Below are 43725 nucleotides of genomic sequence, written 5' to 3' on the forward strand. Positions count from 1 at the left end.
GCATGCGGGCGTCGCAAACCATGGCGTCGATGCGTTCGGCGCGCAGCAGGTCGACCAGGGCGGCCGTGGTGCCCAGTTCGGCGGCCACGCGCACCTGCGGGTAATGGGTGGCCATGTGGGCCAGGAAGGGCGTGAGCAGCAGCGAGGCGGGCGTGGGACTCAGCCCGATCGAAAGCGCGCCGGATTCGCCGCCGGCCAGGGTCTTGAGTTCGCGCCGCAGTTCGGCTTCCTCGTAGCGCATGCGGCGGGCGCGTTCGGCGACGCAGGCGCCGTAGGGCGTCAGGCGCACCTGGCGGGTGCCGCGGTCCAGCAACGGCAGGCCAAGCTCGGCCTCCAGCGCCTGGATGCTGCGGCTGAGCGCGGGCTGCGACAGGTTGACCTTGTCGGCGGCGCGCGAAAAGGTGCCGTGTTCGACCACGGCGAGCAGGTGCTTGAGTTTCTGGAAGTCCATGTTCCAACCGCATGAATCGTATGAATTAAATGCATTGGAATTATAGATAGCGGCTCCGTATCATGGTCCGCGGACGGCGCCCGGCAGAGGCGCCGCCATCGCCCGCGGCAGGCTCGCGGCGCGGTCCCATTCGATACGGAGACAGATTCAATGAAGCAGCATGTGTTGTCGGCCGCCCTGGTGGCGGCCTGTTCCTGCCTGCCCGCGATGGCGCAACCCGTGGCGCAAGCCGCGGGCCAGGAGTCCGCAGCCGTCGCGGCCCCGGCGCAAGGCGTCGACGGCAAGGTCACGATCCGGCGCGACGCCCATGGCATGCCGCACGTCTACGCTGACACGGTGTACGGCATTTTCTACGGCTACGGTTACGCGGTGGCGCAGGACCGGCTGTTCCAGATGGAGATGGCGCGGCGCAGCACCCAGGGCCGGGTGGCCGAAGTGCTCGGCGCGTCGATGGTGGCGTTCGACAAATCCATCCGCGGCAATTTCTCGCCCGAACGCATCCAGCGCCAGCTGGCGGCGCTGCCGGCCGCCGACCGCCAGGTGCTGGACGGCTACGCGGCCGGCATGAACGCCTGGCTGGCGCGGATCCGCGCGCAGCCGGGGCAGTTGATGCCCAAGGAATTCAACGACCTGGGCTTCGCGCCGGCCGACTGGACCGCCTACGACGTGGCGATGATCTTCATCGGCACCATGGCGAACCGCTTCTCTGACGCCAACAGCGAGATCGACAACCTGGCGCTGCTGACGGCGCTCAAGGACAGGCACGGCGAGGCCGAGGCCATGCGCATCTTCAACCAGCTGCGCTGGCTGACGGACAGCCGCGCGCCGACCACGGTGCCGCCCCAGGAGGGCAGCTACCAGCCGGCCGTGTTCCAGCCTGAAGGCGCGGACCAGCTGGCCTACGCGCTGCCGCGCTACGACGGCACGCCGCCGATGCTCGAACGCGTGGTGCGCGATCCGGCCACGCGCGGCGTGGTCGATGGCGCGCCCGCCACGCTGCGGGCTCGACTGGCCGAGCAATACGCGCAATCGGGCCAGCCGGGCATCGCGGGCTTCCCGACCACCAGCAACATGTGGATCGTGGGCCGCGACCATGCCGAGGATGCCCGTTCGATCCTGCTGAACGGCCCGCAGTTCGGCTGGTGGAATCCGGCCTACACCTACGGCATCGGCCTGCACGGCGCCGGCTTCGACGTGGTCGGCAACACGCCGTTCGCCTATCCCTCCATCCTGTTCGGCCACAATGCGCACGTGGCCTGGGGCTCGACCGCGGGCTTCGGCGACGATGTCGACATCTACGCCGAGAAGCTCGATCCGGCCGACCGCAACCGTTATTTCCACGACGGCCAATGGAAGACGCTGGAAAAGCGCACTGACCTGATCCTGGTGAAGGACGCGGCGCCGGTGACGCTGGATGTGTACCGCAGCGTGCATGGCCTGATCGTCAAGTTCGACGACGCGCAGCACGTGGCCTATGCCAAGGCGCGCGCCTGGGAGGGCTTTGAACTGCAATCGCTGATGGCCTGGACCCGCAAGACGCAGTCGGCCAACTGGGAACAATGGAAGGCGCAGGCGGCGCGCCACGCGCTGACCATCAATTGGTACTACGCCGACGACCGCGGCAACATCGGCTACGCGCACACGGGCTTCTATCCCAGGCGCCGGCCGGGCCACGATCCGCGCCTGCCGGTGCCGGGCACCGGCGAAATGGACTGGCTGGGCCTGTTGCCGTTCTCGACCAATCCGCAGGTCTACAACCCGGGCCAGGGGTTCATCGCAAACTGGAACAACCAGCCGATGCGCGGCTATCCCTCCACCGACCTGTTCGCCATCGTCTGGGGGCAGGCCGACCGCTATGCCGAGATCGAGACGCGCCTGAAGGCCATGACCGCCAACGGCGGCAAGGTCAGCCCGCAACAGATGTGGGACCTGATCCGCACCACCAGCTATGCCGACGTCAACCGCCGCCATTTCCTGCCGTTCCTGCAACGCGCGGTGCAGGGGCTGCCGGCCGACGATCCGCGCGTGCGGCTGGTGGCGGGGCTGGGGGGCTGGGACGGCATGATGACCAGCGAGCGCGAGCCGGGCTACTACGACAACGCCGGCCCGGCGGTGATGGACGCCTGGCTCCGCGCGATGCTCAAGCGCACCCTGGCCGACGAGATGCCGGCCGACTTCTTCAAGTGGTACAGCGCCACCGGGTATCCGACGCCGCAGGCGCCTGCCACTGGTTCGCTCAACCTGACCACCGGCGTGAAGGTGTTGTTCAACGCCTTGGCGGGTCCGGCTGCCGGGGTGCCGCAGCGGTATGACTTCTTCAATGGCGCGCGCGCCGACGATGTCATCCTGGCGGCGCTGGACGACGCGCTGGCGGCCTTGCGCCAGGTTTATGGCAAGGATCCGGCCGCGTGGAAGATCCCGGCGCCGCCGATGGTGTTCGCGCCCAAGAACTTCCTGGGCGTGCCGCAGGCCGACGCCAAGGCGGTGTTGAGCTATCCGGCCACGCAGAACCGCGGCACCGAGAACAACATGACGGTGTTCGACGGCAGGTCGGTGCGCGCGGTGGACGTGGTGGCGCCGGGGCAGAGCGGCTTCGTCGCCCCGGACGGCACGCCGTCGCCGCACACCCGCGACCAGTTCGACCTGTACAACAGCTTTGGCAGCAAGCGGGTGTGGTTCACGGCGGACGAGGTGCGGCGCAACGCTACGTCGGAAGAGACGTTGCGCTACCGGCGGTAAGGTCGCGCGCCCCCTGGTGGCTGGCAAGCCGGGCGTACGCGCCTTGCTTGCGCAGCAGCTGGTCATGGGTGCCGGCCTCGGCCAGGGCGCCGTTGTCCAGCACCAGGATCAGGTCGGCGTCGCGGATGGTGGCCAGGCGGTGCGCGATCACCAGCGTGGTCCGGTGCCGCATCAGCACATCCAGCGCGCCACGCACCTGCATCTCGGACAGGGTGTCCAGGTGCGAGGTGGCTTCGTCCAGGATCAGCACCGGCGCGTTCTTCAGGAAGGCGCGGGCGATCGAGATGCGCTGGCGCTGGCCGCCGGACAGCTGCATGCCGCGTTCGCCGACGCGCGTGGCCAGGCCCTCGGGCAGGCTGCGCACGAAATCGCCGAGCGCGGCCTGTTCCAGCGCCCGCGCCAGTTCCTCGCGGCTGGCGTCGGGACGCGCCAGGCGGATGTTGCCCTCCAGCGTGTCGTTGAACAGATAGGTGTCCTGCGTCACCAGCGCCACGCGTTCGCGCAGGCCGTCCAGCCGCAGCTGGCGCACGTCCACGCCGTCGAGCTTGACCGCCCCCTGGCGCGGATCCCAGAAGCGCAGCAGCAGGCTGGCCACGGTGCTCTTGCCCGCGCCCGAGGCGCCGACCACGGCCACGGTGGCGCCGGCCGGCACGGTGAAGCTCAGGTCGCGCAGCGTGTCCTGGCTCTTGCCGGGATAGGTGAAATACACGTGGTCGAACGCCAGCGACAGGCCGTGCGGCGCCGCCGGCGGCGGCAGCGGGCCGTCGGTGACCGGCTCGGGTTCGTTGTTGACCACGTGCAGGCGGCGGGTGGCGGCGATGGTGTCGGCCAGCTGGCGGCTGACCTGGGAGATCTCCGACACCGGCAGGAAGGTGGCCAGCGCGATCAGCACCAGCAGCGGCAGCATGCTGGCCGACAGGGCGCCGGCCGACACCTGCAGCGCGCCGACCACGGCCACGGCCAGGCCGCCCAGGCCCATGGCGGTCTCGAACCAGGCGGTCTGGCGCGACAGGTCGCGCAGGATATCCAGGCGGCGCACGCGGTACTGGTCGGCGATCTTGAGGAATTCCTCGCGGCGGCGGCCGGTGGCCTGGAACGCGGTCAGGTCGGCCAGGCCCTGGATGGTGTCGGTGGTGTGCGCGCTCATCTCGCCCAGCGCCTGGCGGGCGTGGTCGCCCAGCGCGTCGACCTTGCGGCGTCCGCGCACCGGCGACACCAGCGCATAGGCCAGGAACGGCAGCAGCGCCAGCGCCACGGGCCAGCTGTAGAAGGCCAGGAAGCCCAGCACCGACAGCGGCACCAGCACCGAGACGATGGCCGGCGCGATGGTGTGGGCGTAGAAGTACTCGACCATTTCGACGTCCTGCGTCGCCAGCGCCACCAGGTCGCCGGAGCGGCGTTGCAGCAGGTAGGCGGGCGCCAGCCGCTCCAGCTTGTCGTAGAGCTTGACGCGCATGTCGGCCAGCAGCTGGTAGGCCATGGCGTGCGCCAGCCACGATTCGAGCCAGTGGAACAGCGCGGCCAGCGGCGCGGCGATCAGCAGGCCGACGATCAGCGCGGAGGTGTCGCGGCCGTCGCGGATGGCGGCCACCACCAGCGCGCTCAGCACGCCGACGCCGATGAAGGCCGCCACCCGCGCCACGCCAAGAAGGATGGTGGCGATCAGGGTGCCGCGCCAGGGTTGCACCACCGACAGCAGGGTCGCCAGCGTGGCGCGCCAGCCGACCTGTTCGGCATCGGCATCCAGCGAGCGCAGCGCCGGGCCCTGGCCGCCGGCGTCATCGTCGTTGCCATGGGCGGCGGGCGTGGCCGCGCGCGCCATCGTGGCCGGGACGGGCGCGGCCGGCGCGGCCAGCGCCAGGGCCTGTTCATGCATCAGGCGGTAATACAGGCCGCGCTGGCGCATCAGTTCATCGTGCGGGCCCTGCTCGACCACGCGGCCCTGGTCCAGCACCAGGCAGCGGTCGGCGCCGATCACGCTGGCCAGGCGGTGCGCCAGGATCAGCGTGGTGCGGCCGGCCATCAGGCGGTCCAGGGCCTGCTGGATCAGCGCTTCGTTCTCGGTGTCGACCGACGACAGCGCCTCGTCCAGGATCAGGATGGGCGCGTCGCGCAGCAGGGCGCGGGCGATCGCCACGCGCTGGCGCTGGCCGCCCGACAGTTGCAGCCCGCGCTCGCCGATGCGGGTGGCGTAGCCTTGCGGCAGCGCCATGATGAAGTCGTCGATGTTGGCGGCGCGGGCGGCGGCGCGCACCTCGTCATGGCTGGCGTCGGGCCGGCCCAGCCGCAGGTTCTCGTCGATGGTGCCGTGGAACAGCGTGATGTCCTGGCTGACCAGCGCCATCTGGCCCAGCAGTGTCTGCGTGTCGAGCCGGTTGACGTCGTGGCCGCCGACGCGGATGGCGCCGGCCTGCGGCACGCACTCGCGCAACAGCAGGCGCACGATGGTGGACTTGCCGGCGCCGCTGGGGCCGACGATGCCGACGCGTTCGCCGGCGGCGACGCGGAACGACAGGCCCTGGTGCGCCGGGCGCTGCGGCGAATACGAGAACGCCACCGCGTCGAATTCGATAGTGGGGTCGAGCCGCGCGGGGGCGGCGCCCGCCTGCACGGCGGGGGCGGCGGTCAGCGGCTGCGCGTCCATCAGCGCGTGGATGCTGGCGGCGGCCGATTGGCCCAGCATGCCCCGGTGCAGCACCGAGCGCAGGTCGCGCAGCGGGCGGAAGATCTCGGTGCCGGCCATCAGCACGATCAGCAGCGCTTCCACGCTCATGTCGCCGGCGGCCACGCGCCAGGCGCCCACGGTCAGCGCCAGCGCGGCGCCCAGCGCCACGCCCAGATCGCTGATGCCGCGCGTCAGCAGGCTCACCGACAGCACCCAGAAGGTGTTGTCCGACAGGGCCCGGGCGCGGGCGGCCAGGCGCTCGCCCCAGGCCTTGCCCTGGCCGTACGATTTCAGTGTCGGCAGGCCCTGGACGGCGTCCAGGAATTCCTCGCCGAATTCGTTCAGCGAGCGGGTGCGCGCCAGGCTGGCGCGGCGGTCGAGCATGTGCACGGCCATCGGCCCGAACAACGCGAACAACGCCGCGACCAGGAACACCAGCGCGGTCGGCACGTCCCAGAAGGCGATGACCGCGAAGATCGCGAACGGCGCGGCCGCGGCGATGGCGACCTGCGGCAGGTACTGGCCGAAGAAGGTCTGCAACTGCTCCACGCCGTCCACCACCGTCAGCATCACGCCGCCGGTGCGCTGGTTGGCGAACCAGGCCGGCCCCAGCGCCACGATGCGGTCGTAGAGCCGCGCGCGCAGCGTCTGCTGCACCTGCGCCGAGCAGCGGTTGGCCTGCACCGTGCGCAGGTGGTCGAGCAGGGCGCGCAGCAGCACCATGGCGCCGGCGCACAGGGCCGGCGCGAGCCAGTCCTGCCAGGGCGCGCCGTCGAACACGCGCGCCAGCAGCTGGCCCAGGAAAACGTAGCGGGCGATGCCCGCGGCCAGCGCCAGCAGGCCGAGGAAAATGCCGCCCGCCATGCCGGCGCGCAGCCCCGCGGTCAATTGCCAAAGCCTCGAATCGAAATACATATCAATGCTCCTTGCAGAGCCTGCATGGTCACGCATCCGGCCCTTGCGCGATAGCGATAGTTATTCAATCATGGGTTGAGATAAACTCAACCCATGCCGACCCTGCCCACCCATATGCCGCCCTTGGCCGCGCTGCGCGCCTTCGAGGCCGTCGCCCGCCTGGGCAGCCTCAGCCGCGCCGCGGCCGAGCTCAACGTCACCAAGAGCGCCGTCAGCCATCAGCTGCGCGCGCTGGAGGCCGACCTGGGCGTGAGCCTGCTGCGCCGGGGCGGCACGGTGCGCCGGGCGGAAACCACCGAGGCCGGCGCCGCGCTGCTGGTGTCGGTACAACAGGCCTTGACCCTGCTGGAGACCGCCTGCCGCCATGCCCGCAGCAGCGCGCGCGGCAAGCGGCGCTACAACCTGAACGTGTCGGCCAACCCCTCGCTGGCCGCGCTTTGGCTGGCGCCGCGCATCGGCCGCTTCATCGAACTGCACCCGGACATCGACATCCAGGTGTTCCTGCACGCCAGCCAGGACCCTGCCTGGAAAGCGCAGGACATCGACCTGGCCTTCCTGCACGTGCGCGCCCTCGGCCCGCACCTGGCGGCGCCGGGCGATATCCCGCTGATGACGGAAACCGTGGTGCCGGTGTGCAGCCCGGCGCTGGTCGCGCCCGACGAACGCGACGACCCCGCGGTCTTCACGCGCCACCGCTGGCTGGAGGAAAAGCACATCGACAGTCCCGAAACCGATTGGCGCACCTGGCGTCCGCGCCTGGGCCTGCCGGAAAGCGCCGGCCAGGATCCGCTGGTGCTGAGCGGCCTGAGCACGGTGGTGGCGGCGGCGGCCGCCGGCGTCGGCATCGCGCTGGGGCGAGCGCCATTGATCGACGAGGAACTGGCCAGCGGCCGGCTGGTGACGCTGGCGCCGGGGCTGCGCATGCCGGGCTCGTGGGGATACGTGATGCGCATCCACGCCAACCGGCCGATGGACGCCTCGTTGCCGGCGCTGGTGGAGTTCCTGGCCGAGGAGGGGCGCGGCGCGACGATGTCGTGGCGTCAGCCGGGCGCGGCCTAGTGTGCTGTCCCCTGGATTTCGTGCGGGCGTGTCCACGGGACAGCACACTGGCCGTCGCGCAGCCGCTGGCGCCTGGCCTGGACGCTGGCGGGCCGGCTGCCATGACGCCGTTTTCCTTCCATCGTTGCCCATCGGTCGCTTCTACTCAATATTCGCCGCGCTGATATAGCGGGCGCCGGCCGCGGCCCGCGTCACACTGCCGCCATTGCTTTCTGGAGCGTGGCCATGAAGAGTTATGACGTGATCGTGATCGGCGCTGGCGTGGTCGGCGCCTCGGTCGCCTTCCACCTGGCGGCCCTGGGCGCCCGCAACGTGCTGGTGCTGGACCGCGGCGCCATCGGCGCTGGCACCACCGCGCAATCGTCGGGCATCCTGCGCACCCATTACTCGGTGCGCGAGAACGTCGAACTGGCGCGGCGTTCGTGGGGCGCGTTCACCGACTTCGCCGCCTACGTCGGCGACGACGACGCCGCCAGCGGCCTGGTGCGCTGCGGCTACCTGATAGCCGCGGCCGACGATGACAAGCGCGCGCCGCTGGCCGCGGCGCTGGCGCAGCAGCGCGCGCTGGGCATCCCGGTGCACGAACTGGACGCGGCGCAGGCGCGCGAGCTGCTGCCGATCGCCGATTTCGGCGATGCCGCGCTGATCGGCTTCGAGCCCGAGGCCGGTTTCGCCGACGCCTACCTGGTCGCGACCAGCTTCGCGCGCGCCGCGCGCCGGCGCGGCGTGACGATCCGCGAGAACGTGGCCGTGCACGGCCTGCTGACTCGAAACGGGCGCGTGACCGGCGTGACCACGTCGGCGGGCGACTACGCCAGCGCGGTGGTGGTCAGCACCCAGAACATCTGGACCGCCGAACTGGCGGCCTGGACCGGCGTGGCGATGCCATTGGCGCCCGAGCGCCACGCGGTGCTGGCGCTGCAATGCGCCGCCGCGCCCTATGCCTACACGATGCCCGTCTACAAGGACCTGGCCTCGCCCGGCATGCTCTATTGCCGCAGCTATGGCGGCAACCAGATGCTGGTCAGCGAGGGCACGGAGGGCGAAAGGTTGGCGCCCGGAGAGGTGGAGCAGGGCGATGTGCCGCTGGATTACGTGGCCGAGGTCGGCGAACAGGTGGCCGCGCGTTTTCCGGCCTATGCCGAGGCCGGACTGGCCGCGTCGTGGACGGGCGTGTACGACGTCACGCCCGACTGGAATCCCGTGCTGGGACGTATCGCCGGGGTCGAAGGGCTGGTGGCCGGATTCGGTTTTTCCGGACATGGTTTCAAGCTGTCGCCGGCGGTGGGGCGGGTGCTGGCGCAGGAAGCGCTGGGGCTGGCGACCGACGTCCCCCTGGCGCCGTATGCGCTGGCGCGTTTCACGCGCGGCGCGCTGCTGACGGGCAGCTATGGGCGCGGCGCGGTGTCGTGACGGCGCGGGCCGGGGCGCCCGACGCGCGCGGCCGGCGGCTCAGCGGCGCAGGCTGCGCCAGAGCGTGGCAGGCGGCAAGCCCAGCGCCGGCGCCACGTCTTGCCGCATCAGCCGTTCGACCGCCACCAGGATCACGTTGCGGGCCTCGGCCGGGAGCTTGCCGGCCTCCTGCGGCCGCGCCGCCAGATAGAAGCTGCGCGCCAGGTCAGGCGCATCGGCGCGGGTCTTGTCCAGGCAGGGCGCCAGAGGCAACACCCGCAATTGATCGACGAAATGGCGCGATTGCCAGATGCACAGCGGCGTGCTGATGGCGAAGCCCAGGCCGGCCGTGACCAGGCTGAGCAGCGGATCGGTGTTATCGAATTCGAAGGTGCGCTCGATGAAGACGCCGCGCGATTCGAGCAGCCGGTCGATGGCGGCGCCGATGTGCGAACGCGCGCTGTAGCGGATGAACGGGCTGCGGCGCGCCAGTTCGGCCAGCGAGCGCGCTTCCTGCGGCGGCGTGGCGCGCGGCAGCACCAGCAGGTAGGGCTCGCTGAACAGGCCGAGCTTGCGGATCGCGGGCGCATCGGCGGCGGCGCTGGTGCTGATCACCAGGTCCAGCTGGCGTTCTTCCAGTTGTCTGTCCAGCACCGGGGTAATGCCGGACCACAACCGGATCTGGCGCGACGCGCCCGACAGCCCGTGGATCAGCGTCGGCCCCAGGGTGCCGGCGAACGAGTCGACACAACCGAAGCGCACGATGTTGCGCCGCGCGCGGCTCAGGTTGCGCACGCTTTCGGTCATGTCGCCGGCCTGCGCCAGCAGGCGCGACGCGTGCTCGAACAGCAGGTCGCCGGCGGGGGTGGGGCGCGCCGGCCGGGTGCTGCGGTCGAGCAGTTCGGTCGACAGCGCGGCTTCGAGCTGCTTGATCCGTTGCGACACCGCCGCCTGTGACAGTCCCAGCAAACGGGCCGCGCCCGAAACCGACGCGGCCTGCACCACCGCCACCCAGGCCAGCAGCAGGCTCCATTCGGGATACGGATCCGCGTCGCGGTCGGGCAGGCGGTTCATCGGGCGGTCGGGCGGGCGGATCAGCGCTTGCGCGCCAGCGTTTGCGCCAGCGCGGCGCGCACCATGCCCTCGACCACCGGGATGACCTTGGCGGCCGCGTTCGCCTGGTAGCCGTAGGGATAGGACTCGTCCATATACGTGGACTGGCACATCTCCAGTTGCACGGCATGGATGTCTTCGGCCGGCGAGCCGTAGTGGCGGGTGATGTAGCCGCCCTTGAAACGGCCGTTCACGGCGCTGGTGTAGCCGCAGCCGGGCAGGCGTTCGGCGATGGCGTCCAGGATGTCGGGCGCGCAACTGGCGCCGTCGGCCGTGCCCACGTTCAGGTCGGGCAGCTTGCCTTCGAACAGGCGCGGCAGCACGCTGGCAATCGAATGGGCTTCCCACAGCAGCACGGTGCCGTGTTCGGCGCGGATGCGGTCGAGTTCCTCGCGCAGCTTGGCGTGGTACGGCTGCCAGTAGGTCTGCAGACGATGCTCGCGCTCGTCGTCGGTCAGCGCCGCGTTGTGCTGGTACAGCGCCTCGCCGCGGAAGGTGTGGGTCGGGCACAGGCCGGTCTTGGTCTGGCCGGGGTACAGGCTTTCGTCGTTGGGCGGGCGGTTCAGGTCGACCACGTAGCGCGAGTAGCGCGCGCCGAGCACCGAGGCGCCCAGCGCGTCGGCGAACTGGTACAGGGTGTCCAGGTGCCAGTCGGTGTCCCCGGACTGCTGGCCGACGGCCGTCATGCGGGCGCGCTGCGCATCGGGCAACTGGCTGCCCAGGTGGGGAATGGAGATCAGCAGCGGCGCGGTGCCGCGGCTGAAGTGATAGATGTCGCTCAAGAAAAACTCCGGGGGTAAGGCGGGTCAGGCTAGCGCGGCAAGAAGGCCGGCTGGGTGCCGCGCTATGCTAGTGTGAGTCTGCGGGGCGCGGGCGTTTGCATCGTGCAAGGCGATGCTGATCATCATGATAGCTGATTCAAATCGGAGGCGACCCGAACCCGCCCCAGGGCGCGCCGCCGGCCCAGCGCGCCGCGATCTCGTCGATCAGGCGGCGTACCTTGGGCGCCAGGTGGCGCCGGTGCGGGTACACGGCGCAGACCGGCGCGCCGGGTGGCGCGTGGGTTTCCAGCAGCGGCACCAGGCGGCCCTGGCGCAGGTCTTCGCCGACCAGGAAGGCGCCCAGCTGGACGATGCCGGCGCCCTCGAGCGCGGCATCGCGCAGCGCTTCGGTGTCGCCCAGCCGCAGGCGCCCGGCCACGGCGACGCTGCGCTCCTGGCCATGGCTGGCGTAACGCCACGGCACGGGCGCGCCCATGTGGGTAAAGGCCAGCGTCCGGTGGCGCGCCAGCGCGTCGGGCGAGGCCGGGACGCCGTGGCGTTCCAGGTAGGCAGGGGCGGCGCAGGTGATGAGCCGATGCGGCGCCAGCACGCGCCGCACCAGCCGGCTGTCGGCCTCGCCGCCGATGCGGATGGCGAGGTCGATGCCATCGCGCACCAGGTCGGCGTAGTCATCGCTGAAGCTCACGTCGGCCTCGACCTCGGGCCATTGCCGCAGGTAGCACGCCAGCAGCGGCATGATGTGCAGGCGGCCCAGCGCCACCGGCAGGTCGATGCGCAGGCGGCCGCGCGGCGCCTCCTGGCGGCTGGCCATGGCGCCGGTGGCGTTGTCGACTTCGGCCAGGATGCGCTGCGCGTGCTCGTAGAAGAGCCGGCCTTCGTCGCTGAGACTGACGCTGCGGGTACTGCGATGCAACAGCCGCGCGCCCAGGCCCTGTTCGAGCCGCGCGATGCACTTGCCGATGGCCGAGCGCGACAGGCCCAGCCGTTCGGAGGCCAGCGTGAAACTCTGCGCGTCGGCGACGCGCACGAATGCGAGCACGTCGCCGAGGTGGTCGATGCCGGTGGCGGTGAGGGGCGTCATGGGCAGTTCCAACAGGAAAGGGGAGCGAGCGCTCGATTGGCGACAAATCGTCCCTTTTGTTTATCCATGAGGCTACTTTATCAGTGAAATGGAAACAGTAGACTGGCCAGGTAGATGGACCCCACGACCGGCCCGCCATTCACTTTTCCATTGTTCCCCTCAGGTGAGAAACCTCCCATGACCCGCAGCATCGCCATCGAACCCCGGCCCGCCACGGCGGCCACCAGCCCGCCCGCTGCCTGGGCCGGCGTGCTGGCGGCCGGCATGGCGACGTTCTGCGTCGTCACCACGGAGATGCTGCCCGTGGGCTTGCTGCTGCCGATCGCCGCCAGCCTGGACGCGTCGACCGGCCGTGTCGGTTGGCTGATGGTGGTGCCCGGCCTGCTGGCCGCGCTGTGCGCGCCGCTGGTGGTGATGGGCGCGCGTGGCGTCGACCGCCGCCGCATCCTGTGCGGCCTGCTGTTGCTGCTGGCCGCCGCCAACCTGGGCAGCGCCTTGGCGCCGGACATGGCGTGGTTCCTGGCCGCGCGCGTGCTGGTGGGCGTCTGCATCGGCGGCATCTGGGCGGTGGCCGGCGGCCTGGCGGGACGGCTGGTGCCGCCCGCCGCCATCGGCATGGCCACCGCCGTGATCTTCGGCGGCGTGGCGGTGGCGTCGGTGCTGGGGGTGCCGCTGGGCGCATTGATCGGCAATCTGGCGGGCTGGCGCAGCGCGTTTGGCGCCATGGCGGCGCTGAGCGCGGCCGTGCTGCTGTTCGCCGCGCTGGCCTTGCCGCCGCTGCCGGTGGCGCAATCGGTCACGGCGCGCCAGCTGGGCCGGCAGTTGCGCAACCCCGACGTGCGGCGGGGGCTGTTCATCACGCTGTTCCTGGTGGCCGGGCATTTCATGGCCTACACCTTCGTGCGGCCCGTATTGCAGTCGATGGCGGGGTTCGCGCCGGCCTGGATCGGCCCGCTGCTGTTCGCCTACGGCGTGGCCGGCATCGCGGGCAATTTCGCCGCCGGCGGCATGGCGGGACGGCACCCACGCGCGACCCTGCTGGCGATCTTGCTGGGCCTGCTGGCGACGCTGGCATTGCTGCCGTGGCTGGGCCAGGCGCGCGGCGCCGTGGTGGCGCTGTTGCTGCTGTGGGGCCTGTCGTACGGCGGCGTTTCGGTCGCGTTGCAGACCTGGGTGATGCAGGCTTCACGCGGCGCCATCGAGGCGGCGACGTCCTGGTTCGTCGGCGTGTTCAATCTGGCGATCGCGCTGGGGGCGCTGGCGGGCGGCATCGGCGTCGACCGCTGGGGGCTGCCGGCCACGTTGCTGGCCGCCGCCGCATGCATGCTGGCGCCACTGGCGGCGATCGCCGGCCGCAGCGCGCGCGACTGAGGGTCGCCGCGGCGCGCCGCTCGGTCACGGCGGCCGTACGCCCGCCGCGGCCCTGACGTCAGTGCCGGTGACCGGGGCGGAAGCCGTGGCCGCGGGCGCGCCAGGCCGCCAGCAGCGCGATCGCGGCCAGTGCCGCCACCGTCCATGCGAAGGAGCCCGCGCCGGCCGTGTCCAGCAGCACGCCGCCGAGCAGGCCGCCGCTGGCGATGCCCAGATTGAAGATCGTGACCAGCATCGATTGCGCCACCTCCGAATGTTCGCCGGCGGTGTCGGCAAGGGCGGTCTGCAACAGCGTCGGCGCGCCGCCGAAGCTCAGTCCCCACAACGCCACGCCAGCCATCAGGACGACGGGGTGGGCGCCGGCCAGGCCCAGCGCGGTGGCGGTCAGCGCGAACAGTGCCAGCGACAGCAGCGTCAGCCGGCGCAGGCGGCGGTCCACCAGCACGCCCGTCAACAACAGGCCGGCGACCGCGCTGGCGCCGAACACCAGCAGCACCATGTCCACGGACGCCGGCCGACCCAGGTGGATCAGGTAGGGCGCGATGTAGGTATAGAGCACGTTGTGCGCCAGGATCCAGGTGAACAGCACGAACAGGATCGGCCGGATGCCGGGCAGCAGCAGGGTCCGCGCGATCGGCAGGCGCTGGCGCGCGGCCTGGCCGGCGAAGTCGGGCACGGCCGCGCGGATCCAGACCACCAGCGCCAGCGACACGGCGGCCATCAGCCAGAACACGCCGCGCCAGTCCATCAGGCTGCCCAGCCAGGCGCCGGCCGGCACGCCCAGGCACAACGCCAGCGGCTGGCCCGCGCCCACCACCGCCAGGGCCCGGCCCTGCTGGCGGGTGGCCACCATGCGGCGCGCGTAGCCAGCCAGCAGCCCCCACAGCAGGCCGGCCGCCATGCCGCCGCCAAAGCGCGCCGCCAGCGCCAGCGCGTAGTGCGCCGACAGCGCGGTCACCACGTTGAAAATGCACAGGCCGCCGATGGCCAACAGCAACAGCGGGCGGCGGTTCCAGCCGCGGGTAGCGACGATGATGGGAATGGCCGCCAGCACCGAGCCGGCCGCGAACAGGGTCACCAGTTGGCCGGCCAGCGCCTCGGACACGCCCAGGCCCAGGCCGATCTGCGGCAGCAGGCCGGCGGGGACGGTCTCGGTCATGATGGCGATGAAGCCCGCCAGCGCCAGGGCCAGCAGCCTGCCCATGGGCAGGCTGTCGGCGCCGTGTTCGGGACAGCCCTCGGCGGGCAGGGGAGAGGTGAAACTCATGCGGAAACTCCGATTGCGATTGAATTGGAATGATCATTCCAAAAAAGAACGAAAAAAAGCGCGGGTGCCGAGGCGGTCCAGTATGCCAGGGGATGTGCTAGATCGTGCCCAGCGCCACTGAAATCACGTCGCCCAGCCATTGGCGGCGCTCGCGCGCGTTGCTGCCTTTGCTGACCACGCGCAGGCCCTGGACGGTGGTGACGATGAAGCGGGCCAGCGCGCGCGGCGACCTGCCGGCGTCGATCTCGCCGTTGGCCTGCCCTTCGGCCAGGATCTGTTCCAGCGCTTTTTCCAGGCGTTGGAAATTGCGCCGCACCAGTTCGGCCACCATCTCATCCTGCCCCGCCATTTCGAGCGAGGCGTTGGCGACCAGGCAACCGCGCCGGGAGGGCTCGCGCAATTCGTCGTCGGCGATGAAGTCGAGCAGGCGGCCGATGCGCTCGCGCGCATTGCCGGGCCGGGCCAGCAGGTCGAGATTGGCGGCCGTCAGTTCGTGATAGCGCCGCAGCGCGGCCTCGTACAGGCCTTGCTTGCTGCCGAAGGCGTTGTAGAGACTGCCGCGTCCCAGCCCGGTGCCGTCCACCAGATCCTGCACGGAGGTCGCGGCATAGCCGCGCCGCCAGAACACCTGCATGGCGGCGTCGGCGACTTCGTCGGGTTCGAAATCCTTGGTGCGCATGGCGTGGTTTATGGAATGATCGTTCAAATAAGAATACGGTTCGGGGCGAGCCAGCGTCAAGCAAGACCGTCCGCGCCGAAGGGGCTTTGCGCAATGGACCGAGCTTGGCGCTTTCCTTGAGTTGCCGTTTTTTCCATGCCAGCAATAACCACTAGCCGCGCCACGAGCTCGCCGGGCAGGGGGACGAGCCAGGCAGCCGACCGATGGCCCGCTCAGCCTTGGCCTGCCGTCAGTCGCGCCGTCAGCGCCGCCATGTCCTCCAGCAGCCAGAACACGCGGCCGCGGTTGGTCTCGTAGGCGAAGTCGCGCAGCGACTTGCTGGCGGCCAGGTGCGCCGAGATATCGCCTACCACCGCGCAATGCAGGCGGTAGTTGACGAACTTCTGGATCAGCTCGCCGGCGATGCGCGTTTCCAGCCGGAAGAAATCGGGATGCACGCGCGCGGCGGGCAGCGCCAGCCACTCGGCCTCGTGTTCCCAGGCGGCGCTGATCAGGTCATTGGTGTCCTGGCCGGTGGCCAGGGCCGGGCCGGTCTCGCCGTATTGCAGAACGCGCTTGCCGCCGATGTCGACGAGCCTGGGGGATGAGGTGCTCATGGCGTGGATGCCTGGTTCAAAGGGTGTTGTCTTGGGGCGATCATGATATCCGGGCCGCGAATCTCTTTGGCGGCAGGGGTTTGCCGCCCGATGCCTTGCCGCGCTCCGCGCGCCGGCACCAGCGGGGCGTGCGCTAGAATGGCCGCCATCCCACCGGAGTATGACGACGTGATCCTCGCTGCCTGAAGCGACCCAATCCCGCGACCCCATCCGGCGACCCCATCCGCTGACGCGCCCGCCTCGCCCGACGAGCGGGCCGCGCCGTCCGTGATGCCGGGTCTGCACGCCGGGCCTGTCGCGCCAACGCGCCCGTCCGCCAGCCGCGCCCCGCGCGGCCCTGTCCGCATCACGACTCCGGAGGCTTCATGCCTGCTCACGATCCGTTCGACCTCATCGCCCACAACCAGGCCGCCTGGGACCAGCTCGCCGCGCAGGACTGCGAGTGGTCGCGCCCCGTCACCCCCGACGTCATCGCCGCCGCCCGCCGCGGCGACTGGGCCGTGCGCCTGACGCCCGGCCCCTTGCCGGCCGGCTGGCTCGACCAGGTGAAGGGCCTGGCCGTCCTGTGCCTGGCGTCCGCCGGCGGCCAGCAGGCGCCGGTGCTGGCCGCGGCCGGCGCCGAGGTCACCGTGTTCGACCTGTCCGAACGCCAGCTGGCGCAGGACCGCGCCGTGGCGTCGCGCGACGGCCTGGCGCTGGCCACCGTGCAGGGCGACATGCGCGACCTGTCGGCCTTCGCCGACCAGTCCTTCGACGTGGTGTTCCACCCGATCTCCAACCTATACGTGCCCGATGTGCGGCCGGTATGGCGCGAGTGCTTTCGCGTGCTGCGCCCGGGCGGCAGCCTGCTGTCGAGCTTCTACAACCCGGTGGTGTTCGTCGGCGACCGCGATCCGCGCTACGCCCGGGACGGGCTGATCCGGCCGGTGCATGCCTTGCCCTACGCCGACACCCGCGCGCTCGACGCGGCGGCGCTGGACGCCAAGCGCGCGCGCGGCGAGGCTCTGGTGTTCGGCCACAGCCTGCGCGACCAGATCGGCGGCCAGCTGGACGCCGGTTTCCTGCTGGCGGGCTTTCACGAAGACCTCCAGCCGCGGCCGCGCTTCCTGATCGACCGCTACGTGCCGACGTTCCTGGCGACGCGGGCGGTCAAGCCGGCGCGGGGGTGAGGAAAGCGGCGATCGTCCGGGCCGATCGGGCCCGGTGGTTGGCCATGCGGCCGGTGGCCGAGCCTGTCGGCGCGGTTCAGCCCGGTATCGGCCGGTCGCTGCTGCCGCGCACCACCAGCGTGGGCGCCAGCCGCACGCTGTCCGGGCGGCCGCCGGCGATTTTCTGCAGCAACAGTTCCAGCCCCAACCGCCCCATCTGGTGCATGGGCGAGTGGATGGTGGTCAGGCCGATGGGCAGGGCGCCCGCCAGCGGCGTGTCGTTGTAGCCCACCACGGCCACGTCGCGGCCGGCCTCCAGGCCGTGCTCGCGCGCCGCGCCCATCACGCCCACCGCCAGGAAGTCGTTGACCGCGAAGATGGCGGTGGGGCGGTCCGGGCCGGCCAGCAAGCGCGCGCCCACGTGGCGGCCGGCGTCGGTGTCGAACGGGCTTTCGATGCGCCATGCGGCCGGGACCTCGACGCCGTGCCTGGCACAGGCCGCGAAAAAGCCCGCCGAGCGGTCGCGGCCCGTGCTGGTGAAGGGTTCGCCCACCATCACCGCGATGCGCCGGTGGCCCATGGCCAGCAGGTGCTCGGCCGCCAGCCGGCCGCCTTCGAGATCATCGCAGGTGACGGCGCAGTGGTCGTCGGCATGGCGGCTGACCAGCACGAACGGCACGTCGCGCCGCGCCAGTTCGGCCAGCAGCGGATTGGGCGCGGCGCCGTCGTGGCTGTGGGCGTCGCCCAGGATCAGGCCGTCCACGCGCCGCGCCAGCGCCATGTCGATCAGCTTGCGCTGCTTGTCGGGCACGTCCTGGGTGTTGGACACGAAGGTCAGGTAGCCGTGTTCGGCCGCGGCCTCGTCGATACCTTCGTAGATGGTCGCCAGCACCATGTCCGACAGGCGCGGCACCAGCACGCCGATGGTGCGGCTGCGGCGCGTCTTGAGGCTGGCGGCGTGGGGATTGGTCTGGTATTGCAGCTCGGCGGCCAGCGCCCGGATCCGTTTGACGGTGTCGGGCGCGGCGGCGGCGCGGGCGTCGTCCTCGGAACCATTGAGGACGCGGGACACGGTCGACACGTTCAGGCCGAGCTGCCGCGCCAGGCTTTGCAACGTGACAGGGCGGGATTTGTTCATGGAGCTGGAGGATACACGCACGAATACCGTCCCAGGGCCTTAGGCGGCAACCTAGGGTTTACACGGTGTCGATTTTTGCGTTCGGAGCCCTTAGCATTGCGCAACCCAAACGTTTGGGTAAATCGACTGGATTGATCGCAATGACACTTGAATCCCGGAACTCGCGGTTCCGTTACCGAATTTTCACCATGGTCGTGCTGCTGGCACTGATCAACTACATCGACCGCGGCGCCATGTCCTACGCCGCCGCGCACATCACCGGCGAATATGGTCTGGATCGCGGCGACTGGGGCGCCGTGCTGGGCTACTTCGGCTATGGCTACATGGTCGGCGCGCTGTTCGGCGGCATGCTGGCCGACCGCTACGGCCCGCGCAAGGTCTGGATCGTGGCCGGCGTGACCTGGTCGATCTTCGAGATCGCCACCGCCTGGGCCGGCGACTTCGGCCTGGCCTTCCTGGGCGGCTCGGCGCTGGCCGGCTTTGCCACCATCCGCATCCTGTTCGGCGCGGCCGAGGGGCCGGCGTACTCCATCATCAACAAGACCATCGCCAACTGGGCCACGCCGCGCGAACGCGGCTTCGTGGTCGGCTTCGGCCTGCTCAGCACGCCGCTGGGCGCGCTGCTGACCGCGCCCGTGGCGGTGGGCCTCTTGAGCCTGACCGGCAGCTGGCGCGCCATGTTCTACATCCTGGGCGCGGCCGGCCTGCTCGTGCTGGTGCTGTTCATGCGCATCTTCACCGACCGGCCCGACACCAACCCGCGCGTGTCCCCGGCCGAACTGCGCGAGATCCAGGCGGCGCGCGCCGAGCAGGCGGCGGCCGGGCAGGGCGGCGACGCGCCGGCGCTGCCGTGGTGGAGCTTCTTTCGCAGCAAGACGCTGGTGCTGAACACCCTGGGCTATTTCTCGTTCAACTACGTCAACTTCCTGCTGCTGACCTGGACTCCCAAGTACCTGCAGGACACCTTCGGCTACAGCCTGTCCTCGCTCTGGTACATGGGCATGATTCCCTGGACCGGCGCCTGCGTCACGGTGCTGCTGGGCGGCCGCATCTCCGATATGCTGGCCAGGCGCACCGGCAACCTGAAGATCGCCCGCAGCTGGTTCGCCGCCGGCTGCCTGCTGGCCACCACGCTGTGCTTCCTGCTGGTGTCACAGGCGCAGTCGGTGTTCGCCGTGATCGCGCTGATGACGCTGGCCAACGCGCTCAACGCCATGCCCAACTCGGTCTACTGGGCCGTGGTGATCGATACCGCGCCCGCCAGCCGCGTCGGCACTTTCAGCGGCCTGATGCACTTCTTCGCCAACATCGCCTCGATCCTGGCGCCGACCCTGACCGGTTACCTGGCGGCGCGCCACGGCTATTCGGTCATGTTCGTGGCCGCCTCGGTCGCCACGGCGGTCGGCATGATCGCCATGTTGCAGGTGCGTCCGGGCGTCGGCCCGCGCCTGCCCGCCAACTACCAGGGAGCCACGCGATGAATCCGCAATCCAACCCCGTTCCGGCGCTGGCCGTCGAACCCGGCTTTTTCGCCGGCCGCACCGTGGCCGAACTGCAGGACGCCATGCGCCAGGGCGCGCTCGACGCCGAAGCGCTGGTGCGCCACGCGGCGGCGGCCATCGAGCGCCTGAACCCGCAACTGAACGCCTTCGTGCACGTGGACGCCGACGCCGCCCTGGCCGCCGCCCGCGCGCTGGACGCCGAGCGGGCCCGCGGCCAGGTGCGCGGGCCGCTGCACGGCATCCCCGTCGCCATCAAGGACAACGTCGATACCGGCGACATGCCCACCACCATGGGCGCGGCGCACTTCCTTGGGCACCGGCCCGCGGCCGACGCCGACTGCGTGGCGCTGTTGCGCGCGGCGGGCGCCATCGTCATCGGCAAGACCCTCACGCATGAATTCGCCTACGGCCCCACCGGCGACCGCAGCGTCCAGGGCGCGGCGCGCAATCCGTGGCGCACCAGCCAGATCACGGGCGGCTCCAGCGCCGGCAGCGGCGCCGCGGTGGCCGCGGGCATGGTGCCGGTGGCGCTGGGCACCGACACCGGCGGCTCGGTGCGCGTGCCCGCCGCGCTGTGCGGCGTGGTCGGTTTCAAGCCGACCCATGGCCGCGTGTCGGCCCGCGGCGTGTTCCCGCTGGCGCCCAGCATCGAGGATGCCGGCGTGCTGGCCAACAGCGTCGAGGATGCGCAGGTCTTCATGCAGGCGTTGTCCGGCGGCGCGATTGGCGCCTATGCCGAGGCGGCCGATCCCGGGCTGGCCGCGCCGCGCATGATGTGGGTGCCGAATGCGCCGTTCGCCATCGAGGATGCGGCCGTCACGGCCCGCGCCCGCGCGCTCGCCGAAGGCTTCGGCGGCGTGTTGGTGGACGGCGCCGAGGTCACGCGCCACGCTCGCGCTTTGCAGGCGGCGCTGGGCGCCATCCAGCGTTCGGAAGCCTATGAAGTGCACGCCGAGCGGGTCGAGGACGAACCCGGCAAGTTTGATCCCGAAGTGCTGGAGCGCCTGCGCGCCTCGCGTCCGGTGCAGGGCTGGGAATACGTCCGCGCGCGCAACACCCGCGAGCGGTTGCGCGGCGTGTTCGCGGGCATCTTCGAGCGGGTCGACGTGCTGGCGTTGCCGGCGGTGGCGATCACCGCGCCGGCGCTGCAGCAGCGCAGCGTGGCCGGCCCCGGCAGCGCCGCCGTGCGCGAGACGCTGCTGGGCCTGACCAATCCGTGGAACCTGCTGGGGCTGCCGGCCATCGCCTTGCCGGCCGGCTTTGTCGACGGCATGCCGGTGGCGTTGCAACTGGTGGCCGCCGAAGGCGCCGACGCGCGCCTGCTGGCGCTGGCGGCGCGGCACTGGCGCCGGCCGGGGGGCTGACCGCGGGCTACGCGCCGTTGTCGCCGACCACGGGGCCGATGCCGGCTTCGACGCCGACGGCGCGGCGCCTGCCGTGCAGGTCGAAGGATTCCTGCCGGTCTCCGGGCGCGGGGTCGCGGATCCAGATCTGCGCCGACAGTCCCGACTTGGCGCTGTAGTCGCCGAACCAGTCCACCACCCGGCCCACGTAGCAGCGCGGGCCCGCCTGCACCGTCACGTCGGCGACGGTCTCGTAGCTGTAGTGGCCCGGCCCGAAGCCGAAGTAGGCGCCGCTTTCGTCCTGGGCGGTGCCGGCCGGCACGGGACACAGCGGCTTGCGGCTTGGCGCGTCGCCCCAGGCGCGGTCGGCGGGCACGGCGGCCACGGCGCGCGTCAATGCCGCGTGCAGCGTCTCGTCCAATGTCCTGACCGTGCCCTTGTCGCTGTTCTTCTGCTGGCGCGGCACCGACAGTTCGTAGCGGTAGCGCACCGTCAGCGTCGGCACCTCGCCCACCCGGCGCAGCGGCCGCAGCAGATGGAGCCGGTCTTCGCCGTAGGCGCCGACGCGGTAGACGGCGTAGACGCGGTCGCGCAGCCGGATCCAGTCGCCCGACTGGTTGGCGCCGCGGCCATTGATCGTATAGAGCGAGGCGCCGGCGTCCGGCGCGCCGCTCAGGTCGGCCGGCAGGAAGCGGTCGCCGTCGCGGCGCAGGGCGCTGACCTCCGAGAACAGCCCGGTGCCGCCGATGTAGCTGTCTAGCACCAGGTCGCGGCGGCCGTCGCCGTCCAGGTCCAGCAGCAGGTAGGAGACGGACCCTTCTTCGGCGTCGGATTCCAGGTCCGACGCCAGCACGGCGGCCCATTCGTCCTCGGTGACACCCGCCGGGCGGGCGGCGGGCAGGCGCGCCGGGCCGTCGCCGTCCGCCGCGCGTTCGTTGTGGATGGCGCTGGCCTCGGCCTTGAGCGAGCGCGCCGCCAGCACGGTTTCCACGGCAAATTCCGGATTCGACTGGCGCGCGGCCTCGATCGCCTGGCGCAGGTCTTCCAGCGCCAGGCGATCGATGTCGTCGGGGCGATAGGCCAGCGCGCGGGACTGCTGCGCCTGCAGTTGCGCCAGGCGGGTGTCGTAGCGCTGGCGCAGGCATTCGGCATCGCTGCCGCAGGCGTCGCGCTGCTTGAGCCAGCCGCGTTGCGCCTGGCGCAGCGCCTCGTTCTGCCCGGGCTGCTGGGCGGCGCGCAACCTGGCATAGGCGGCGCCGAGCTCATCGTCGAGCCGGTACAGCGCGGCATCGGCGCACAGCGTCTTCTCGGTGGGCGTGCGCGCCCGCGCGCAATCCATGCCGGCCACGGCGGGCGCGGCGGCCAGGGCGAACAGCAGGGGCAGGGCGGCAAGCCAGCCGCGCGGGCGAAGGACGGTCACGGCGCAATTCCTCTAGGGATCGTGGCCGGCGGCCACCCGGGCAGCATGGTACCGGACCGCGCCACCCGGTAAATACGGATGTTTGCCTTTGCTTACATTACACTGTGCGGTGTAGCGCGGTCGATGACGCCGGACGCGCGCGTTGCTCGTCCCTCCCGACCCGCCGTTTTCTCCTTCGCCGCGATGATTGATGATCTGGTTCAATTGGGCAAGCTGGTCAGCCTGGGCCTGGCGCTCATGCTGCCGCTGGCCAATCCCCTGACCTCCATGACCATGCTGCTGTCCCTGGGACAGCACATTCCCTACAAGGAGCGCGAACGCCAGATCCGGCAGGCCGCCTGCTATGTGGTGGGCATCATGCTGGTCACGTACTACGCCGGCGCCTGGATCATGGCCACGTTCGGCATCTCGATCCCGGGCCTGCGCATCGCCGGCGGACTGATCGTGGTCAGCATCGGTTTCACCATGCTGTTTCCGTCGGCGGCCAGCGCCGCCAGTGACGAGCGCGAGGCCGACGTCGCCGCCGATGTCGCGATTCACCGCCAGGTGCCCAACATCGCTTTCGTGCCATTGGCGCTGCCGGGCACGGCGGGGCCGGGCACCATCGCCATGATCATCAGCGCGGCTTCGACCGTCGGCGGCGAGACCGCCAGCCAGTATCCCGCGTGGACCATCGCCGTCACGCCGGTCATCGTCTTTTCGCTGCTGGGCCTTTTGTTCTGGATCTGCCTGCGTTCGGCCGGCCGCATCGTCGCCCTGATCGGCAACGGCGGGGTCGAGGCCATCTCGCGCATCATGGGTTTCCTGCTGGTGTGCATGGGCGTGCAGTTCGTCATCAACGGCGTGCTGGAAATCGTGAGCCAGCATGGCGCCGGTGCCTGACGCCACCCGCGCCGGCTGGGCCCGGCGCGGCCTGCGGCTGCTGGGCCGGGCCGCGCTCAGCCTGCTGATGCTGTTCTCCATCGGGTGGGCCTGCCTGGCGTTCTGGTATCAGGGGCCGGGGGCCGTCTGGGCCAAGGCGGTGCTGATGCTGGCCTGGGTCGCGCTGGGGCTGTATGCCTTGCTACGGCTGTGGCATGGCGTCGGTCGCTTGCGCCGCCGGCCCGCGTTGTGGGCCTACCTGTTGGCCGTGATCGCGCTGGCGGCCTGGTGGCAAGGCATCGCGCCCTCCAACGACCGCGTCTGGGCCGACGACGTGGCCCGCACCCTGCGCGGCAATGTCGCGGGCAGCATCGTCACGCTGGACAATGTGCGTGACTTCAAGTGGCGCTCGGACAGCGATTACACGCAGCGTTGGGAAACCCGGGTCTACGACCTGAACGACCTGCGGTCGGTCGACATGGTGCTGTCGTACTGGGACGGCCCCGCCATCGCCCACACCCTGGTCTCGTTCGGTTTCGCCGATGGCCGTCACGTGGTGTTCTCGGTCGAGATCCGCAAGGAGCGCGGCGAACAATTCTCGGAGCTGGGCGGCTTCTTCAAGAAGTTCGAGTTGAGCGTGGTTGCCGCCGACGAGCGCGACGTGCTCTACGTGCGCGCCGGTCCGCGCGCCGAGAATGTCTACATCTACCCGGTGCAAATGCCGGTCGATGCCATGCGCGAACTATTCCTGTCGTACGTGCGCACCGCCAACGAGCTGGCGGACACGCCGCGCTTCTACCACACGGTCACCGCCAACTGCACCACGCTGGTCTACCGCATGGTGCGGGCCATCGTGCCCGGCCTGCCGCTGGACTACCGCATCCTGTTGTCGGGCTACCTGCCCGAATACCTTTATGAGCAAGGCGGACTCGATACCCGGCTGCCACTGCAGACGCTGCGCGAGCGCGGCTTCGTCGGCATTCCGCCGATCCTGGGCGAGGATTCGATCGGTTTCTCGCGGTCGATCCGCCGTCACCTGCGCGCCGAACCGGCGGGGGGAGCGCCATGATCTCGCTGCGCGCCGTATGGCTGGCCCTGCTGCTGGGCGTACTGGTGTTCCTGCTGATGCGCACGCCCGGCGTGCGGCTCTATGACGCCATTGCCCGCCGCTTGCGCGGCCGGCGGGCCGGCCAGACGCCACGCGATCCGCGGCCCCAGGGCAAGGGCGCCCGGGCCCGGCGCGCCAGCCAGGCGCGTCAGCCGGGGTAGGGGCGCGCCAGCGCCTGTCCCGCCAGCGACACCAGCGGCGGCAGCGCGAAGGCCCACAGCCCGATCGACACGTGCAGCAGCGCGGCCGCGCCGCAACCGATCGCGAACGCCAGCACCGCCCGTCCCATGCGTCCCATGCGGCGCCTGGCCGCCTCGTCGGCCTGGCCGCGCGCGGCGTCGGCCAGGTCCAGCATGATCTGCGTGGTGGTGCCCGTCATCAGCGTCGAGGGCGGGGCCGCGCCCAGGTGCACCCGATGCACCGCGTTCTGGATCGACATCGCCAGCACCAGCGTCATGCCGGTGGCGAACAGTCCCCAGCTGTCGCCCGGGGCAAACGGCCCCAGCGCCAGGGCCAGCGCCGCGGCCACGCACAGCAGCAGCGTCTTGGCCGTGAGCAGCCGCATGAACGCCGGCTTGCCCGCGTCGCGTCGTGCCTGCCCGTAAAGCCGCGCCAGGAACACGCCCAGGCAGAACATCGGCAGGGCCGCCAGCTTGGTCCAGGCGCCCGAGGCGCCGTTGCCGAGCGCGTAGCCGATGGTGACGAAGTTGCCGGTCACGTGCGCCGAAAACAGGCCGTGCAGCGCGATGAATCCAAGGGTGTCGACATAGCCCGCGTTCAGGCTCAGGAGCAGCGGCAGGCGTTCGTCGAGCGGTGTGGCGGGGGCGGGCATGGTTGATCCCTTGATGCGGTTGAAGGCCGGGAGACCCGGCGCGAACGGCGCGGAACGGATTGAATGGCTCCGGCGGCGCCTAACGTTGTATCGCAGTTCGCAGGCACGGCAAACCCTCGACGGGACCGCGATAAGATAGCGGCCACCCATCATTGCGCCTCTGGCAGGCGCGTCGCCCTCCAAGGAAGCCGTCGATATGTCCTTTCCCGCCGCTGATCTCCGTGGCTCGCTTGCGCTGGCCGGGCGCGGCAGCCAGGCTGGCAACGCGCGTGCGATGCTGCTCGCCGTCCTGTTGGCCCTCGTTCCTGCCAGCGCCGCGCGCGCCGAGGCCACCCTGGTCGTCGACCTGCTCGACATGGCCCGCGATGGCGATCAGGCGGCCGCGCTGCTGGGCGTCATCTCCATCGATCTGGACGAATCGCAGGCGGCCGACGGCATGGTGCAGTCCGGCGCCTGCCCCGGGCCGGTGCCGCAGGACATCAATACCGAGGAGCCTTGCTACGCGGCTGTCCTGCGCGACAGCCATCTGCAGATATCCGACCTGCGTTCCCAGGTGCTGGTCCAACTGGGCAATACCGACTATCTGCTGTTGCGCTGGCGCACCACGCCGGTAGGCAATACGCCGGCGCAGCCAGGCGGCCATTTCTTCCAGGTCACTGTCGGCTACAACGGCTTCTACAACGGCAACCAGGGCGAGTTTTTCGACCTCAGCCGGCTCCCGGGCGAACTGGATCCCGACCAGCCTTACTCCTTTCTCCGGCAGTACTACGACGATCGCCTGAACCAGCTTTATCGGCGCACGCTGGCCTCGCCGGCCCTGCGCGCCGAAGACGCCGACGCGTTGCGCCGGGCGCAGCGGGAATGGTTGAAGAAAACCGAGTCCCAGTGTGGCACGGCGCGGGACCAGGGCTCGGCCGATGAGCAGGCACAGGCCCGCTGCGTGGCCGAGCGCAGCGCACAGCGCGTCTGGGAAATCAAGAAATTGCGCTTGCAGTGGGGACTGGCACGGGACCTGACGTAGATCCCGGCGGGCGAGGCGTGCTGCGACCAACGCGCGTCTGGCTGACCTGTTCAACAGTCAGAGTCGGGGGGGAGCTCTTGCTAAGGAAGTCAAGCGTGTTGACGGGGAAAACGGCCATTTCCGCACCTCGGGCGTAAAGGGCAGTCGTCTTGGAGGACGACGCCAATACGCGAGTTGCGGTGAGGCTCTGTAAGGCGTTGGAGGAAACAGCACTTCCTGGCAACGCCCGCAAGACTGGGCCTGATTTCGGGAGCCTAAGGGTGGTCTGTCGCGTCACCGACAGGGTTCAGTAGAGTCACTCGCTTGCCCCTACACCCTGAAGCTCTTTGCCGGACGCTACCCCGGCGCTGTGTCGCATGTTCACTTTTGCCGTTCCCCTATCTCACCTTTGGGGTGGCTCAACTGCCGCGTTAGCGTCCAGTGATCCCTGAGCGGTTGAATACGCGGCAGATTTGCTTTCTTGGGACACCCACTATAAATGCTCTAGACAGCAGGGCGAAAAATTCGCCTGTCCGGAAAGCGCCAGGACGCACACCATCCTGGTCTCCCACTCATTCTGGATCACATTCGAGGCTGACAACCTCGAAGATATCGAGCCGAAGCTCAATGTCCCGGATCATAAGTCACTCTACCGTTAATAGCCAAGTATCATGAGGGTCGCGCAGAATGAGCAGCAGGACACTACATGGAATCAGGCACGAGGCCCGGTAATGCACGGGTCCAGCGTTTTCATTTGAATGCGACGGGTCGCGACTTTGCGGTGGGTGATATCCATGGCCATTTCGGTCGGCTCGATGCCGCACTGGCCGCCGCCAAGTTTTCACCCGACCATGATCGATTGTTCGCCGTCGGGGACCTTGTTGATCGCGGGCCAGAGTCCGCCGATGTATTAGCGTGGTTGGAGCGCCCGTGGTTTCATGCCATTTGTGGGAATCACGATCTCATGACTTGGCGGCGGGCGATGAACAACCCGGTTCCCCAGGTCGATCATCGCCTCCATGGTGGTGAGTGGTTGGATGCATGCGATAGCGATACCCAAGCACGTATCGGTGCGTGCTTGAACGCCTTGCCGTTGGCAATTGAGGTCGAAACGCCGGGCGGTGTTGTCGGTCTGGTACATGCCGACTTTCCTTATGACGACTGGCAAGCTATCCACGGCGCTACCTTCAGTCCAGAGGACGAGGATGCATGCCTGTGGTCCATAGACCGATATCGACTGCAATATGCCCAGCCTGTTCGCAATGTTCGGGCGGTTGTCCATGGCCATATGACGCTGCGCAAACCAGCACAGCTCGGCAATGTCTACTACATCGATACTGGTGGATGGCAAGATGGTGGAAGGTTCACGTTGCTGGATCTACATACCCTCAAACCTTGGCTGCGTCGTTCCTGAGTGTGTTCAGAACACGCTAATCAGAATTTGGAGTTGCAGTAGTGATCTCATGTGCAATTATTGAACAGTCAGACTTGACGACAAATAAAAGGTATTTGGCTAGTAAGGCAGTCCCACCTAATTGGATTGTGTACCAAGCCACGTATGCTAATAGTGATGAATTCCGTCGTGTTCTATCGTGCGCAATTGAGAATTTGCACCGTCTCGACGATCAGGACCCGAAAATACTAATCATTAGCGGCCACGGCATACCTCGAACGGGTACCGATATTGAGTCAGGTGACGGCGCTCAAATCATGTTCTGGGACTACAAAGACTACTTTCGTGTTTTGCCTCCTAATCTTGTTATTTATCTCAGTGCTTGTTTTGGGATGTACCCATCTTCCTCGGTTCTCCAATCAGATGACTGGAACCGCCCCTATGTGTTGGGTCCTCTGGTAGACATAAAATTCGAGCATGCAAATGAATTTCAGCAAGAACTCCTAAAAATTGTAGAGGCTAGCACCGGAGCCCAGCTGAATGAAGGACTGCGAAGTTTGGTCCAGCGTTTTAATGACAAGAAGAGCGTGAGAGATATGCAGTACGGCGGCCGAGAATGGTTGTTCGGTATGTTTGATGAGGATGGGAATTTTTTCCCTTCTGAGTTCCAGGGAGCGCAGTTGGCCGCGCCGGTGGAAGGTAAGCAGTTCGTTGTCGTCCGGGAGCTTATCCAACGCGAGGCCGGAGCTACTCCTGTTGCGTGCATTGTGGAGAATGATCTTGGTGACCTTCAACATGCATCTCTTACAGAACTGGCAGGCTTAGTAGGACGCCTCGAAGATTTGGTGGGAACGCGGTTTGAAGTTGTCTACCAGAAAATTTCGTCGGATCAGTTTGTGGATGAGAGCAGACGTATGGACTACATCAACATTGTCAGGGCCAAGAAGCGAGACCTGAACCGTTGACTCTCGAATCGTATTGAAGTTTCGGCAGGCGGGGCAGCTACATAGTCTGATGTCCCAAAGGCTAACTTCGTGTGCTGAGCCGGGTAAGGCTTGTCCCAAATCTGTCCCACTCGCGAGCCAATTTTTTCCGTACTTGGGTGCATACGCTGATTTCCCATTAGCTACCGAAAATCACCGGGCGGACTTGTGCCGCGGCGGCGGCATTAGCCGCGAAGCCAATAAATCAAGCCTGTAGAAACAAAAAAGCCTTGGAACACATTGTGTTTCCAAGGCTTTTTCATCTGGAATTTTGGTGGAGCGGAGGAGGATCGAACTCCCGACCTTCGCATTGCGAACGCGACGCTCTCCCAGCTGAGCTACCGCCCCAAATCAAGCAAGAGCGCAACTATACAGGAATTTCCGCGCGCCGTGCAAGCCGGTGCGCAAGATTTTTGGCTCAATCGAACGTCAGCGTGGCCACCACCGGCGCGTGGTCGGAAGGCTGCTCGTTGCGGCGCGGTTCCTTGTCGATGACGCAGGCGGTGCAGCGCTTGACCAGCGGCGGCGACAGCAGGATGTGGTCGATGCGCAGGCCGGCATTGCGGCGGAACGCGAACTGCCGGTAATCCCACCACGAAAACGACTTCTCGGGCTGCACGAACAGGCGGAACGAGTCGGCCAGGCCCAGATCGATCAGGTCGCGCAGCGCCTGGCGCTCGGGCTCGGAGACCAACACCTGGCCTTCCCATTTCTCGGGGTTGTGCACGTCCTCGTCGGCCGGGGCGACGTTGTAGTCGCCCAGCACCGCCAGGCGGGGGTACTGCTTGATCTCGTCGGCCAGCCAGGCGCGCATGGCGGCAAACCATTCGAGCTTGTAGGCGTACTTGTCCGAGCCGACCGATTGGCCATTGGGGCAATAGGCGCAGACCACGCGCACGTCGCCGTCCGCGCTGGGGAAGGTCAGCGCCAGCACGCGCTGCTGCGGGTCTTCGTAGGTGGGCAGGTTGCGCACCATGGACGTGCCCGGCACGCGCGACACGATGGCAACGCCGTTGTAGGTCTTCTGGCCGGCCCAGACCGCGTGGTAGCCGGCCTCCTTGAAGGCGGCCTCGGGGAACTTGTCGTCGGTCAGCTTCAGTTCCTGGATGCAGAGCACGTCGACGGGATTGGCGGCCAGCCAGTCCAGCACCTGGGGCAGGCGCACGTTGAGGGAGTTGACGTTCCAGGTGGCGAGTTTCATGTTGCGTGTCTGCCCGAATATTGTTGTGGCTGGCCGTGCCGGACGCATGGCGTCGCGCTGGCGGACGGCGCGTGGCGGCGTCCCATCGAAATCCGATCCGGGAAAGCGCCGTTATCTGGGCCAGATGATACCGTGCCCGGCGCGCGCGCCGCGCGGCTCCGGCATCACCCCTTCACCAATCCGCCATCCACTATCAAATTCTGCCCCGTCACCGCGCGCGACCACGGGCTGGCGAAGAACAGCACCGCGTCGGCGAACTGTTCCGGCGTGGTCACTTCGCGCAGCGGCGTGCCGGCGGCGATCAGGTCGAACACCTCGTCGGGCGTGGCGGCCGAGGCGTCGGTGGTGCGCAGCAGGCCGCCGGACACCATGTTGACGGTGATGCCGTCGGCGCCCAGTTCGTGCGACAGCGTGCGCGTGAAGGCCAGCAGGGCAGCCTTGGCGGCGGTGTAGTCGTGGTACGGCACCACCGGATTCTGGACCAGGTTGGTGCCGACGTTGATGATGCGGCCGCCGCCGGCCGCGCGCATCGACGGCAGCGCGGCCTGGGTGGTGTTGAGGGCGGCGCGCACGCTGCCTTCGAACTGCGAGTTCATGCGGGCCCAGTCGAGCGTGTCGGCATGCGGGCGGGCGTCGCCGTCGAAGCGGAAGGCGGGCAGGGCGTTGTTGACTACCGTGCCGACCGGCAGGCCGAAGTGCTCGCTGGCGCGCGCCACCATGGCGGCCACCGCGTCGGCGTCGCGCACGTCGGCCCGCGCGGCCAGGGCGCGGTCCGGGGCGGTGGCCGCCAGTTCGCGCGCCGCGGCTTCGCTGTTCAGGTAGTTGACGACGACCCGCGCGCCTTCGCGCAGGAAGGCGCGCGCGATGGCCGCGCCCAGGCCGCGGCTGGCGCCGGTGACGATGACGAGTTGCTGGTCCAGGGGGAGGGCGGTGCTGGGCATGGCGGTGATCAGGCAGGAAAACGGGCGATGAATCGGATGGACAGGGTGAAGCGGAAAGGGCCGGCGCCGGGCGGCTATCCCGGCGCGACGTCGCAAGAAGGGTGGTTCACTGTTCCGAGCCGCTGTTGAGCATGCGGCTGCGGGCCTTCTCGATGTGGGCGCGCATGATGTTGCGGGCGCCCTCGGCGTCCTGTTCGCGGATCAGCCGATAGATCTGGCGGTGCTCGTCGATGGCGGCGCGGGTGCGCTTCCAGGGTTCGCTGTGCACCAGGTGGCGCATCACGTTGACGGCATGGCTGACGTCGTACTCCAGCGATTTGAGCACCTGCACGAAACGCTGGTTGCCGGTGGCCGCCGCGATGGCGCGGTGAAAACCGTAGTCGTGGTGGTGGGCGATGGCGCCGGCCGCATCGGCGGCCTCGTAGCCAGCCAGCATGCGGTCCATTTCGGCCAGGTCGTCGTCGGTGCGGCGCAGGGCGGCCAGATAGGCGCATTCCGGTTCGATCACCATGCGCAGTTCCAGGCCTTCCAGGATGTGGCCGACGCGGCGCGCCGGGTCGACCGCGGGCATGCCGCCCATCAGGTCGGGCTTGGCCCGCACGTAGCTGCCCGAACCGCGCATCGACTCGACCAACTGGTCTTCGCGCAAGCGGTCCAGCGCCTGGCGCACCACCGGCCGCGATACTTCGAACAGCGCGGCCAGTTCCAGTTCGGTCGGCAGCTTGGCTCCGGGCGCGATCTTGCCGGTGGCGATGGCGTAGAACAGGCTTTCGTAGACCCGTTCGGCGAAGCGTTCGGCGCGCACGTAGCCCAGGCCCGAGGCCACTTCGGCCAGGACGTCCAACTCGGGCCGCGGCCGGCTGGCGGCGGTGAGCAGCTTGTCCAGTTGCGGATCGCGCACCTTGCTCATTGCCTTGCTCCCATGGCGCGAACGCCGGGTTTGTTAATGGTCATGACAAATCGGAAAACGGCTGCCGGCGTTGGAGTGCATGGCGGCATGGCTTGGAATCCTAGGGATAACCCGAGTCGGCATCAAAATATCCTGAAGCTTGGGATAAAAGCTGTCAATTCAATTGACAAGTTGCGAGGCGCTCCCTTACCTTGGACGAATCCCTATAACCACACCGCGCGCCATCGACGCCCGGGTGGCGCGATCCGGCTGCACCGGGCGCGCCAGGAGACCCCCGCATCCGCGCGTTCCGCAACCGGCCAACCGGCCGCTACTTTACTCCGCACACCGTGACTCAGAAGAACTTTATCGCCAATCAATGGGTGCCCGCCGCCAGCGGCGAAACCATCCCCGTGCTGAACCCGTCCGATGGCAAGGTGTTCGAGGCCATCGCGCGCTCGGGCGAGGCGGACGTGGATCGCGCCGTGGCGGCCGCGCGCCAGGCCTTCGAGGGCGAGTGGGGGCAGATGGCCCCGGCCGCCCGCAGCCGCCTGCTGATGCGCATCGCCTTCGCGCTGCTCGACCGCCAGGAAGAACTGGCGCAGCTGGAGTCCGCCGACACCGGCAAGCCGATCAAGCAGGCCCGCGCCGACGCCGCCGCCGTGGCGCGCTATTTCGAGTTCTATGCCGGCGCGGTCGACAAGCTGCACGGCGAGACCATTCCCTACACCCCGGGCTTCACCGTGCTGACCGTGCGCGAGGCGCATGGCGTGACCGGCCACATCGTGCCCTGGAACTACCCGCTGCAGATCTTCGGCCGTAGCGTCGGCGCGGCGCTGGCCGCGGGCAACGCCTGCGTGGTCAAGCCGGCCGAGGACGCCTGCCTGTCGCTGCTCAAGCTGGCCGAGATCGCCGCCGAGGTGGGCCTGCCCGCCGGCGCGCTGAACATCTGCACGGGCTATGGCCACGAGGCCGGCGCGGCGCTGTCGGCGCATCCCGGCATCGACCACATCTCGTTCACCGGCTCGCCGCAGACCGGCAAGATGGTGGCGCACGCCGCCGCCGAGAACCACGTGCCGGTGACGCTGGAGCTGGGCGGCAAGTCGCCGCAGATTGTGTTCGACGACGCCGACCTGGACGCCGCCATGCCGGTGCTGCTGGCCGCCATCATCCAGAACGCGGGCCAGACCTGCTCGGCCGGCAGCCGTGTGCTGATCCAGCGCGGCGTCTACGAGAAAGTGCTGGCGCGCCTGGGCGAGGCGTTCGCGGCCACCGTCACCGGCCCCGCCGCGCAGGACCTGGACGTCGGCCCCCTGATCAGCGCCCGCCAGCACGACCGCGTGCGCGGTTTCCTGGCCGAGGCCGAAGCCGAGGGCCTGAAGGTCGCGGCGCGCGGCCAGCTCAAGGACGGCGCGCCCGACAGCGGCTTCTACCAGCCGCCGGTGCTGTTCCGCGACGTGCCGCCCAAGAGCCGCCTGGCGCAGGAAGAAGTGTTCGGCCCGGTGCTGGCCGCCATGGTGTTCGACACCGAGGAAGAGGCGCTGGAGATCGCCAATGGCACGCTCTACGGCCTGGTGGCCGGCGTCTGGACCCGCGACGGCGGCCGCCAGCTGCGCCTGGCGCGCAAGCTGCGCGCCGGCCAGGTGTTCGTCAACAACTACGGCGCCGGCGGCGGCGTGGAACTGCCGTTCGGCGGTTCGCGCCAGTCGGGCTACGGCCGTGAAAAGGGCTTCGAGGCGCTGTATGGCTTCACCACCCTGAAGACCATCGCCATCCGCCACTGATCCGGCGGCGGCCGGGCGTGCCGCCCCGGCAGGGGCGGGCGCCCGGTGGCAAAATATCGGTTACCTTTGATGTTTTGCCAGGGGCGCCACGCCCCGTATCCAGGATCAGCATGTTCACCGGTATTGTCCAAGGCACCGCGAAGATCGCGAACATCGCGGACCGCGAGGGCCTGCGCACGTTTACGCTGGCGTTTCCCGACGGCTTCTGCAAGGATCTGGCGATTGGCGCCAGCGTCTCGACCGACGGCGTCTGCCTGACGGTCACCGAAATCCTCGACGCCAACCACGCCACCTTCGACGTCATGCTGCAAAGCCTGGCGATTACCACGCTGGGCAGCTACCAGGAAGGCGACCGCGCCAACGTCGAGCGCGCCGCCAGGGATGGCGCCGAGATCGGCGGCCATCCGCTGTCCGGCCACGTCGATTTCACCTCGGAAGTGGTGATGGTGAAGTCGTCGGACACCAATCGCCTGATGCGCTTCAGCATCCCCGAGGCGTTCCGCAAGTACGTGTTCGCCAAGGGCTACATCGCCATCAACGGCGCCAGCCTGACCGTGTCCGAGGTGAACCGCGCCGAGGGCTGGTTCGAAGTCTGGCTGATCCCCGAGACCCGCCGCATGACGGTGTTCGAGGACAAGCAGGTGGGCGACCACGTCAACATCGAGATCGAGCGCAGCACCCAGGTGGTGGTGGACACGGTGCGCGAGACCGTCCGGGAAAGCCTGGGCAAGCTGCAGCCGCTGCTGGAAGCCATCCTCAAGGAAAAAGGGCTGACGCTGGAAGATTTCGTCAGCCCGCAGGGCAAGCTCAAGTAGGACGCGGCCGTCCGCCTTCCATCCGCGTTCCGTTCAAGACCAGGCCGCGAATTCAAGCCGCGAATGCCGGCCCCAGCGGCTTGATGCGGATGCCCGGTTGCAGCCGGGTCCAGGGCAGGTCGGCGGGATCGGCCTGCATCGGGCCCGGGGCCTTGGCCACCAGCACCTCATGCGCGATCGGCTGGAAGTCGGCGCGGAAGTGCACCGAGCTTTTCACCACCAGGATCGCCATCTCCTCGGGCTGCACGCCGCCGACGCGGAACAGGTTGCGGTCCAGCATCTGCGACTTGGTGGCGCTGACCACCACGCGCACGCCGCCCAGGCGCAGCCCGGCCACCGCCTCCAGGTCCACGTCCATGCCGTTCATCATCGGGCCATCGAAGCGCAGCTTGCCCGGCGACAGCGTCTCGACCACGAATTCGCCCTCGAACGGCGCGTCGCCGGCCACGCCGGACTGGCCGCCCAGGCGCAGCTTCACCTTGCCGCCGATGCCGGCGGCGGTGGCCTGGCGCACGGCCTCGGGATCGTAGAACAGGCCCAGCGCGGCGTTCTGCGCGTCGGCCTCGACCAGCGCGCGCAGCATGCCGGTGGTGTTGGCGTCGCCGCCCGCGCCCGGGTTGTCCTGGGTGTCGGCGATGACCACGGGGCGCGAGGCGCCGGCCGCCAGCGCCTGGGCCCGCTTGACGGCGTCGGCCGGCGCCAGGAAGTCGGGCGACCATTGCGGTTCCAGTTCCAGCACGCGCTGGTAAAGCGCTTCGGTCACGCGTTCGACCGCGTCGGCGTCGGTGCCGTAGGCCCACACCACCGGGCCGCATTCGGGAAAGTCCGCCGCCGGAAAGCCCGGCGCGAACGAGATCGAGGCCACGCCCGGCGTCCGTTCCAGGCGTTCCAGTTCCTCGTACACGCCCTGCGACGGCTGCAGCATCGTGCACATGCCGTTGATGGGGATCAGGAACGGCAGGCGGCGTTCGGCGCGCACCCACTTGTCGCCGGCCGCGACGCGCGCGGCCAGCAGGCGCGCGGCGTGCTCGCCGGTCACCGCCATGTCCACGTGCGGGTAGGTGCGGAAGGCGGCCAGGCCGTCGGCCTCGCGCAGCATCCGCGCGGTGACGTTGGCGTGCAGGTCGAGGCTGCCGACCACCGGCACGCCGGGGCCGACCAGCGCGCGCACCCGCGCCAGCAGCTCGCCTTCGCCGTCGTCCAGGTGCTCGGCCACCATGGCGCCGTGCAGGTCCAGGTAGATGGCATCGAAGCCGCCGGCGCGCGTCGCGTCGACGATCTCGCCGGCGATGCGTTCGTAGGCGTCGCGGGTGACGTGGGCCGACGGGCTGGCGCCGGCCCAGATCACCGTGCGCACGGTGTGGCCCTGCGCCAGCGCGGCGTTGATGAAGCCGCCGGCGGGGATGTTGACCTCGCGCAGTGCCAGCATGTCCTCGCCGCGCACCATGGCGGGAAAGCCCTCGCCGCGCACGAAGTTCTCGTAGGCCGCCTTGGACGGCGCGAAGGTATTGGTCTCGTGCTGGAAGCCAGCCACCAGAATATGCATGATCGATTCCTTTGAGCGTCAGGCGCGCGCGGGCGCGGATTGGGCAGGACGGTTCACCAGCAGCAGCAGGGCGCCGGCCACCAGCAGGGCGGAGATCGCGTACAGGCCGCCGGCCAGGCTGCCGGTGGATTCCTTGACCCAGCCGATGATGGACGGGCTGAGAAAGCCGCCCAGCAAGCCGATGCTGTTGATCAGCGCGATGCCGCCCGCCGCGGCTTCCCCTTGCAGGTACTGCGACGGAATCGCCCAGAATACCGTGTAGGCGGCCCACATGAAGCCGGTGGCCAGCGTGATGGCCGTCAGGGATAGCGCGAATTGCGTCGGCGCCGCGGTGGCGATGCACAGCGCCACGCCAGCCAGCAGGGCGGGCACCAGCGTGTGCCAGCGGCGTTCGCGCAGGCGGTCGGAGCTGCGCGCGAACCACAGCATGAAGACCGCCGCCGCCACGTAGGGGATCGCCGAGTACAGGCCGATCTGCATGGTGTCCTGCACCCCGGCCAGCTTCAGCAGCGTCGGCAGCCAGAAGCTGACGGCATAGATGCCGCAGATCAGGCAGAAGTAGGTCAGCGCCATGCCGTAGATGGCCGGATCGCGCAGCACCTGGGCGAAGGCGTGCTTCTTGTGCGCGCCGCGGCTGTCCAGGTCGGCGGCCAGCAGCGCCTTTTCCTCGGCGCTGAGCCAGCGCGCCTCGGCCGGCTTGTCGTCCAGGTAGCGGAAGGCGATGACGCCCAGCAGCACGCAGGGCAGGCCTTCCAGCAGGAACATCCATTGCCAGCCGTCCAGGCCATGCGCGCCGGAGAAGGCCGTCATGATCCAGGCGGAGACCGGGCCGCCGACGATGCCGCCGATCGGGCCGGCCAGCATCACCACCGCCATGACGCCGGCCATGCGCGACTGCGAATACCAGTAGGTCAGGTAGAAGATCATGCCGGGGGCGAAGCCGGCCTCGAACACGCCCAGCATGAAGCGCAGGACGTAGAAGCTCCATTCGCCCTGCACGAACAGCATCGAGGCCGAGGTCAGGCCCCACAGCACCATGATGCGGCTGATGGTGCGGCGCGCGCCGATGCGCGTCAGCAGCAGGTTGCTGGGCACCTCGAACATCACGTAGCCGAGAAAGAAGATGCCGGCGCCCAGGCCGTAGACGGCGTCCGAGATGCCGATGTCCTGTTGCATCTGCAGCTTGGCGAAGCCGATGTTGATGCGGTCCAGGTAGGCGAACACATAACAGAGCAGCAGGAACGGCAGCAGCCGCCAGGTGATCTTGCGATAGAGCGGAGCCAGGCGCGGATCGGCGCCTGGCGTGGCCTGATGGGGCATTGCGTGTCTCCTCGCGGGCGGGTCTGCGCCCGCCGCGGTGGTTGGGATGGCGGCGGTTCCCGGGGCGGGTCCGCGCGGCGTCCATATTGCGAGTACGCAGTGTTCGAAACAATGACCTGGGTGATAAATTATCGTTGCCTTCAGGGCAACGGAAAAACGATGCCGCGGCCATGCTGCCCGGCGTCTGGGCGTCCATGACAAAACATACAGGGGGAGCGATGGCCGAAATCAGCCAGACGCGGCTGAAATACTTCAACGAGGTCGTGGCCTGTGGCTCGATCCGCGGCGCCGCCGACAAGCTCGGCACCGCGCCGTCGGTCATCAGCCGCCAGATCCAGTTGCTGGAAAAGGAACTGGGCGTGGCGCTGTTCGAACGGCGCGCGCGCGGCCTGACGCCGACCGAGGCCGCGGACATGCTGCTGGAATACCACCGCGCCTGCCGCGCGCAGCAGGAACACCTGAACACGCGCCTGCAGGAACTGCGCGGCATGCGGCGCGGCAACGTCCATCTGATGATCAGCGAAGGCTTCATCGACAGCCTGATGGAGCATGTGGTGGGGCCGTTCTGCATCGAACACCCGCGCATCAACGTCAGCGTCAACGTCGGCTCGGTCAACGAGGTGGTCGAGGCGGTGGCCACGGATGCCGCGCACATCGGCCTGGCCTACAACCCGCCGGTGGACCCGCGGCTGCGCTGCCGCGCCAGCCGCAAGCATCCGGTCTGCCTGCTGGCGGCGCGCGGCCATGCGCTGGCGCGTCATCGCGCCCCGCTCACCATTGCCGACATCCTGCCGTATCCGTTCGCGCTGATGTCCGCGCCTTACGGGTTGCGCCAGGCGGTCGACCTGCTGGAGTTCACCGAACGCATCCACCTGACGCCCAGCCTGACCACCAATTCACTGCGGGTGCTCAAGCAGTACGCCATCAGCGGCGCCGGGGTGACGCTGATGCCGAACCTGGGCGTGCACCACGAATTGGCCAGCGGCGAACTGGTGGCGCTGCCGATCGCGCATCCGATCCTGAGCGCGCCCGAATGCCAGATGCTGCTGCGCCTGGGGCGGCCGCTGTCATCGGCCGCCAACGAGGTGGTGCGCCGCATCGAACAGCGCCTGCCGGCGTTCGCGGCGCCGTGATGGCGCCGGCTGCGCCGGGAGCGCGGCAGCGTCGGCGCGGGCCGATGCGCGGGCGCATTTCGTTACCGGGGATGGGGCCTGGTTTTGAAAGGTTCAAGCATCCATGCGCTTTTTCAGGCATTTTTCTGCTGTAGGTCAATGAACAAGCCATCCTTGCCGTGAGAGTGCCATGTAAAGGGCGTTTCAGGGCAGCGTAAGCTACAATGGCGGCACTTTCGGAGGTTTCTATGTCGGTAATATCCGATATCAAAATACGCCCCCTGGAGCGCGGCGACCTGCACTTCGTGCACAAGATCAACAATAACGACGTCATCATGCGTTATTGGTTCGAAGAGCCCTACGAGGCCTACGACGAACTGGTCGCCCTCTATGACCGCCACTTGCACGACCAGAACGAGCGGCGCTTCATCATCGAGCACGACACCGGCCAGCCGGCCGGCCTGGTGGAACTGGTGGAAATCGACTACATCCACCGCCGCGCCGAATTCCAGATCATCATCGCGCCCAGCTACCAGGGCCGCGGCTACGCCAAGGCCGCCACCCGCATCGCGGTGGGCTACGCCTTCCGCGTGCTGAACCTGCACAAGGTCTACCTGGTGGTGGACAAGGACAACAGCGCCGCCGTGCACATCTACGAGCGCTGCGGCTTCCAGATCGAAGGGCTGCTCAAGGAAGAGTTCTTTTCCAACGGCGCCTACCGCGACGCCTACCGCATGGCGCTGCTGCAGCACGATCACCTGCGCGAAGTCGGACCGGGCGCGCCGGACGCGCCGGTGCTGCGCGACTGGCCGCAGGAAGAACAGACCGGTTGACGCGCGGCGCATTCGGCGTTGCATCCCCGCATGATCGAGGCGGCCGTGCCCGCCTTCCCGGGCAGCGCGCCTTGAACGATCGGACGCCGCGCCGATGTGGAAAAACGCCCCAGCAGGAGATTCCTGCCGGGGCGTTTCGCATCAGGGCGGCGCTTCAGTTCGCCGCCGGGGCGGCCCGCAGCAGCCGCAAGCCGTTGGCCACCACCAGCAGGCTGGCGCCGACGTCGGCGAACACCGCCATCCATAGCGTGGCGTTGCCGGTCATCGCCAGCGCCAGGAACACCACCTTGATGCCCAGCGCCAGCGCGATGTTCTGCACCAGCACGCGGTGGGTGGCGCGCGACAGGCGCAGGAAGGTGCCGATCTTGCGCAGGTCGTCGTCCATCAGCGCCACGTCGGCCGTCTCGATGGCGGTGCCGGTGCCGGCCGCGCCCATGGCGAAGCCGATATCGGCGCGGGCCAGGGCCGGGGCGTCGTTGATGCCGTCGCCGACCATGCCGACCTTGCCGGCGGGCGCCAGCTTGCTTTCGATGGCGGCCAGCTTGTCCTCCGGCAGCTGGTCGCCGCGCGCTTCGTCGATGCCGACCTGGCGCGCGATGGCTTGCGCCGTGGGCGTGTTGTCGCCCGTCAGCATCAGGGTGCGCACGCCCAGCGCGTGCAGGTCGGCGATGGCGGCCGCGCTGGTGGGCTTGACCGTGTCGGCCACCGCCGCCAGCGCCAGCACGCGCTGGCCATCGCTGAGCGCGATAGCGCTCTTGCCCTGCTGTTCCAGTTCGTCGAAGCGGGCTTCCAGCTTTTCGTCCGACACGCCCAGCTCGCGCATCAGGCGGCGGTTGCCCAACTGGAACAGCACGCCGTCCACCTTGCCGCTGACGCCGCGGCCGGGCAGGGCGGTGAAGTCGTCCACTTCCAGCAGGGCCTGGCCGGCGTCGCGCGCGGCGTTGGCCACGGCCAGCGACACCGGGTGGTCGGAGCGGGCCGCCAGGCTGGCGGCGACCTGCGCCGCGGGCTGGCGCGCCAGGTCGGAGACGTCCCAGTCCTGCAGGTCGGTCTGCACCGGCTTGCCGTGGGTCAGCGTGCCGGTCTTGTCCAGCGCCAGCCACTTCAGGTTGCGGCCTTCCTCCAGGTACACGCCGCCCTTGACCAGGATGCCGCGGCGCGAGGCCGCCGTCAGGCCGCTGACGATGCTGACCGGCGTGGAGATCACCAGGGCGCAGGGGCAGGCGATGATCAGCAGCGCCAGCGCGCGGTAGATCGCGTCGAACCAGGGTTGGTCCCACAGCAGCGGCGGCACGACGGCCACCAGCAGCGCCACGCCGACCACGGCGGGTGTGTAGATGCGCGAGAAACGGTCGATGAAGCGCTGGGTCGGCGCGCGCGCGCCCTGGGCCTGTTCGACCGCGTGGATGATGCGCGCCAGCGTGGTGTTGCCGGCGGCGGCGGTGACGCGGTAGTCGAACGAGCCGGCCGTGTTGACGGTGGCCGCGTAGACCTGGTCGCCCTCGGCCTTTTCCACCGGCAGGCTTTCGCCGGTGATGGGGGACTGGTCCACCGCCGAACGGCCGCTGACGATGATGCCGTCGGCGGCGATGCGTTCGCCCGGTCGCACCCGCACCACATCGTCGATCTGCAATTGTGCCGCCGGCACCTGTTTCCAGGCGCCGTTGGCCTGGCGCACGGTGGCGGTTTCGGGTGCCAGGTCGAGCAGGCCGCGGATGGCGTTGCGGGCGCGGTCCAGCGAACGGGCCTCGATCAGTTCGGCCACATTGAACAGGAACATCACCATGGCCGCTTCCGGCCACTGGCCGATCAGCACCGCGCCGGTGACGGCGATGCTCATCAGCGCGTTGATGTTCAGGTTGCCGTTGCGCACGGCGATCCAGCCCTTGCGGTAGGTGCTGATGCCGCAGGCCAGGATGGCGGCCACCGCCAGCGCGGCGGTGACGCCCCAGTGCATGCCGGCGAAGTGCGACGCTTCGGACAGCGCGGCGAGCACGCCGGCGGCGCCGATGGCCCACCAGTTCACGGGCGCGGCGGCCGGGGCCGGCGTGCGCGGCGCGTCGTCGGCCAAAGGCTCGGGTGTCATGCCCAGCGACTTGATGGCCGCCGTGATGCGGTCCAGCGCGCCTTCGGCGTGCACCACGGTCAGGATGCGTTGCATCAGGTTGAAGTCCAGCGCGTGCACGCCGGCGACGCCGTCGAGCTTTTTGCGGATCAGCGTTTCCTCGGTGGGGCAGTCCATCTGGCCGATGCGCAGGCGCGCCAGCAACTGGCCCGGGCCGGCCTGCAGCGCGGCCGCGCCGCCCGACATGCGGATGGCGCCGGCGTCGTGGCTGCAGCAGGCCGTGGCGGCGTGGCCATGCCCATGGTCGTGCGCGTGGCCGTGGCCGTGGTCGTGGTCGTGGTCTTGACCATGGTCGTGATCGTGGCGGTGGTCGTGACCTTGATCATGGTCGTGATCGTGGCCCTGGGCCTGGCCATGGTCGTGGCCGCAGCCCGGGCCGGCGCGCTTGGCGGCGGGCGCGTGTCCACCGCAGCAGGCGCCGGCGGTGGCGGGGTGTCCGGGGTGTCGGGTCGATGCTGAAGACATTCTCGTTGCCTTTTCGTAAGCCATTGACCGCATTGCACACCTTGGAGTTACTATAGGGTCAACCCCCTAAATCCATCGGATGCGTCCGGGAGGCACGATGCGTATCGGCGAATTGGCCACGGCGGCCGGCACCACGGTCGAAACCGTCAGGTATTACGAGAAGGAAGGGCTGCTGCCCGCCCCGGAACGGGGACTGAACAACTACCGCAGCTACGGCCAGCCCCACCTGGAGCGCCTGCGGCTGATCCGCAACTGCCGCGCGCTGGACATGACCCAGGACGAGATCCGCGCGATCCTGTCGCTGGCCGACAATCACCAGGCAGGATGCGGCCCCATCAATGAACTGTTCGACGAACACATTTCCCACGTGGACGAGCGCATCGCCGAGCTGACCCAGTTGAAGACGCAATTGACCGATCTGCGCCAGCGCTGCCTGTCGGCGCGGCCCGATACGGAAGACTGCGGCATCCTGCATGGCCTGTCGGAAATGCAGGTCGAGGAACGCCAGGAGCGCCATACCCACCTGGGTTGAACGTCCTAGTCGCCATGCGCCGGGCAGGGGGATAGCCGTCCCCGGCGCGGCCATGGCGTAATATGAGAACCCTTCTCTTTCCCATTTGGGAAACCGCCAGAATTCCGTAACTTGTGCCTGACTCCATGACCCAGACCGCCACCGCCACGCCCCTGCACGCCATCACCTCGCGCCGTTCCGTCAAGTTCCTGCGGGCGCCGGCGCCCAAGCCCGACGAACTCGAACAGATCCTGCAGGCCGCCATGTCGGCCCCCGACCACGGCGCGCTGCGTCCCTGGCGTTTCGTGGTGATCAAAGGCGAGGCCATCGGCAAGCTGGCCGACGTGGCGCTGGAAGCCGTCAAGCGCAGCGGCGACCCGCGCATGACGCCGGAAAAGGAAAAGTCGGTGCGCGAGTGGATGGCCGGCGTGCCGCTGTTCGTCGCCGTGGCGCAGAAGATCGCCCACGACAACACCAAGATCCCCGAGGCCGAGCAACTGCTGGCCACTGGCTGCGCCACCATGAACATCCTGAATGCCGCCCACATGCTGGGCTATGGCGCGTTCTGGAGCACCGGCATCGGCACCTACGTCGAAGACGTGCAGGCGGCGCTGGGCCTGGATTCGCTCGACTACCGCTTCCTCGGCTTCCTGGCGATCGGCACCCCGGCGTGCGCGGTGCCGCCGGCCAACCGCCCGGACTACCGCGAGTTCGTCACCGAGTGGACCGGTCCGGCCTGAGGCGCGTCGCGCTTCGAAAAAAGAACCGGGCCCTCAATGAACTGACCCCCGAAGGTTGGATCAAGTCCAACACTCGGGGGTCAGTTCACGCTGGCCGGTTTTTTGCTTTGCGGGTGCCGTTGCCTACCGTTGCGACGCGATGGGCCGGAAGGCCGCGCGCACCAGTTTCTCCAGGCCCCAGCCCACGAAATAGAAGAGGGCCAGCGTGGGCAGCCCGATCAGCAGGTAGCCGCCGGTCCACGACAGGTCGCCCAGCAGCCGGTCCAGGTTCAGGTCGTGCAGCAGCGCAAGCTGCAAGGCCAAGGGCAGTTGCAGCAGAATGAAGCGGCCCTTGTCGTCGCCGTCGGCCGACAGCGCGCCGGCGATGCAAAGGATGACGACGGCGAGGTAAAGCGCGGCAAACACGATGCCGGTCCAGCTGAACCATTTCGAGGCGGTCAATCGAGGCACGTCGGTTTCCTGGGAAATCGGAAGGTGCAAGTATAGAGGTCGCCCTGGCGCAGGCCGTCGACCCCGGCCGGCGTTGCTCGCCGTCCGGCTTCACGGAGCAGGCTTGCGCGGCCATCAATAAATGACAATAATTCTTATTGTTGATTAGCCCGCCC

General features: G+C 68.9%; 37 protein-coding genes and 1 tRNA gene. 19 read left to right on the top strand and 19 right to left on the bottom strand.

All coding sequences use genetic code 11. The features are described 5' to 3' along the window. The coding region (locus tag DK459_RS25165) for a LysR family transcriptional regulator (protein WP_146221930.1) at positions 1-451 on the bottom strand (451 nt) is incomplete at its 3' end. 150 nt (positions 452-601) lie between these two features. On the opposite strand from DK459_RS25165, the gene DK459_RS25170 reads away from it, so the two are divergent. After that, a complete protein-coding gene (locus DK459_RS25170) occupies positions 602-3190 on the top strand; it encodes a penicillin G acylase (protein WP_110135135.1) in 2589 nt (862 codons plus the stop codon). On the opposite strand, the gene cydC is transcribed toward DK459_RS25170, so the two are convergent. After that, on the bottom strand, positions 3156-6770 hold the full coding sequence (cydC, locus tag DK459_RS25175; RefSeq protein WP_110135136.1) for a thiol reductant ABC exporter subunit CydC: 3615 nt from the start codon (positions 6768-6770) through the stop codon (positions 3156-3158). The genes DK459_RS25170 and cydC overlap by 35 nt on opposite strands. 93 nt (positions 6771-6863) lie before the next feature. On the opposite strand from cydC, the gene DK459_RS25180 reads away from it, so the two are divergent. Beyond that, positions 6864-7829 (top strand): LysR substrate-binding domain-containing protein, encoded by a 966-nt coding sequence (locus tag DK459_RS25180; RefSeq protein ID WP_006387045.1) that lies wholly within the window; start codon positions 6864-6866, stop codon positions 7827-7829. Positions 7830-8054: 225 nt separating this feature from the next. Further along, a complete protein-coding gene (locus tag DK459_RS25185) occupies positions 8055-9242 on the top strand; it encodes an FAD-binding oxidoreductase (RefSeq protein ID WP_024068565.1) in 1188 nt (395 codons plus the stop codon). A gap of 39 nt (positions 9243-9281) precedes the next feature. Here DK459_RS25185 and DK459_RS25190 read toward each other — a convergent pair whose 3' ends face one another. The 3 genes from DK459_RS25190 to DK459_RS25200 form a co-directional block, all read right to left on the bottom strand. After that, positions 9282-10295 (bottom strand): LysR family transcriptional regulator, encoded by a 1014-nt coding sequence (locus DK459_RS25190; RefSeq protein ID WP_024068566.1) that lies wholly within the window; start codon positions 10293-10295, stop codon positions 9282-9284. 20 nt (positions 10296-10315) lie between these two features. Beyond that, entirely contained in the window at positions 10316-11116 is an 801-nt protein-coding gene (hutG, locus tag DK459_RS25195; protein WP_006387048.1) for an N-formylglutamate deformylase, read from the bottom strand. 136 nt (positions 11117-11252) lie between these two features. Beyond that, entirely contained in the window at positions 11253-12197 is a 945-nt protein-coding gene (locus DK459_RS25200) for a LysR family transcriptional regulator (RefSeq protein WP_024068567.1), read from the bottom strand. 177 nt (positions 12198-12374) lie between these two features. Between DK459_RS25200 and DK459_RS25205 the strand changes: the two genes are divergently transcribed. Further along, the gene (locus DK459_RS25205; protein ID WP_070541080.1) at positions 12375-13568 is read left to right on the top strand and encodes an MFS transporter; all 1194 of its coding nucleotides are present in this window, start codon (positions 12375-12377) and stop codon (positions 13566-13568) included. Positions 13569-13626: 58 nt separating this feature from the next. Here the strand turns inward: DK459_RS25205 and DK459_RS25210 are convergent, their stop codons facing one another. The 3 genes from DK459_RS25210 to DK459_RS25220 form a co-directional block, all read right to left on the bottom strand. Next, positions 13627-14835 (bottom strand): MFS transporter, encoded by a 1209-nt coding sequence (locus DK459_RS25210; protein WP_020927237.1) that lies wholly within the window; start codon positions 14833-14835, stop codon positions 13627-13629. Between the two features lie 97 nt (positions 14836-14932). Further along, on the bottom strand, positions 14933-15514 hold the full coding sequence (locus DK459_RS25215) for a TetR/AcrR family transcriptional regulator (protein ID WP_006386421.1): 582 nt from the start codon (positions 15512-15514) through the stop codon (positions 14933-14935). Positions 15515-15726: 212 nt separating this feature from the next. Continuing rightward, the gene (locus DK459_RS25220; protein ID WP_006386420.1) at positions 15727-16110 is read right to left on the bottom strand and encodes a DUF4180 domain-containing protein; all 384 of its coding nucleotides are present in this window, start codon (positions 16108-16110) and stop codon (positions 15727-15729) included. Positions 16111-16475: 365 nt separating this feature from the next. Here DK459_RS25220 and DK459_RS25225 point away from each other — a divergent pair, with 365 nt between their 5' ends. Next, a complete protein-coding gene (locus DK459_RS25225) occupies positions 16476-17279 on the top strand; it encodes a class I SAM-dependent methyltransferase (RefSeq protein ID WP_024068570.1) in 804 nt (267 codons plus the stop codon). Positions 17280-17355: 76 nt separating this feature from the next. Here the strand turns inward: DK459_RS25225 and DK459_RS25230 are convergent, their stop codons facing one another. Further along, entirely contained in the window at positions 17356-18396 is a 1041-nt protein-coding gene (locus tag DK459_RS25230) for a LacI family DNA-binding transcriptional regulator (RefSeq protein WP_006386418.1), read from the bottom strand. A 140-nt stretch (positions 18397-18536) separates the two neighbouring features. Here DK459_RS25230 and DK459_RS25235 point away from each other — a divergent pair, with 140 nt between their 5' ends. Both DK459_RS25235 and DK459_RS25240 read left to right on the top strand, forming a co-directional pair. Then, complete coding sequence (locus tag DK459_RS25235; RefSeq protein ID WP_006386417.1) at positions 18537-19877, top strand: MFS transporter; 1341 nt, start codon at positions 18537-18539, stop codon at positions 19875-19877. Then, complete coding sequence (locus DK459_RS25240; RefSeq protein ID WP_024068572.1) at positions 19874-21262, top strand: amidase; 1389 nt, start codon at positions 19874-19876, stop codon at positions 21260-21262. Before DK459_RS25235 ends, DK459_RS25240 begins: the two co-directional genes overlap by 4 nt. Before the next feature lie 7 nt (positions 21263-21269). Here DK459_RS25240 and DK459_RS25245 read toward each other — a convergent pair whose 3' ends face one another. Then, entirely contained in the window at positions 21270-22661 is a 1392-nt protein-coding gene (locus DK459_RS25245) for a lysozyme inhibitor LprI family protein (RefSeq protein ID WP_024068573.1), read from the bottom strand. 183 nt (positions 22662-22844) lie between these two features. On the opposite strand from DK459_RS25245, the gene DK459_RS25250 reads away from it, so the two are divergent. Genes DK459_RS25250 through DK459_RS25260 form a run of 3 tightly spaced genes read left to right on the top strand, consistent with a single transcriptional unit; the run spans position 22845 to position 24791 of the window. Beyond that, complete coding sequence (locus DK459_RS25250) at positions 22845-23543, top strand: MarC family NAAT transporter (protein WP_006386414.1); 699 nt, start codon at positions 22845-22847, stop codon at positions 23541-23543. Further along, positions 23527-24591, top strand: a complete 1065-nt coding sequence (locus tag DK459_RS25255; protein ID WP_006386413.1) for a DUF4105 domain-containing protein — start codon at positions 23527-23529, stop codon at positions 24589-24591. Before DK459_RS25250 ends, DK459_RS25255 begins: the two co-directional genes overlap by 17 nt. Continuing rightward, complete coding sequence (locus tag DK459_RS25260; RefSeq protein ID WP_024068574.1) at positions 24588-24791, top strand: hypothetical protein; 204 nt, start codon at positions 24588-24590, stop codon at positions 24789-24791. The genes DK459_RS25255 and DK459_RS25260 overlap by 4 nt, the downstream gene beginning before the upstream one ends. Here the strand turns inward: DK459_RS25260 and DK459_RS25265 are convergent. Beyond that, complete coding sequence (locus DK459_RS25265) at positions 24779-25462, bottom strand: YoaK family protein (protein ID WP_024068575.1); 684 nt, start codon at positions 25460-25462, stop codon at positions 24779-24781. The genes DK459_RS25260 and DK459_RS25265 overlap by 13 nt on opposite strands. Positions 25463-25658: 196 nt before the next feature. On the opposite strand from DK459_RS25265, the gene DK459_RS25270 reads away from it, so the two are divergent. The 3 genes from DK459_RS25270 to DK459_RS30540 all read left to right on the top strand — a co-directional run bounded on the left by DK459_RS25270 (position 25659) and on the right by DK459_RS30540 (position 28820). Next, on the top strand, positions 25659-26483 hold the full coding sequence (locus DK459_RS25270; protein WP_024068576.1) for a lysozyme inhibitor LprI family protein: 825 nt from the start codon (positions 25659-25661) through the stop codon (positions 26481-26483). A 685-nt stretch (positions 26484-27168) separates the two neighbouring features. After that, the gene (locus DK459_RS25275) at positions 27169-27876 is read left to right on the top strand and encodes a metallophosphoesterase (RefSeq protein WP_081004684.1); all 708 of its coding nucleotides are present in this window, start codon (positions 27169-27171) and stop codon (positions 27874-27876) included. A 296-nt stretch (positions 27877-28172) separates the two neighbouring features. Further along, positions 28173-28820, top strand: coding sequence for a hypothetical protein (locus tag DK459_RS30540; RefSeq protein ID WP_131727222.1), 648 nt, complete (start codon positions 28173-28175; stop codon positions 28818-28820). Positions 28821-29110: 290 nt separating this feature from the next. Here the strand turns inward: DK459_RS30540 and DK459_RS25285 are convergent. From DK459_RS25285 to DK459_RS25300, 4 genes are all read right to left on the bottom strand, one after another. Continuing rightward, positions 29111-29186 (bottom strand) — tRNA-Ala (locus DK459_RS25285). A 70-nt stretch (positions 29187-29256) separates the two neighbouring features. Continuing rightward, the gene (gene xth, locus DK459_RS25290; protein WP_110135137.1) at positions 29257-30039 is read right to left on the bottom strand and encodes an exodeoxyribonuclease III; all 783 of its coding nucleotides are present in this window, start codon (positions 30037-30039) and stop codon (positions 29257-29259) included. A gap of 164 nt (positions 30040-30203) precedes the next feature. Beyond that, entirely contained in the window at positions 30204-30980 is a 777-nt protein-coding gene (locus DK459_RS25295) for a 3-oxoacyl-ACP reductase (RefSeq protein ID WP_110135138.1), read from the bottom strand. A 106-nt stretch (positions 30981-31086) separates the two neighbouring features. After that, positions 31087-31890: a FadR/GntR family transcriptional regulator gene (locus tag DK459_RS25300; RefSeq protein WP_020927258.1), complete on the bottom strand. Its 804-nt coding sequence runs from the start codon at positions 31888-31890 to the stop codon at positions 31087-31089. Between the two features lie 329 nt (positions 31891-32219). Here DK459_RS25300 and DK459_RS25305 point away from each other — a divergent pair, with 329 nt between their 5' ends. Together DK459_RS25305 and DK459_RS25310 are read left to right on the top strand one after the other, a co-directional pair. Then, positions 32220-33653: an aldehyde dehydrogenase family protein gene (locus DK459_RS25305; protein ID WP_006386399.1), complete on the top strand. Its 1434-nt coding sequence runs from the start codon at positions 32220-32222 to the stop codon at positions 33651-33653. Positions 33654-33763: 110 nt separating this feature from the next. Further along, positions 33764-34468 carry a riboflavin synthase subunit alpha gene (locus tag DK459_RS25310; RefSeq protein WP_110135139.1) on the top strand — a complete coding sequence of 235 codons (705 nt, stop codon included), beginning with the start codon at positions 33764-33766 and terminating at the stop codon, positions 34466-34468. A 52-nt stretch (positions 34469-34520) separates the two neighbouring features. Here DK459_RS25310 and DK459_RS25315 read toward each other — a convergent pair whose 3' ends face one another. Both DK459_RS25315 and DK459_RS25320 read right to left on the bottom strand, forming a co-directional pair. Next, on the bottom strand, positions 34521-36014 hold the full coding sequence (locus DK459_RS25315) for a M81 family metallopeptidase (protein ID WP_053498657.1): 1494 nt from the start codon (positions 36012-36014) through the stop codon (positions 34521-34523). An 18-nt stretch (positions 36015-36032) separates the two neighbouring features. Further along, positions 36033-37334 (bottom strand): MFS transporter, encoded by a 1302-nt coding sequence (locus DK459_RS25320; RefSeq protein WP_054472504.1) that lies wholly within the window; start codon positions 37332-37334, stop codon positions 36033-36035. 218 nt (positions 37335-37552) lie between these two features. Between DK459_RS25320 and DK459_RS25325 the strand changes: the two genes are divergently transcribed. Both DK459_RS25325 and speG read left to right on the top strand, forming a co-directional pair. Further along, complete coding sequence (locus DK459_RS25325; RefSeq protein ID WP_047992815.1) at positions 37553-38467, top strand: LysR family transcriptional regulator; 915 nt, start codon at positions 37553-37555, stop codon at positions 38465-38467. 227 nt (positions 38468-38694) lie between these two features. Next, positions 38695-39279, top strand: a complete 585-nt coding sequence (speG, locus tag DK459_RS25330; RefSeq protein WP_006386394.1) for a spermidine N1-acetyltransferase — start codon at positions 38695-38697, stop codon at positions 39277-39279. A gap of 154 nt (positions 39280-39433) precedes the next feature. Here the strand turns inward: speG and DK459_RS25335 are convergent, their stop codons facing one another. Then, a complete protein-coding gene (locus tag DK459_RS25335) occupies positions 39434-41869 on the bottom strand; it encodes a cation-translocating P-type ATPase (protein WP_230846642.1) in 2436 nt (811 codons plus the stop codon). A gap of 97 nt (positions 41870-41966) precedes the next feature. Between DK459_RS25335 and cadR the strand changes: the two genes are divergently transcribed. Then, the gene (gene cadR / locus DK459_RS25340) at positions 41967-42401 is read left to right on the top strand and encodes a Cd(II)/Pb(II)-responsive transcriptional regulator (protein ID WP_024068584.1); all 435 of its coding nucleotides are present in this window, start codon (positions 41967-41969) and stop codon (positions 42399-42401) included. Positions 42402-42526: 125 nt separating this feature from the next. Further along, positions 42527-43120 carry a nitroreductase gene (locus DK459_RS25345; protein WP_006386391.1) on the top strand — a complete coding sequence of 198 codons (594 nt, stop codon included), beginning with the start codon at positions 42527-42529 and terminating at the stop codon, positions 43118-43120. A 123-nt stretch (positions 43121-43243) separates the two neighbouring features. Here the strand turns inward: DK459_RS25345 and DK459_RS25350 are convergent, their stop codons facing one another. Then, the gene (locus DK459_RS25350) at positions 43244-43570 is read right to left on the bottom strand and encodes a hypothetical protein (RefSeq protein ID WP_024068585.1); all 327 of its coding nucleotides are present in this window, start codon (positions 43568-43570) and stop codon (positions 43244-43246) included. Positions 43571-43725: the final 155 nt, after the last annotated feature.

Source organism: Achromobacter sp. RW408 (genome assembly GCF_003184165.1).
GTDB classification, from domain to species: domain Bacteria; phylum Pseudomonadota; class Gammaproteobacteria; order Burkholderiales; family Burkholderiaceae_B; genus Achromobacter; species Achromobacter xylosoxidans.

What these genes read in the sequence shown, in the direction of transcription:
- DK459_RS25170 (WP_110135135.1), top strand. Translation starts at nt 602, where the DNA reads ATGAAGCAGCATGTGTTGTCGGCCGCCCTGGTGGCGGCCTGTTCCTGC.
- cydC (WP_110135136.1), bottom strand. Translation starts at nt 6,770, where the DNA reads ATGTATTTCGATTCGAGGCTTTGGCAATTGACCGCGGGGCTGCGCGCC.
- DK459_RS25180 (WP_006387045.1), top strand. Translation starts at nt 6,864, where the DNA reads ATGCCGACCCTGCCCACCCATATGCCGCCCTTGGCCGCGCTGCGCGCC.
- DK459_RS25185 (WP_024068565.1), top strand. Translation starts at nt 8,055, where the DNA reads ATGAAGAGTTATGACGTGATCGTGATCGGCGCTGGCGTGGTCGGCGCC.
- DK459_RS25190 (WP_024068566.1), bottom strand. Translation starts at nt 10,295, where the DNA reads ATGAACCGCCTGCCCGACCGCGACGCGGATCCGTATCCCGAATGGAGC.
- DK459_RS25200 (WP_024068567.1), bottom strand. Translation starts at nt 12,197, where the DNA reads ATGACGCCCCTCACCGCCACCGGCATCGACCACCTCGGCGACGTGCTC.
- DK459_RS25205 (WP_070541080.1), top strand. Translation starts at nt 12,375, where the DNA reads ATGACCCGCAGCATCGCCATCGAACCCCGGCCCGCCACGGCGGCCACC.
- DK459_RS25210 (WP_020927237.1), bottom strand. Translation starts at nt 14,835, where the DNA reads ATGAGTTTCACCTCTCCCCTGCCCGCCGAGGGCTGTCCCGAACACGGC.
- DK459_RS25215 (WP_006386421.1), bottom strand. Translation starts at nt 15,514, where the DNA reads ATGCGCACCAAGGATTTCGAACCCGACGAAGTCGCCGACGCCGCCATG.
- DK459_RS25220 (WP_006386420.1), bottom strand. Translation starts at nt 16,110, where the DNA reads ATGAGCACCTCATCCCCCAGGCTCGTCGACATCGGCGGCAAGCGCGTT.
- DK459_RS25225 (WP_024068570.1), top strand. Translation starts at nt 16,476, where the DNA reads ATGCCTGCTCACGATCCGTTCGACCTCATCGCCCACAACCAGGCCGCC.
- DK459_RS25230 (WP_006386418.1), bottom strand. Translation starts at nt 18,396, where the DNA reads ATGAACAAATCCCGCCCTGTCACGTTGCAAAGCCTGGCGCGGCAGCTC.
- DK459_RS25235 (WP_006386417.1), top strand. Translation starts at nt 18,537, where the DNA reads ATGACACTTGAATCCCGGAACTCGCGGTTCCGTTACCGAATTTTCACC.
- DK459_RS25240 (WP_024068572.1), top strand. Translation starts at nt 19,874, where the DNA reads ATGAATCCGCAATCCAACCCCGTTCCGGCGCTGGCCGTCGAACCCGGC.
- DK459_RS25250 (WP_006386414.1), top strand. Translation starts at nt 22,845, where the DNA reads ATGATTGATGATCTGGTTCAATTGGGCAAGCTGGTCAGCCTGGGCCTG.
- DK459_RS25255 (WP_006386413.1), top strand. Translation starts at nt 23,527, where the DNA reads ATGGCGCCGGTGCCTGACGCCACCCGCGCCGGCTGGGCCCGGCGCGGC.
- DK459_RS25260 (WP_024068574.1), top strand. Translation starts at nt 24,588, where the DNA reads ATGATCTCGCTGCGCGCCGTATGGCTGGCCCTGCTGCTGGGCGTACTG.
- DK459_RS25265 (WP_024068575.1), bottom strand. Translation starts at nt 25,462, where the DNA reads ATGCCCGCCCCCGCCACACCGCTCGACGAACGCCTGCCGCTGCTCCTG.
- DK459_RS25270 (WP_024068576.1), top strand. Translation starts at nt 25,659, where the DNA reads ATGTCCTTTCCCGCCGCTGATCTCCGTGGCTCGCTTGCGCTGGCCGGG.
- DK459_RS25275 (WP_081004684.1), top strand. Translation starts at nt 27,169, where the DNA reads ATGGAATCAGGCACGAGGCCCGGTAATGCACGGGTCCAGCGTTTTCAT.
- DK459_RS30540 (WP_131727222.1), top strand. Translation starts at nt 28,173, where the DNA reads ATGTTCTGGGACTACAAAGACTACTTTCGTGTTTTGCCTCCTAATCTT.
- xth (WP_110135137.1), bottom strand. Translation starts at nt 30,039, where the DNA reads ATGAAACTCGCCACCTGGAACGTCAACTCCCTCAACGTGCGCCTGCCC.
- DK459_RS25295 (WP_110135138.1), bottom strand. Translation starts at nt 30,980, where the DNA reads ATGCCCAGCACCGCCCTCCCCCTGGACCAGCAACTCGTCATCGTCACC.
- DK459_RS25300 (WP_020927258.1), bottom strand. Translation starts at nt 31,890, where the DNA reads ATGAGCAAGGTGCGCGATCCGCAACTGGACAAGCTGCTCACCGCCGCC.
- DK459_RS25310 (WP_110135139.1), top strand. Translation starts at nt 33,764, where the DNA reads ATGTTCACCGGTATTGTCCAAGGCACCGCGAAGATCGCGAACATCGCG.
- DK459_RS25315 (WP_053498657.1), bottom strand. Translation starts at nt 36,014, where the DNA reads ATGCATATTCTGGTGGCTGGCTTCCAGCACGAGACCAATACCTTCGCG.
- DK459_RS25320 (WP_054472504.1), bottom strand. Translation starts at nt 37,334, where the DNA reads ATGCCCCATCAGGCCACGCCAGGCGCCGATCCGCGCCTGGCTCCGCTC.
- DK459_RS25325 (WP_047992815.1), top strand. Translation starts at nt 37,553, where the DNA reads ATGGCCGAAATCAGCCAGACGCGGCTGAAATACTTCAACGAGGTCGTG.
- speG (WP_006386394.1), top strand. Translation starts at nt 38,695, where the DNA reads ATGTCGGTAATATCCGATATCAAAATACGCCCCCTGGAGCGCGGCGAC.
- DK459_RS25335 (WP_230846642.1), bottom strand. Translation starts at nt 41,869, where the DNA reads ATGTCTTCAGCATCGACCCGACACCCCGGACACCCCGCCACCGCCGGC.
- cadR (WP_024068584.1), top strand. Translation starts at nt 41,967, where the DNA reads ATGCGTATCGGCGAATTGGCCACGGCGGCCGGCACCACGGTCGAAACC.
- DK459_RS25345 (WP_006386391.1), top strand. Translation starts at nt 42,527, where the DNA reads ATGACCCAGACCGCCACCGCCACGCCCCTGCACGCCATCACCTCGCGC.